The organism is Aneurinibacillus uraniidurans (genome assembly GCF_028471905.1).
Lineage (GTDB): Bacteria > Bacillota > Bacilli > Aneurinibacillales > Aneurinibacillaceae > Aneurinibacillus > Aneurinibacillus uraniidurans.
Map to the genome: position 1 here is coordinate 704,515 of NZ_CP116902.1, position 57,671 is coordinate 762,185.

Genomic DNA, 57,671 nt, shown 5'->3' on the forward strand with positions numbered 1-57,671 from the left:
CTATACTTTCTAAGGTATTAGTCTGACTGACACGGTAAGGAGATTGAAATACATGGCTCAAACAGTCGTACGTTCCGCGATGATTATTATTGCGGTGACGCTTCTCGGACGGGTTGTCGGCCTGTTTCGTGAGATATTACTTGCGGACCAGTTCGGAGCGGATTGGGTGACAGATGCGTATGGCTTAGCCTATACAATCCCAAGTACGATTTTTTTATTCGTTCCAGGGGCGCTGAATGCTATTTTTGTTCCTTCATTAAAAGCCATGATGGTGCGAGGGGAGGAAGCAGAAGCACGGGCGCTGTTTCGTAAGATGCTGACTGTTACGACAGTCATCTATTTTATTATTATGATTGCAGGCCTTATGTTTTCACGCCAGATTATTGAGGCGCTGACCTTCATGCAGCATGCATCGTCAGCGATCGAACCTGGGCAGCGTGCGAAGCAGATCGAGCTGGCTGTAAAGCTATTGCAGCTTATGTGGCCGTCTGCGGTCTTTATTGCGTTGCTTGGCGTATTTCAGGCGACGCTAAATGCACATCAGCAGTTTTTTATTCCGAATGTGAGTACGGTTGTGAACTCACTTGTCATATGTGCTGCGTATCCGCTGCTTGTGCCAGCGTACGGAATTAGCGGGGTAGCAATCGGGACATCGCTTGGTTTTTTGTTTGCGGCACTTTCGATGATTCCATCGCTTCGCAAACAGAACTATTCTTTAGTACCAGACTGGCGGTTTAATACGGATGAGATGAAGAAAATAGGAGAGCGTTTCATTCCGATTATGTTTGGTTCGCTCATTACGCAGGTATATAGCTTCATTCAACCGGTGCTGTCAGCCGGGCTTGGAGAAGGGACTGTGGCCGCACTCCGGTTCGCTAATAATATTTACCAGCTCCCAATGGGGATTTTTGTTGCGGCGTTTACGCTGCCGATTTATCCGTATCTTGTCGAGTATTACACGAAAGGCGAGATCGGGCGGATGAAGCAGTCCGTTTCGGAAGGGATGCAGTATTTGTTTATTTTGATGCTGCCAGTGATTACCGCAATGGTAGTCATTCCGGATCGGCTTGTTTCGCTTTTGTACTACCGGGGCGGAAGTGGAGAGTTTACGGGCGAGGCTATCCATCTGACAGCGGTCGCATTGCTATATATGAGCCTTGGACTATTCTTTCTGGCAGCCCGTGACTTGCTGACGCGTGCATGCTATGCCATGGAGAATACAAAAGTAACGGTAATTGCAGCAATGGTAGGTATTGTGGTTAATATTGTATCAAGCTTACTGTTTATTCCATATATTGGACATGGAGGGGTGGCGCTCGGAACATCTGTGGGCTCGCTTGCTAATATGCTTCTCCTCGCGCTATTTTTACGACGTACGATCGGCCCGTTTATGTTGCGATCCTTCTGGCTTACGGCTTTGAAGACATTGATTGCTTCTGCGATAATGGGGACGGTTTTGTATACCGCGACAGCATTCGTTACGATTCCGGGCGTTATGCTCGAGAAGTTGTATATTATAATCCTGATTGGGATTGGAGCGGGTCTTTTTTTCGTGGTGCTTATTGTATTGCGTGAACCGCTTGCCCTGCAGATTATCGAGCGTTTTGCCGGAAAACTACTGAAAAGAAGAAGGGGTACAAAATGATGAAAGTATTAGTGACAGGTGGGGCAGGCTTCATCGGCTCGCACATTGTGGAACAATGTCTGGAAGCTGGATATGAAGTATGTGTACTAGATGATCTTTCTACAGGAAAAGCTGAACAGGTAGATGCACGTGCTATCTTGTATCGGACAACTCTTACATCACCCGATGTGCTTTCCATCGTAGAGAAAGAAAAGCCGGACTATATTATTCATCACGCAGCCCAGAGTTCTGTTCCCGTTTCGCTGAAAGACCCGGTTGGTGATGCAATGTCGAATGTGGTAGGAACGGTGAATTTGCTGGAAGCAGCTCGCCTGCATGGGGTTAAAAAGGTTGTGTATGCATCATCCGCTGCAGCATATGGAGAACCGCAGTACATGCCGCTTGATGAGGATCATCCAAAACAGCCGCTGTCACCGTACGGCGTAACGAAGTTCGTACCGGAGTTTTATCTGCACACTTATCATCATTTGTACGGTCTGAATTATACGGCCTTCCGGTATGCCAATGTATATGGCGAGCGTCAGGACCCGAAAGGCGAAGGTGGCGTCGTATCAATCTTTGTAGACCATGCGATTGCCGGAGAAGGGCTTGTTATATTCGGGGATGGTGAGCAGACGCGGGATTTTGTGTATGTGGGTGATGTAGCGCGGGCGAATGTTATGGCGCTTACAGCAGCCGATAATGAGATTATGAATATTAGTACAGGCACAAAAACGAGCGTGAACGAACTCGTCACGCTCCTTGAAGAATTGATGGGAAGCCCGCTTAACGTACGCCACGATGCGCCGCGTGAGGGCGATATTTTACACAGTTATCTCGATCATGCGAAAGCTACTGAAGTGCTGGGGTGGACACCGGCGTATTCACTGCGTCAGGGATTGGAAAAGACACTACGCTTTTATCGAACTGAATCGTAAAATCAGTTAGAAGATCAAGCGCCCAGCTATACAATTCGTCATGGGTGTCTCCCATAAAGCTTGCAAATGTATGCTCATACGGTGAGTGCTGATCATAGGAGATAAAAGAAACGATCCAAAAGCGGCTTTGTGGTACGATTTCGAAACGGATACTAGCACCGGCACGTTTTTTCCAGGAGAACAAGTCGAACAAAATTTGCACATTAGCCTGTCCATACTTTTTCATAAAAAAATTCCCCCTTTACGTCAGTCGTGAAGGGGGAATTCTTGTTTTAATATGCTGTCTCCTGCCCACCTGCCAAAACTAGTGGCAAGTAGGCAAAAGTAGTGGTAATTCGACAGGAAGCTACAGTTTTTTATGAATGTGAAGCAACTGACGGGCAAGCTCGCTGCTTTTCTCGGCTTCATGGATAAGATCTTTCATGCCGGATTGAATACGGGCGCGCGTTCCGGGAAGATCGCGTAACAATGGCTCTACATTAGCCAGTAGATCGCGCCAGCGTAGATCTTTAATATGACCGGCAGATTCCATGTTGAGACGGCGCACGAAGCGATCCATTTTTGGATCATACGAGACTCCAGCAAACGGGATACTCATAACAGCCGCCAGAATAACAGAATGCAGGCGCATGCCAAGCACGAATTGAGATGCCCCAATAAAACTGAAAATTTGTTTGAAATTCATTTTTTCTTCAATCAGCACCGCTCCTGGCTCTTGCATAAGCTCCAAGATATCCCAGGAAGGACCAACGTCTGCTGGGTTTTGCATCGGAAGGAAAAATACATCCCAGCCTCGGCGGATCGCCTCATCGGCGAAGCGGGCGATTTCTGTTTTATAAGCCTGTTCATTTTTCCATGCCCGCACCGAGATGGCCATAACAGGGCGGGTGGAGTGCGGTTTATATTTTTGGATGATCGTTTTTCCGAATGTCGTATCGACGTTCTGTGGATTAATTGTTACAGCCGGATCAGCTGTGACATGAATCGGAGCCTTTACGACACCAAATGATTTAAGATCTTCTCCTGACTGCTCGTCCCGTACCGTGATAACGTCAACCCGGTTCACAATAGAGCGGATCAGGCGCTTGCTGAGCGTACGGGTAATAGGCCCGATGCCTTGCGCATAAAAAATGACCGGCTTGCCGAGTAGTTTGGCCATCATGACAATACCGAGATAGTAGATTACGCTCCGGGGGCTTGTCGCATCCTGAAGCAGACTGCCGCCTCCCATAACGAGCAGATCAGATTTTTTCAGTTGATGAATAATAGAATTCATCCGCCAGCGGTTAAAAGCAGGTATCCCAAATAGCGCTTGCGTTTCCGCAGGCGTATTAGAAAGTACGGCCAGTTCTGCGTCAGGCATATGTTTTTGTAGAGAGGTAATGATTCCATACAGCACGGTATCGTCCCCGGCGTTATCGAATCCGTAATACCCTGAGATCAGTATTCTTGCCATGAAAGCGACCTTCTTTCAAACCGAACTAAACATGTACACTTTAGTATAACAGGTTGCCTCGGATAAGGAAAGTTGTGGGTTAGAAGTAGAACGAAAACAAGTACTGAATATACATAGAAGGGAACAAATCGAGATCAACGAGGTGAGTAAGATGACGGAACCTTTGTTTCCCTGGCAGATGCATTACCCATCTGATGTACCGTTTTCACTGTCGTATCCGTCTGTTCCGCTATATGAGTTCCTGCTTGGATCTGCTAGGGAGTACCCGAATGCGGAAGCTTTGTTTTTTATGGGCAAACGAATTACGTATGAACAGCTGCGAAATGATTGTTTTCGTTTTGCGGCAGCGCTCGTGCGTCTCGGTGTGCAGCGGGGAGACCGGGTTGCGATTATGCTGCCGAATGTTCCACAAAGCGTAATTGCCTACTATGGCACCTTAATGGCAGGAGCTGTTGTTGTGCAGACGAACCCGCTTTATACAGAACGTGAACTTATGCACCAGCTTGTAGATGCAGAGGTGGAAACCATTATTTGTCTTGATCTATTGTATGCTCGTGTGGAAAATGTGCGCAATCATACACCACTTCGGCGCATACTCGTGACCGGAATTCCCGATTATCTTCCCCTTGGAAAACGATTATTGTACCCGCTCGTACAAAGGAAAGCTCGTCCGCCTCGTATCCCATACAACGCTGAGAACTGTGTATATGCCTTTGTTGATTTGCTTCGGAAGGAATATCCTGATTTTACGCCTGTTTCGGTGACATCAGATGATCTTGCAGTTTTACAGTATACAGGTGGGACGACGGGCGTGGCCAAAGGGGTTATGCTCACGCACGCTAATCTCGTAGCTAATGTGCTGCAATGTAGGGCTTGGTTTTCTCGTTCCAGATTGGCAGGGGAACGATTTCTTGGGGCTGTGCCGTTTTTTCATGTATATGGCATGACGGTAGTGATGAACTTTGCGACTCATCTTGCTGCCAGCATTATTCTTGTGCCGCGCTTTGAGGTTTCACAAATTCTAAAGCTTGTGGATAAGCAGAAGCCAACCGTATTTCCTGGCGCACCGACGATGTATGTGGGGCTTTTGAATCATCCTGATGCGAGAGCGTATGATTTGTCTTCTATTCAAGCGTGTATTAGTGGTTCAGCTCCGTTACCGATAGAGGTGCAGCAAGCATTCGAACGGCTGACGAATGGAAAGCTGGTAGAAGGATATGGACTTACCGAATGTTCGCCTGTAACGCACGCCAATCCGATATGGGGGCGTCAGGTAATAGGCAGTATTGGCGTGCCGTGGCCAGATACGGAATGCCGCATTGTTGACCTGGAGACGGGTGAAGAATGTATGCCTGGGGAGATCGGGGAGTTGTGTATCCGCGGCCCGCAGGTGATGAAAGGATACTGGAAGCGGGAAGAAGAGACAAAAGCAAGCTTTCAGGACGGATGGTTTCGGACTGGAGATATCGCACGCATGGATGAGGCCGGATACTTTTATATTGTCGATCGGAAGAAGGATATTATCATTGCCGGCGGTTTTAATATTTACCCGCGGGAAGTGGAAGAGGTGTTATATGAGCATCCGGCCGTGCGAGAAGCCGCGGTAGTTGGAATACCAGATGCTTATCGAGGAGAGACCGTGAAGGCATTTGTTGTAGTACGTGAAGATCAGCTGCTTACGGAAGCCGACCTGAATCAGTTTTGTCGCGAGAGGTTGGCGGCTTTTAAGGTGCCACATGTATATGAGTTTCGTACAGATTTGCCCAAGACAGCGGTTGGGAAAATTTTGCGTCGTACATTAGCAGAGGAGGCGAAAGAAGAGGAGTAGAGGCCGAACTTCCGCGCCGGAAATACCCGGCGCGGTCCTACTCGTACAAAAGTAAAAAAATACTCTTACTCAGGAGGAGAAAAAGATGAAATATCGAAATTAATTAAACATTGACAATCCTGCGTTTTTTAAATAAACTTTATTCGAGTGAATGCTCATTCATTTAGGTTGAACTGAGGGAAAATTATGGCGAAGAAAATGGGAGAGAAGTATCAGGCTATCATCGATGCTGCTGTCAGAGTGATCGCTCAACATGGCTATCACCAAGCACAAGTATCCAAAATCGCCAAAGAAGCATCTGTGGCAGACGGGACGATCTATCTGTATTTTGACAGCAAGGAAGATATACTGATATCACTGTTCCGCGAGAAAATGGGGCTGTTCATCGAGACGATTTGGAAGCGCATTGATCAGTTTGAACGGGCGGAGGACCAGCTTCGTGAGTTAATTTACCTGCATTTGTGGCAGCTGTCACAAAACCGAGACTTTGCGGTTGTAACACAAATTGAGCTTAGGCAATCCAATCCCAAAGTACGAGTGGGAATTAACGAAGTGATCAAAAAATACCTGAACATGATTGATCAGATTGTGCTGCTCGGCAAGCAACAGCAGGTGTTTCGCGCTGATGTTGAGGAAGCGATTGCACGTAAGATGATTTTTGGCACGCTTGATGAAGCGGTTACATCATGGGTGATGAATGAACGAGAATATGAGCTGGTTGCACTTGTTGATCCGCTGCATAATTTGTTCGTTCATGGCTTAAAAAACATAAAATAATCTTAAAATATGCATTTGTTTAAAAAATTCCTTAAATTTTAAGGAAAATCAATTATAATTAGGTTGTCATTAATTTGCAGTTGTGGAGGGAGAGAACTAGGATGGAGTTTACTAACGTGACGCTGCACATAGAAAATCGTGTTGCTTACATTACCGTAGATGTCGCTCCGGCGAATACGGTAAGCTCCGCCACGCTTTCCGGTCTGGAAGCGGCATTTAGCCAGGTCCAGAACGACGCAGAAGCGAAGGTTGTTGTCGTAACAGGCGCAGGTCGTTTCTTCGTTGCGGGAGCTGATATTAAAGAGTTCACAGGCGCGTTCGACGACACAGAGAAAGCCGAACAGATGGCTCGCTACGGTCAGAAAGTATTCGATGCAATCGAGAACTTTCCAAAACCTGTGATTGCCGCTATTAATGGTGCGGCTCTCGGTGGAGGACTAGAGCTAGCAATGGCATGCCACATGCGCTTTGCTGCTGAGAACGCACTGCTTGGTCTGCCGGAGTTAAAGCTCGGATTGATTCCGGGATTCGGTGGTACGCAGCGGCTGGCCCGCCTAACTGGCAAGGCCAAAGCACTGGAACTCATTATGTCCAGTGAATTTATTAATGGCAAGGAAGCCGAGCGCATCGGGCTTGTAAATCGTGCATTTGCACTGGAAGTGCTTATGGAAGAAGTGAGAAAGTTCGCTGAAGCACTTGCTTCAGACAAAAGTGCCGTTTCGATGCGTGCAGCACTTGAAGCAGTTACCTATGGTCTCACTGAAGGTCAAAAGAGTGGGATGAACCGGGAAGCCGAACTGTTCGGCCAGTTGTTCGCTACTGCTGACATGAAAGAAGGCGTCAACGCTTTCATTGAGAAGCGTCAGGCTGAGTTTCAGGACAAGTAATCATTATAGGTAGGAGGATTCTCATGAATATCATAGTATGCCTAAAGCAAACATTTGACACAGAAGAGAAAATCGTGCTTCAGGGTGGCGCAATCAGCGAAGACGGTGTAGAGTTCATCATCAATCCATACGACGAATATGCAGTTGAAGAAGCGATTAAGCTGCGCGATGAGCATGGCGGGGAAGTAACCGTTGTGACGGTAGGTCCTGATCGTGCGGAGAGTGCACTGCGCACAGCGCTTGCAATGGGAGCAGATAAGGCTGTCATCGTAGAAGATGAGGATGGCAACTACGACGAATATAGTGTAGCGAAGATTCTTGCGGCTGTAATTAAAGACCGCGATTACGATATTATTATTGGTGGAAACATGGCAGTTGATAATGGGGCAGGCCAAGTAGGTCCACGCCTTGCCGAAGAGCTGAACATTCCACAAGTTACAACCATTACGAAGCTTGAAGTAGCAGGCGGTAAAGCGACAATCGAGCGCGATGTGGAAGGTGATCAGGAAGTAGTGGAAGTATCACTTCCGGTGCTCGTAACGGCGCAGCAAGGCCTTAACGAACCACGCTATCCTTCTCTGCCAGGGATTATGAAGGCGAAGAAGAAACCAATGGAGCGTCTGAGTGTAGAGGACCTCGAGCTTGACGGCGATGTGGCAGCGAAAACAGCTGTGATCGAAACATACTTGCCGCCGAAAAAAGAAGCAGGTCGTGTACTGAGTGGCGACGTGACGGATCAAGTGAAAGAATTAGTCCAACTTCTTCGCAGCGAAGCGAAAGTAATCTAAGGATGGGGGAGGAAGACGTCCATGAGTAAAAAAATTCTTGCAATTGCAGAAGCACGTGATGGTAACCTGCGTAATGTATCATTTGAGGTGCTCGCAGCAGCGAAGCGCGTAGCAGGTGGCGGCGAGGTAGTAGCTGCTGTATTAGGAAGCGATGCGGCGAAATATGTAGAAGTACTCGGTCAGCACGGCGCTGCTAAAGTATACGTAGTAGCAAACAGCGAACTTGACACATATACAACAGATGCATACGCACAGGCGCTTCGTCAGGTAGTGGATGCGGTGCAACCGGACGCAATCTTCATGCCGCACACAGCGATCGGTAAAGATGCGGCTCCGCGCCTTGCAGCTCGTCTTGGTCTTGGCCTTGTATCGGATGCAATCAATGTAGAACTGGACGGGGATGCAATTGTGTTCACACGTCCGATCTATGCAGGGAAAGCATTCGAGAAGAAAAAAGCGGTATCCGGTACAGCGTTTGCGACGATCCGTCCGAACAACATTCCGGCGGAAGAAGCGGGCGCATCTACAGCCGAACAGGTTGATTTTACAGCTGAAATCAAAGATCTGCGCACTGTTGTAAAAGATATTGTCCGCAAAACAGCGGGCGGTGTAGACTTGTCAGAAGCAAAAGTAGTAGTATCTGGCGGTCGCGGTGTTAAATCTGCCGAAGGTTTCAAACCGCTGCAGGAACTTGCTGACGTTCTCGGTGGCGCAGTGGGCGCATCTCGTGGAGCGTGCGATGGTGAATATTGTGACTACTCGCTTCAGATTGGTCAGACAGGTAAAGTAGTAACGCCGGATCTGTACATCGCAGCTGGTATCTCCGGTGCGATTCAACATCTGGCGGGCATGTCTAGCTCAAAAGTAATCGTAGCGATTAACAAAGATCCAGAAGCTCCAATCTTCCAGGTAGCAGACTACGGCATCGTAGGCGATCTGTTTGAAGTTGTACCGCTTTTGACAGAAGAATTTAAGAAAGTGCTTGTACAGGCATAAGAAAAAATCTATATATGCTTTGAGAAAAGAGTGTTCCAAAAATAACTTTTGGGCACTCTTTTTTTGTATAAAAGAGATAAACAGTCAAGGTCACTTAAAAATAATTTATTCTTAAACTTTCCTTTTTACCTAAAAACGTGCAAAATATAAAAGTATTTCTTGAAAATAGCTGCTTTAGGAGGAAAAGAGAAAGTGACGACATCAGGAGAAATCAAAAGAATTCCTTTACTGATCATGATAGCAGTGGGGATAATGGTATGGCTTGTAGGGCCGCCAGCAGGGGTGAAACCGGAGGCATGGCATCTACTGGCGATTTTTGTAGCGACGATTGTAGGGTTTATTATAAAACCTATGCCAATGGGAAGTCTTTCGATCCTGGCGATTACCGCTACCGTCATTACTGGAATACTGCCCTTGAAAGTGGCACTGTCTGGATTCAGCAACAGCACCATCTGGATCATCGTATGCGCTATTATTATTTCACGAGGCGTTACGAAAACAGGATTAGGTGCTCGGGTTGCTTATATATTTGTAAAGAAGTTCGGAAAGAAGACGATTGGTCTTTCGTATGCGCTGGCATTCACAGATTTTGCGCTCTCTCCGGCTATGCCAAGTAATTCAGCTCGTGCTGGGGGCGTGATTTTTCCGATTATCCATTCCTTATCTGATTCTTTTGGTTCTAAACCAGAAGAAGGAACAGAAAGAAAGATTGGCTCATTTTTAACGCTTACGGCGTTTCAGGTCAATGTGATTACATCTGCTATGTTCATGACAGCAATGGCAGCCAATCCTCTTGCTGTATCACAAGCAAAAGAGGCAGGGGTGTCTATTACATGGGGAAGTTGGGCGTTGGCTGCAATTGTCCCAGGACTTGTGAGTCTGTTGGTTATTCCATGGTTTATCTATAAAGTATATCCGCCTGAGATTAAAGAAACGCCGGATGCTGCGCAATTTGCAACGGACCAATTGAAGAAGATGGGTCCCATGAGCAATGTGGAAAAGCGGATGGTGTTCGTGTTTGGTACAGTGCTGTTATTGTGGATTTTTGGTGAAGGAATTGGAATTGATGCTACTACAACTGCGATTATCGGTGTCTCGCTGCTGTTGCTTACACAGGTATTGACCTGGGGAGATGTCACGGGAGAAAAAATGGCATGGGATACACTGGTATGGTTTGCAGCTCTTGTCATGATGGCCACACAATTAAACCAACTCGGCCTGATCCCGTGGTTTAGTAAGACGATGGGGCATCAAGTAGCTGGCCTGTCAGCAACGACAGCTTTTCTTGTACTCATTCTTGCGTATTTCTACAGTCATTATCTGTTTGCAAGTGCAACGGCTCACGTTAGTGCGATGTATGCTGCCTTTCTTACGGTCGCGATTACAACCGGTACACCAGGCATGCTGGCGGCTTTAATCCTTGGCTTTTTTAGTAATTTATTTGGCTCCATGACACACTACGGATTCGGACCGGCTCCGATTTTATTCGGTCCAGGGTATGTATCTGAGGGGAAATGGTGGTCCATCGGCTTTATGATCTCCATTATCAATATTGTCATCTGGCTTGGAATTGGTCTTGTTTGGTGGAAAGTAATTGGTTTATGGTAAAAAGAGAGCATGTAAGCATTGGATAAATTTCCGGAGAGATGGTATTATACTTTTAGTGACATACTCTTAGTGGTATATCATCATTGTGTAACAAGATTTATCGTGAAGAAATACAAGGATACGAATATACAAGGAGGAAACTTTACATGGCAATCGTAAATGTAACCGACAATACGTTTCAAACAGAAGTAGAAAGTGGTGGCACAGTCCTCGTTGACTTCTGGGCACCATGGTGCGGACCTTGCAAAATGATCGCTCCGGTACTTGAAGAAATCGATGGCGAAATCGGCGGTAAAGTAAAAATTGTAAAAGTAAACGTAGATGACAATTCGGAATCTGCACAACGCTTTGGTGTTATGAGTATCCCAACACTCATGCTCGTAAAAGATGGCCAAGTTGTTGACAAAATCGTTGGCTTCCAGCCAAAAGAAAACCTGCTTAACGCAATCAACAAACACCTGTAAGAAGCGCATCAAGTAAAGAAGGTGTCTCAAAGTCATGTAAATGACAGCGAGGCACCTTTCTTTTTGCTTTTAAAAGAACTATGAGTAACTGATGAACGAGAAGCTTGTTTAATGATCTGATTGACAAAGCGTGTCGGGAGCAGCGGCGAGAGAAGCAGGGAACGCCTGTATGCGATCACCCAGAGAAGGAAGGCAGGCAAACGTGCCTTTGCCCGCAAGCAACAGAGCGAAGCATCCTGCTCACGCTTTGCGGGCGAGTTTGCCGGACTTCTGGAGCGGCCAGAATCAGCTTCCCTGCGAGCATACTAAAGTGACAGGCTTCTCTCGCCGCTGCTCCTCCACTACACTTTTTTCAATCACTGACCTATCAAACAAACTTGTAGAGCCAGCTAGTTGAGAACACACCTTCCCATGTTGTAACATACAATCAGGGAGGACGAAACCATGAACACAATCAAAGAAAAATTAGCGCTCCTTCCCGACAAACCCGGTTGCTATCTCATGAAAAACACCGAGGGCATCGTGATTTATGTCGGGAAAGCCAAAGTATTAAAAAACCGTGTCCGCTCATATTTCACAGGCAGTCATGATGGCAAGACACAGCGTCTTGTACAGGAGATTGCTGATTTTGAATATATCGTTACCTCATCCCCGATGGAGGCGCTGCTGCTTGAATGTAATTTGATCAAGCAATATGATCCGCGCTATAACATCTTGCTGAAAGATGACAAGACGTATCCATATATTAAGATTACGAATGAGGTGCATCCGCGCTTAGAGATTACCCGTAAGGTGCTCAAAGACGGAGCGAAGTACTTTGGCCCATATCCGAATGCCGGAGCCGCACAGGAGACGAAGAAGCTGTTAGATCGGCTATATCCGTTTCGTAAATGCAAGCATATCCCGAAGCAGGTGTGCCTGTACTATCATATGGGACAGTGTCTAGCACCATGTGAATATGAAATGGATACAGCACAGTACAGCGAGATGATTGAACAGATCACCCGATTTTTGAACGGGAATTATACGGAGATCAAAAGTCAGCTACAGCGGCAAATGGAGCAGGCAGCTGAGAATCTGGAATTTGAGCGTGCTCGCGACTTGCGCGACCAGATTCACTATATTGATGCGATTCTGGAGAAACAGAAGGTGACATTTGCCGATAACGTAGACCGTGATGCCTGGGGATATTATACGGATAAAGGCTGGATGAGCGTGCAAGTATTCCACATTCGTCAGGGCAAGATGATTGAGCGTAATGTCGCGTCTTTTCCGTACTACGGGGAGGAACATGAAGACTTTATCTCGTATGTTGTGCAGTTTTACTTCGAAGAACATATACGCCCGAAAGAAGTGCTTCTGCCATCTGCTGAAGGAAGCGAGGGGCTGGAAGAATGGCTGGGTTCGAAACTGCTTGTCCCACAGCGCGGTCCGAAAAAACAGTTGGTTGATATGGCAAACGAGAATGCGAACATTGCGTTAAACGAGAAATTTGCACTGATGGCGCGTGATGAAGCGCGTACCGTGCAGGCGGTAGAGAAGCTAGGGGAAGCGATTGGGATTGGATATCCGAAGCGAATCGAAGCGTTTGATAACTCTAATATTCAAGGAATTGATCCGGTTTCTGCGATGGTTGTGTTTACGGATGGAAAGCCGGATAAAAAAGAATATCGCAAGTATAAAGTCAAAACAGTCGTAGGCCCAGATGATTATGGGTCCATGAAAGAAGTGATTCGCCGCCGTTATACACGTGTGCTGAAAGAAGATTTGCAGATGCCCGACCTGATTGTAGTCGATGGCGGTAAAGGCCAAATCTCGGCCGCTGTTGACGTGCTGGAAAATGAACTTGGTCTCTATATTCCGGTATGCGGACTTGCTAAAGATGACCGACACCGCACGTCCCAGCTGCTTGTCGGAGACCCGCCGCTACCCGTTGCATTGAAGCGGGACAGTAACGAATTCCACCTGTTACAGCGCATTCAGGATGAAGTCCACCGCTTTGCGATTACATTTCATCGCAATACACGCGGCAAGACGATGTTCAAGTCACAGCTTGATGATATCCCGGGAATCGGAGATAAGCGTAAGAAACTGCTGCTGAAGCATTTTGGTTCTGTCAAAAAGATGAAAGAAGCGAGCCTTGATGAGTATAGAGGACTTGGCATTGGGGATAAGTTGGCCCGGACGATACTTGCCCATTTGCGCGGTGCTTCAGACACAGAAGAGGGAGCGATAGACAAATAAAGGGTTGCTTCTGAATTTGAATCGTGATAGTATACTGATAAATTAAATATTTCAAGTAACGCCTCACTTAAATGGTGAGGTAGAGGCGCGAAAACCATAAGTATCCTGCAGGAGGATTGAGAGTCCGAAGAATGCAGAAGAAAGGGGAATTCGCCGAAATGACAGCGTGCTTCTCAGCCGTTGTTGTTGGGTCTGTATCGAATAGATGCAGGACTGTCACCGAACTGTCATCCCGGACGTTCGGTGGAGTACTATCTCGCACAGGGAAAAGGGACGTGAGCGTATTGCTGGAAGTTACCGAACGGACTTACAGGACAGCAGCGAAGGCACGTATGCCTTTCGTTTGCTGTCCTTTTTATTTTATGCGGGATAGAGAGAATATTCAGGAAAAGAGGAGAGAGAAATATGGGTTTGATCGTACAGAAATTCGGTGGTACATCAGTAGGAACGGTGGAACGCATTCAGGCGGTAGCACGCCGCGTCATTCAGACGCGGAACGCTGGACATGATGTCGTTGTAGTTGTATCTGCCATGGGGAAATCAACGGATGTGCTTGTAGATATGGCGAAGCAGATTACAGCAGAACCACCTGCCAGGGAAATGGATATGCTTTTGACAACTGGAGAGCAAGTATCCATTGCCTTATTGTCGATGGCGCTTCAGGCGGAAGGTCAGCCTGCTGTTTCGATGACAGGCTGGCAGGCAGGGATTACAACAGAAAGCGTACATACAAAGGCACGCATTGCACACATCGACCCTTCAGCGATGCAGGCTGCACTGGCCGCTGGAAACGTTGTGATTGTTGCAGGCTTTCAGGGAGTTACCGAAGATGGACAGATCACAACGCTCGGCCGCGGTGGCTCGGATACGACAGCGGTAGCACTTGCTGGGGCATTACAAGCTGATTTGTGTGAGATTTATACTGATGTTGATGGTGTCTATACAGCTGATCCACGCATCGTACCATCCGCACGGAAGCTTACAACCATCTCACACGATGAGATGCTTGAATTAGCTACACTCGGTGCTGGCGTGCTGCACCCGCGAGCGGTTGAATGCGCTAAACAATATGGGGTACCGCTTGTAGTACGCTCTAGTTTTGGTCATGAAGAAGGAACACGAGTACAGGAGGAAGCAGATATGGAACAAGGACTGATTATTAGCGGAGTCGCTCATGATAAAAACGTAGCGAAAATTACAGTGGCAGACATGCCGGTCCAGGTGGATACGATGTCGAAGCTCTTTACTACACTGGCTGACGAGCATATTAACGTGGACGTGATCATTCAGAGTGCGTACGAGGCAGATACAACGAATGTTTCATTTTCAGTAAGTGGAGATGAAGTAAAGCGGACGCTGCAAATTTTGTTGCGTGAAAAAGAAAATCTGCACTTTGGCTATGCGGTCGCGGAAGAAGAACTGGCTAAAGTATCCATCGTAGGTGCAGGTATGATTACCAATCCGGGAGTAGCGGCTCAGATGTTCCGCTGTCTGGCAGAGGCAGGCATTGAAATCAAAATGGTATCGACATCCGAGATCAAAGTATCGTGTGTTGTACCGCTTGAGCAAATGGAAAATGCCGTTCGCAGCCTGCATACGTCATTTGGGCTTGACGTAGTAGAACGCGCAGTTGTACATTCCGCACAATAACGAAGATTCATAGCAAAAGGCCGGTCTCTTGGACCGGCCTTTTGCTATGGTGTATAAGGTGTGCTGAATCGTACTATGCGGCGTGTTCTGCTTTTGACTGGGCATGTGATGGCATAAGCCCCGCAGCTTTCAGGCGACGGATGACCAGAACGCCGACATAAGACGCAAGTGCAATTTTGAGTAGATCAGGTGCGATAAACGGAGTCATCCCAAGAGCAATCGCTTTGTTCCATGTCAGGTGGGCAACTAGTTTAAGCTGTGCGACACCAAACGCATAAATAATAACCAGGCCCACTACATTAGCAAGAAAAGCGCGGACAACTGTTAGGTTATCCCGCTTGAGCATCATGCCCATCACGAGTGCAGCGGCAATGTAACCAATCAAATAGCCGCCTGTTGGACCGATGAGCACGGCCGCCCCGCTTTTAAACTGAGCGAATACCGGAACCCCAATCGCGCCAAGCAGGATATACAACAATACTGCCAGTGTTCCGTATCTCTGTCCGAGAATAATTACGGCAAGAGCGATCGCAAAGTTTTGCATCGTGAACGGAACCATTGGGAGGAAAGAAATAGATAGCTGTGCACATACAGAAATAATCGCGCAAAATAAGGCCGAAAGAAGCATCATTTTCAAACGTTGACTTTGCATGGTATGTCCCCTCTTTTTGTTAACTTTATTTTATTTAGAGTTTACATAGTGTAGTGCTGAACTGTCAATATTGACATTGCTTTCTAAAGCACGTAGTATTGTAAATAATTATTAAAGACTGAAAAAACTGAATAGCTCTTATCTAGAGAGGTGGAGGGACTGGCCCGATGAAGCCCGGCAACCCCGCAGTAGTATGCGGATAAGGTGCCAATTCCAGCAGGACGTATTGTTCTGGAAGATAAGAGGAGGTCTGGATCGGCATACGCCCCTCTTCTTTTCGATAAAGAAGAGGGTTTTTCTTTTTTCATGGATGCAGCGGAAAAAGCTCGGAAGGAGTGACAGATATAATGGAAAAGACGATGGTGCTTTCAAGCATCACTTTAGAATGTGGGGAGACAATTAGGCAGGTAAAGGTAGCGTATGAAACAAGTGGGACGCTGAATGCGGAGAGAAACAATGCCATTCTCATTTGCCATGCACTGACAGGGGATGCGAAGGCGGTAGGGGACGAAGAAACACCAGGTTGGTGGGAAGGATTAATTGGGCCAGGTCGATATGTAGACACAAATCGATATTTTGTCATTACGTCTAATGTATTAGGCGGCTGTGCAGGAACGACAGGCCCAGCCTCGCTTCATCCAGAGTCTAATACGCCGTACGGAGCTGACTTTCCCGTTGTAACGATTCGGGATATGGTGCAGGTACAGTATGAATTGGTACGGCAGCTTGGGATTAATAAGTTATTTGCGGTAATCGGTGGATCGATGGGAGGAATGCAAGTATTTGAATGGGCTGCATCGTATCCAGAGATGATGGAAGTTGTCGTTCCGATTGCAACTTGTGCTCGTTTGTCAGCTGTGGCGATCGCATATAATGATGTCGGCAGACAGGCAATTTTATCTGACCCGAACTGGCAGTGTGGACATTATTACCCAGGAAAAGGGCCGGTAAATGGGCTGTCTATCGCCCGGATGCTTGGGATGATCACGTATCGAACCGCAGATTTATTTGAATACCGATTTGGTCGCCGTCTGAAAGATGATAAGGGAGATGTGACGAAATTTGACTCCACTTTCCAAATCGAGAGCTATTTGCGCTACCACGGACAGAAACTGGTCGATCGGTTTGACGCTAACAGCTACTTGTATTTGTTAAAAGCGATGGACTCTCATGATATCGGACGCAATCGTGGCGGGATTAAGAAGGCGATTGAAGGCATCCAGGCGCATGTCCTTTCGATTGCGATTTCTGATGATTTATTGTATCCGGCTGATCATCAGGAAGAAGTAGTGGCGATGATGGAGGTAGCTGGAAAAAATGTGGAATATCACTACATTGATTCCATTTATGGCCATGATGGCTTTCTTGTCGAATTTGTGAAGATCGGACCGTTGGTAGAATCCTATCTGAACGAGCAGTATGTAAGGGTGTGCAAGCAGGCCGCTGCTCCCTATTGATTATCGATTAATTTCGACAATTTCTATCAGAGGTTTCCTTGACGCTAACCCCTCCAGAGAGTAAAATGAATTTGTCACAAAGTCTTCATTTTCATAGGCTTCCTTCACAGGGAGCTTTTCTTCATGTCAGAGACTGCCGCAGAGGCGAAGGAGGAGTGGAGAGAGAGAGGATTTTATAGTTTTATAGTGGCAGGAGAGAGTAGCCAACAAGCATGAATTTGTGAAAAAAATGCCAAACTAGAAAAACCAGAGGGTACCATTATGAAAGGGGGAATATGAAAATGATGAATCATCGTCATTTTTTCAACCGTAAACTTCACTCCCTACTCGGCGTAGTTCCGATTGGGGGCTTCCTGTTCGTTCACTTACTTGTGAACTATTACGCAACACGCGGCGAGCCAGCCTTCCTGGAGCGCGTACAAGTCATGGAGGGACTTCCGTTCCTCGCATTGATTGAAATTCTGTTTATTTTCTTACCGATTTTGTACCATGGTATTTATGGTTTGTACATTGCTTTCCAAGCAAAAAACAACGTTGGCAACTACGGCTATTTCCGTAACACAATGTTCATGCTGCAGCGCGTTACGGGCGTAATTACTCTCATCTTTATTACCTGGCACGTATACGAAACAAAAATCCAAATGCTGATCGGCAAAACAGATGCCAACGGTCTCTTTACACTCATGAATGACATTCTCGCGAACAAGGTAATGCTTGCATTTTACATCATCGGCCTTCTTTCTGCCGTGTTCCATTTCGCGAACGGTCTCTGGAGCTTTGCAGTTAGCTGGGGCATTACAGTCGGTCCGCGTGCACAGCGCATCTCTACATATGTGACAATGGCGATTTTCGTACTGATGTCTGCCATGGGTCTGATGGCGCTGTTTGCATTTGCGAATCCGGTTGATGTGGCTCAGGCCATTCAGAAATAGGGGGTTAGAGCATGAGTAAAGGTAAAATCATCGTAGTCGGTGGCGGTCTCGCAGGCCTCATGGCGACTATTAAAGCTGCGGAAGCCGGTTATCCGGTTGAGTTGTTCTCACTTGTTCCGGTAAAACGCTCCCACTCTGTTTGTGCACAGGGCGGTATTAATGGGGCAGTTAATACAAAAGGGGAAGGCGATTCCCCGTGGATTCACTTCGATGATACCATTTATGGTGGCGACTTCCTTGCGAACCAACCGCCAGTTAAAGCAATGTGTGATGCAGCACCTGGTATCATTTATATGTTCGACCGTATGGGCGTTATGTTCAACCGTACGCCAGAAGGTCTGATCGACTTCCGTCGTTTCGGGGGTACGCAACACCACCGTACAGCATTTGCTGGTGCAACAACAGGTCAGCAGCTTCTGTATGCGTTGGACGAGCAAGTTCGCCGCTGGGAAGTAAATGGTCTTGTTACGAAATACGAAGGATGGGAATTCCTGTCCGCTGTTGTAGATGAGCAAGGTACATGCCGTGGTATTACCGCGCAAAACCTGCGCTCAATGGAAGTTAAATCATTCAAAGCTGATGCCGTTATTATGGCAACAGGTGGTCCTGGTATCATCTTTGGTAAATCAACAAACTCTGTTATCAACACAGCGACAGCAGCGTCTGCGATTTACCAGCAGGGTGTTAAATATGCAAACGGTGAGTTCATCCAGATCCACCCGACTGCGATCCCAGGTGATGACAAACTGCGCCTGATGTCCGAGTCTGCTCGTGGTGAGGGCGGTCGTGTATGGACATACAAAGACGGTAAACCGTGGTACTTCCTTGAAGAGAAGTATCCAGCATACGGTAACCTTGTACCGCGTGATATTGCAACGCGTGAAATCTTTGACGTGTGCGTTGTACAGAAACTCGGCATCAACGGTGAGAACATGGTATATCTTGACCTGTCTCACAAAGATCCGCACGAACTTGACATTAAGCTCGGTGGTATCATCGAGATCTATGAAAAATTCGCAGGGGACGACCCGCGTAAAGTTCCAATGAAAATCTTCCCGGCTGTTCACTATTCTATGGGCGGTCTGTGGGTTGATTACAACCAGATGACAAATATCCCAGGTCTGTTTGCAGCTGGTGAGTGTGATTACTCGCAGCACGGTGCAAACCGTCTTGGTGCGAACTCGCTCCTGTCCGCTGTATTCGGCGGCATGGTGGCAGGTCCGAAAGCGATTGAATACATTAAAGGCCTTGATAAGTCTGCAGAAGACGTATCTTCGTCTGTATTCGATGCAGAAGCGAAAAAACAACAAGACAAATACGATAGCATTACTAGCATGACAAGCGGTACAGAGAACGCGTATGTAATCCACCGTGAACTTGGCGAATGGATGACTGATAACGTAACGGTTGTACGTTACAATGATAAGCTGAAGCAGACAGATGAGAAGATTCAAGAACTCATGCAGCGCTATCAGCAAATCAACATCAACGATACAGCAAAATCAAGCAATGCGAGCGCTTCGTTTACACGTCAACTGTGGAACATGCTGCAACTTGCACGCGTTGTTACACTCGGTGCGCTTAACCGTAACGAAAGCCGTGGTGCGCATTACAAACCGGAATTCCCGGATCGTAATGATGAGGACTTCATGAAAACAACCATTGCTGAATTCGATCCAGCTACAAACGGACCGAAGATTTCGTACGAAGATATTGATATTTCGCTGATCCAGCCTCGTAAACGTGACTACTCTTCGAAGCATAAAGTGGCTGATAAGAAAGAAGAGGTGAAATAATCATGGCTGAAAAAACAATTCATTTGGTTGTTACTCGTCAGGATACTCCTGAATCAGCACCATATAAGCAAGAATTCAAAATCCCATACCGTCCGAACATGAACATCATTAGCTGCCTGATGGAAATTCGCCGTAATCCGGTAACAGCAGATGGCAAGCAAGTGGCTCCAATCGTATGGGAAATGAACTGTCTCGAAGAAGTGTGCGGTGCGTGCTCGATGGTTATCAATGGCAAGCCGCGCCAATCTTGTACAGCTCTTGTAGATAAGCTTGAACAGCCGATCCGCCTTGAGCCGATGAGCACATTCCCGGTTGTACGCGACCTGGCTATCGACCGCAGCCGTATGTTCGATGGATTGAAACGTGTAAAAGCATGGATTCCGATCGATGGTACGCATGATCTTGGTCCAGGACCACGCATGCCGGAAGTAGATCGTCAGTGGGCTTATGAACTGTCTCGTTGTATGACATGTGGTGTATGTCTGGAAGCATGCCCGAACGTAAATGATAAATCACCGTTTATTGGTGCATTTGCGATCTCTCAAGTGCGTCTGTTCAATGAACACCCAACAGGTAAAATGAACGCAGAAGAGCGCCTTGAAGGAATCATGGGTGAGGGTGGCGTTACAGATTGCGGTAACTCCCAGAACTGTGTGCAATCTTGCCCGAAAGGCATTCCACTTACAACGTCAATCGCCGCGATGAATCGTGCGACTACGTTGTATTCTATTAAAAACTTCTTCCGTAACTAGTACGGAAGAGAGTGAGAAACCCCCTGCATTCTTTTAATAGAGGATGCAGGGGGTTTTGTCTTTTGACAACCTATTTCTTATCAAGGTTGACATACTGAAAGAATAGTCCGTATAATTATTGTTAACTAAGATTATATAAAAGTTTACAATAATGGAGAGTGACGTATGAGCATACCTGTGATGGAAACAAAACCGACAACGAATTGGATGGCATTAGCAGAAGATGTACTGGCCGGGCGTCAATTGAGCAAGGAAGAAGCACAATCTATTTTGCAGGCACCGGATACAGAAATTTTGAGCCTTCTACAGGCTGCATACCGTATTCGCAGTCATTATTATGGCAATAAAGTTAAACTGAATATGATCATCAATGCTAAAAGCGGTCTTTGTCCAGAAGATTGCGGGTACTGCTCACAGTCGATTGTATCGAATGCACCGATTGAGAAATATCCGCAGCTTTCCAAAGATGTTCTGGTAGATGGGGCGCTGAAAGCGAAAGAAGCAAAAGCCGGTACATACTGCATCGTTATGAGCGGTCGCCGTCCGACTGATAAGGAAGTTGATAATGTTATTGAAGCGGTGAAAGAGATTAAGGAACAGCACAATATGAAAATCTGTGCCTGCCTAGGACTCGTCACACCAGAACAAGCTAAAAAGCTAAAATCAGTTGGGGTGGACCGATTCAATCATAATATCAACACTGCAGCAAGCAATCATGAAAACATTACCTCTACGCATACGTATGAAGACCGCCTGAACACGTTAAATGCGATTAAAGATGCCGGCATGTCACCTTGCTCTGGTGTAATCATCGGCATGGGCGAAACGGATGAAGAAATTGTGGACATGGCGTACACATTGCATGAGCTGAATGCTGACTCCATTCCGGTCAACTTCCTGAATGCCATTCCGGGTACACCACTGGAAAGCATGAAAAAAGTAGGTGCGGTAAAAGCACTTAAAGTCGTAGCACTGTTCCGTTTCATTAACCCGACAAAAGAAATTCGGATTGCCGGAGGCCGAGAAGTGAACTTGCGTCATCTTCAGCCGATGGGGCTGTACGCCGCAAATTCAATCTTCGTTGGCGATTATTTAACGACAGATGGCCAAAAGATGCGCTTTGACCATGAAATGATTGAAGATCTTGGTTTTGAAATTGAAGAATGTGCCTATGATAGCGAGCCGCCGACAGTAATGGCATAAGCATACATGTATTGAAAAGCTCCCGTAATACACGGGAGTTTTTGTTTTTTTATAGTTCTGATAAAATAAGGGAAAAACACTAGGAGTGGAACGATGGGAAAAGCGACATACATTCAGCCAGATCTTGAAACATGGATGAAATCTTTTCATTTTGAAACCGATATCAAAATTCGTTACTGTGAAACGGACATGTCCGGCCACGTCAATAATGTGAGTTACCTTGTGTATTTCGAACAGGGGCGGGTTGACTATTTTGATCGACTGCATATAGGGGATGAAGTACTGCACGATAAAGCAGACTTTATGGTTGTAACGGCAGATATTACATGCCATTATCACGCTGAACTTTTCTTCCGGGAAACACCTACGTTACTTGTACGTGTTGCACGGCTTGGCAATAGTTCGATGGATATTGAATATTGTCTGATTGTAAAAGACAAAAATAAAGTAGCCGCTACTGGAAGTGGGACAATTGTATTGGTGGACAAACAAACGAAACGAAGCGCACCGATTCCGCCGCAGGTACGCGAGCGTATTATACAGTTTGAAAAAATGGAGATGACGATATAGCTTATGTTTTTTCACGGCATTCCGTATAAGTACATACAGGTTCATTATCCAGTCATTTCACCCCGTCATAACACAGAGGAGATGACAGAAGCTCAGAAGGCTGATAGTCGTCATTTAATCGAGCGCTTCGGTCTCGAACCTGTACATCTTCTTGCATATAAGCGTGCTGTATACGGACTTCGTGACTGTCTGGCAGCCTGTTTTTCCTTTGGGGATGTCGTATTTGTCTTTCGTTCACTGCCGCATCCGATCTTGCAGCTTAGTGCGCATGAAGTAGGAGTGAAGGAACTTGATTTGCGGGAGGCACGCTGGATTTTTCTTAATGGAGCGGAACATTACGAGAAAATCCAAAAGCAGTTTCCCAAAATCAAGGTTTTCATCTGCACGGCGGAAAAGCACACCGGAATATAATGTGTCGCAGGCCCAAATTCAGCCATCCCTTGAACCACCTGGCTTCCCAGGTCATAAATATATGGTGACTGTATCCCTAGCCTTGCACTTGAGAGCCCAGGCCAAGGAGGGGTAGCACTTTTGAATAATGAACAGAAAGCCAAGCCGCTATTGACCAATCGGGAACGGGAGGTATTTGAACTACTGGTGCTTGACAAAACAACAAAAGAGATCGCACAGCAGTTGTTTATCAGTGAAAAGACGGTTCGTAATCATATCAGCAATGTCATGCAAAAGTTAAATGTAAAAGGCCGTTCCCAGGCAGTTGTCGAACTCGTCCGTTTAGGTGAATTGAAAATTTAATGATTCTCAATACGGGCAGCCCACCTCCATGAGAGGCGGGTTTTTTATATCAAATACAGGATTGACGTAGGCGGAGGGAAAGCGTATCGTAAAATGGGCATGTGCCCGGATGATGAACCTAGGTGTTTGTCCATCCATATACTGGGTGCATAACAAAGGACTCTACACATAAGGAAGCGACTGAACTGATGAAAAGAGGCATAGGCATTATTGATTCCGGAGTGGGGGGGCTAACCGTAGCGAAAGAAGTGCTGCGTCAGCTTCCGCGCGAGGATATTTTATATTTTGGCGATACGGCCCGCTGTCCGTACGGCCCACGTCCGGCAGAAGAAGTACGAGAGTTTTCCCTCCAGATGATCCGGTTTTTGCTGCAACATAACATAAAGGCGCTGATGATCGGATGCAATACAGCTGCCGCAGTAGTACTACAAGAAGTAAGCGAGATGCTTGATATTCCAGTCATTGGAGTAATTGAGCCAGGCGCTCGTTCTGCCATTAAGGAAACCGAAACAGGCCGGATTGCGGTAATCGGCACCGAAGGAACGATCCGAAGCGGTGCATATGCTGCTGCATTACGAAAGCTGAATCCACAAATTCAGGTTACAAGTCTTGCTTGTCCGACACTTGTTCCCCTCGTGGAGAGTGGCAGATTACATGATCGGGAAGGCATTGCGATTGTACAGGAGGCACTTGCCCCACTTTCCGGAGAGGATTTTGATACGCTTATTCTTGGCTGTACACATTATCCGCTCATCGCGCCATTTATTCAGGAAGTGGTAGGAGATAGCGTTACGCTAATCAGTTCGGCAGAAGAAGCGGCGCGGGAGTTGAGTACGGTACTGTGGCACAGACGCATGTTAGCGAACGGGGGAGATGTTGTGAACGCTATGCACCAGTTTTTCACAAGCGGAGACTCCGAATTATTTATGTCCATTGCCGAAGAGTGGCTAAATATTAAAGTGCAAGCGAAGCAAGTCGATCCCGCAGCGGACGCACAATAAAATTTGGACAAAGCAGGCATACATCCCGGGAAGGCTCGTATACATAGTAATACAAAATGAGCCTGAGGAGGGAAACTATGGCCCGCAAATTACCATATGTCGGTGCTTTTCTTAGTGCAGTATTCTTACTTAGCGGCTGCGGCCTATTCGGACCAAAAGATGTTTCAAGTCCGCAACAGATTGATCCACCGCAGCTTACGCCACCATCTGCCGCAACGAGTGAGAAAGTGACGGCGCCGCAGACTGGCTCTGAGCAGAAAGCAAATAAAGCTGTGCATGTACAAAAGTTGTACGTGCTTGATGCGGACGGCTATGTTGTGCCGTGGCCACTGCAGCTGTCGCAGTCGGAAGGCAAAGGAACTGCCAAGCAAGTTCTTGGGTATATGGTTCAAGGTGGAGAAGGTGAGAAACTGCTGCCGCAAGGATTTAAGCCGGTGCTGCCGAGCGGAACGAAGGTGCTTGGCATTACGATTAAAGACGGGATAGCCACAGTAGACTTCTCACAGGAATTCAAAAAATATAAGGCTGAAGATGAACAAAAGATTCTTGATGCGGTAACATGGGCGATGACCGAGTTCGATAGTGTAAAAGAGGTTAATATCCGGATTAACGGGCATCCGCTTGAAGTGATGCCGGTCAAAGGTACGCCGGTGTCTCATCTTAGTAGGGAGACGGGAATCAACGTAGAAGTAGCAGAAGGAGTGAAGCCGGGAAATGCCATGGCGGTTACGGTATACTTCCAGGGCCAGGTAACAGATAAGTTTACCTATTTTGTTCCGGTGACACGTTATGTGCCGAAAGCAGATAATCGCGGATTGGCCGCGATGAAAGAGCTAATCCAGGGACCAAAGCAAAATTCTATGCTATTCTCGCCACTGCTTCAGGCGAATGTATTAAGTGTAAAACAGCAGAAAGATACGGTTCTGGTCGATTTCGACAAGAAATTGCTCTCATACAATCAGGGACAGGCAAGTCCAGATGCAATGGAAGCAATTGTGCTGTCACTGATCGAGAATTCAGGTGCCAAAAAAGTACAGGTAATGGTGGAAGGCAAGAAAAATGTTAAGGCAGGAACGATTGATTATTCTAAGCCAGTGAGCCGTACGATGGTTGAACAGGCACAAAAATATTAGAAATGATAAGGAGAGGGGGAGATACCACCTCTCTTTTATTTCGCTATTGGTGTCTGGTACATGTTCTATCAGGTGTTGTGCTATAATAATCCAGATGTTATGAATTGGGAGGTAATGGAATGCGAATAGATGGACGTACATACGATCAACTTCGACCGGTTACAATGACAACCGATTACATAAAGCATGCGGAAGGTTCTGTATTAATCGAGGTGGGTGACACGAAAGTCATCTGTACAGCTACAGTGGAAGAAAAGGTACCACCGTTCATGCGCAATCAAGGACGCGGCTGGGTGACAGCAGAATATTCGATGCTGCCACGTGCAACAGAAAGCCGCAATGTGCGAGAATCAAGCCGAGGTAAAGTGAGCGGACGCACGCAAGAAATCCAGCGTCTAATCGGTCGTGCCCTGCGCTCCGTTGTGAATCTCGAGGCGCTCGGGGAGCGAACAATCTGGCTTGATTGTGATGTTATTCAGGCAGATGGTGGCACACGTACGGCATCCATTACTGGGGCATATGTAGCGATGGTATTGGCGATGGGCGGACTTATCGAGAAGAAGCTGCTGACTAAACTACCGGTAACGGATTACTTGGCGGCGACGAGTGTCGGTATTCTGGAAGAAATGGCCCATCTTGATTTATGCTACGCGGAAGATTCAAAAGCAAAAGTAGACATGAACATTGTGATGACGGGAGCAGGTAAGTTTGTAGAAGTACAGGGAACGGGCGAAGAAGCACCATTTAGTATGGACGAGTTACAGCAGCTGCTTGCTCTCGGGAAAAAAGGCGTACAAGAGTTGATTGCGGCTCAAAAAGAAGCGATTGGACAGTGGAGCACACAGATTGGAGCCCCAACGGAAGGAGGGGATCGTCATGAGTAAGAAAGAAGCTTTTCCATGGGAAAGCGTTGTGCTCGCTACGAAAAATAAAGGGAAAATTAAAGAGTTTACCCGAATGTTTAGCGGTTGGAATGTGCGTGTACTTACGATGAATGATGATCTGGATTTCCCAGACGTAGTAGAAGACGGGGATACATTTGAAGCGAATGCCCGCAAAAAAGCAGAAGAAATTATGAGAGCAACTGGACTTCCAGCGCTTGCGGATGATTCTGGCCTGGAAGTGGATGCACTTGGTGGAAAACCTGGCGTGTACTCCGCTCGCTTCGCAGGAGAACATGCTTCGGATGAAGAGAACAATGCAAAGCTTGTGCAGTTGATGAAGGATGTGCCAGAAGCAGAACGTACGGCACGATTCGTGTCTGTACTAGCACTTGCACTACCAGAGGGTGATACGATTCTAACTCGCGGCACGTGTGAAGGTCAGATTGTACTGGAAGCGTCCGGTACAAATGGATTCGGATATGACCCACACTTCTATTTATCGGAGAAAGGGCGGACGATGGCCGAACTCGAACCAGATGAGAAAAATGCCGTGAGTCACCGAGGCGTTGCTGTGCAGAAGCTTACAGCAGAGCTTATGGAGCGGTTCGCATGAAGCTCGTTGTCGTAAGTGATACACATGGCAGTACCGAGCATCTAGCGGCCATTCGGGAACGTCATAAAGAAGCCTACTTTTTTCACTGCGGCGATGCGTGCTATCCAATTGCCGAAGAGCCGGAGTTTGTATATGTAAAGGGAAACTGTGATCATGACCGAACGATGCCGGAAGAGCGTATTATGGAACAAGATGGGCTTGTTATTTTGCAGACCCACGGAGATGCGTATGGAGTGAAGCAGACCGGGATGCGGCTGCGCTACAAAGCTCTTGAGGCGGGGGCGAATCTCGTATTGTTTGGACATACGCATGTACCAACTTGTGTGCAGGATGAGGGCGTACTGTTTTTGAATCCGGGAAGTATGAGACTGCCACGTTCATATCCAATCGCGACGTATGCGGTACTGAAGGGGAAGAAGGACAGGGCGTGTATAACAGTGGAAGTCACCTTTCATGCGCTTGATGGCACACAGCAGGACGGCTTAGGTGGTACATATCAATTGCAGGTTGTTAGAGGAGAAGACGATCTGTCATGAAGGAAACCGATAAAAAGCAGCCAGATAAAGTCGTTTTGTTTCCTGGTTCGGTGGACAGACCTTTCCAGATGGTTGAAACATCTGTGCTGCGCAGGCTTGATGAACAGGAAGGGTATGCGGAACGGCTGCGCATGAAGCTGCATACAGGGACAGCTGCTGAACAGCTAGCTGCGGTTGAGCAACTTACATATGTGTACGAAGATGAAACTATTACGGCTCTTCGTTCGTATATAGAAGGAGAGCAGGGAGATCCAGTTGCTAAGACATTGGCTCTGCGTGCTCTTAAAGAGCAGGGGGAGACAGGAATTATTCCTGTACGGAAGTTTGGTCGCCTGTTCTCTGTAGACATCTGTGATGTTCCGCTTGATGATCAGGAACTTCCAGCTGGACAAGTCGCTGTCATGAATGAACTGGAAAAGGTGGCTGAGGTTCATGATGCGTCCGTGCTGCCGCTTGCGCTTCAGTTATGGACGACGTACTTTTTCATGGCATATCCGCTAGGAACAGATGTGAAAACGTGCGGTGTGAAAGTGTGGGCTGCTGCGCTTCATTATGCGGTGACAAAGCTGCTTGGGACGGAGCAAATGCTGGTAGAAATCGCTGGGTTATACGATGTTAAAAGTGAGGCAGTAAACGCCTGTTATCAGGCGCTGCAAGAGGTACCTGGTCTTATATACGGCCAGTGATTCGACGCTAGATGGAAAGTGTCACCGGTCAGTTGAAAAGCCGTTTGATTATGATATAATAAAATGGTTATAATGGCAGGTGTACATAGTGTACGGTTTTTTATGAACAGTAGCACGTGTATTTGTTGATAGGATCTTTAGGAGGGGAAAGCATAAATGAAGGCAACTTGGGAAAAGTTAGAAAATAACCAGGGCGTTCTCACTGTTGAAGTAGAAGAGTCCCGCGTTGACAAAGCAATTGATCAAGCATTTAACAAAGTCGTGAAGAAAATCAATGTACCGGGCTTCCGTAAAGGTAAAGTACCGCGTAAGATTTTCGAAGCGCGTTTCGGAATCGAATCACTCTATCAGGATGCGCTTGATATCATCCTGCCAGAAGTATACTCCGAAGCTGTACAAGAGACAGGCATCGATCCGGTTGACCGTCCAGAAGTAGACGTAGAGCAAATGGGCAAAGGTCAAGTGCTCATTTTCAAAGCTACTGTTACTGTTAAGCCGGAAGTAAAACTTGGTGATTATAAAGGTCTTGCAGTAGAAGCAAAAGACTTCGCTGTAACTGACGAAGCAATTGCAGAAGAACTGACAGCTATGCAAAATCGCGGTGCTGAACTAGTGGTTCTCGAAGACGATGCAGCTGTAGCAAGCGGCGACTTCGCAATCATTGACTTCACAGGTTTCGTAGACGGAGAAGAATTCGAAGGCGGATCAGCTGAGAACTATCAGCTTGAGATCGGTTCCGGCACATTCATCCCAGGCTTCGAAGATCAAGTGATCGGCTTGAAGAAGGGTGAAGAGAAAGACGTTAACGTTACATTCCCAGAAGACTACCATGCAAAAGACCTCGCGGGTGAGCCGGTTGTTTTCAAAGTGAAAGTAAACGAAATCAAACGCAAAAACCTTCCAGAACTTGATGATGAATTCGCGAAAGACGTAAGTGAATTCGACACGCTTGATGAATTGAAAGCAGACATCAAGAATAAACTCGAAGAAAAAGCGAAAGTAGACGCTGAAAACTTCAAAAAAGAATCCCTGATTGAGCAAGCAACAGCTAATGCTACAATCGATATTCCTGAAGTTATGGTTGAACAAGAAATCAACCACATGGTAAATGACTTTGCACAGCGTCTCCAATATCAAGGCATGAACCTTGAGCTGTACTACCAGTTCACAGGTCTTGATGAAGAAAAACTACGCGACCAATTCCGTGAAGATGCACAGAAGCGTGTTCGCACATCTCTTGTGCTCGAAGCAATTAGCGAAGCGGAAAACGTAGAAGTAACAGAAGAAGATATTAATGCTGAATTGGATGTAATGGCTGAGCAATACAAGCGTTCTGCTGACGAACTTCGTAAGATTTTCGCAGGCCGCGATGGACTTGCAAGTCTGAATCAAGACATTCGTATGCGTAAGACGATCGATCTTCTTGTGGCAAACAGCAAATAATCGTATACGTATCTTTCAGCTATAGAACAAGGCACGAATTATCGTGCCTTGTTTTTCAAACCAATCATACATAATTTTGAAGGGGGGCCTGTATAAGTAATGAGCGTTATACCTTATGTTGTTGAAAGCACCAACCAGGGCGAGCGCGCCTATGATATTTATTCCCGTCTCCTAAAAGACCGGATTATTCTACTCGGGTCTGCCATCGATGATGATGTGTCAAATGCAATTGTTGCTCAGCTTCTGTTTCTGGCAGCTGAGGATTCGGAAAAAGATATCAGCTTATACATAAACTCTCCCGGCGGATCAATTACGTCCGGCATGGCGATCTATGATACGATGCAATTGATCAAGCCGGATGTTTCAACAATTTGCATCGGCATGGCTGCTAGCATGGGATCATTCTTGCTCATGGCCGGAGCAAAGGGCAAGCGTTATGCGCTTCCGCATAGTGAAATCATGATTCACCAGCCGCTTGGCGGCATTCGCGGCCAGGCAACAGATATTAAGATTCATGCGGATTGGATTTTGCGTACGAAGGGAAACCTGAACCAAATTTACGCAGAGCGCACCGGTCAGCCGCTTGAAAAAATCGAGCGCGATACAGATCGTGATTATTTTATGAGTGCCCTTGAAGCGAAAGAATACGGGTTAATTGATGAAGTTATCACCCGTAATGAACAAAAGTAAGGGGTGAATCCATGTTTAAATTCAACGATGAAAAAGGTCAGCTGAAATGTTCGTTTTGCGGTAAATCTCAGGATCAGGTACGTAAACTTGTAGCGGGTCCTGGTGTATATATTTGCGATGAATGTATTGAACTGTGCACAGAAATCGTAGAAGAAGAACTGGGCACGGAAGAGGAAATTGACCTCAAAGAAATTCCGAAGCCGAAGGAAATTCGGGCATTTCTCGATGATTATGTAATCGGGCAGGATGCGGCGAAAAAGGCGCTATCTGTAGCGGTATACAATCACTACAAGCGCATCAATACCGGCTCGAAAATTGATGATGTTGAGCTTGCGAAAAGTAACATCCTCATGCTTGGACCGACAGGAAGCGGGAAAACCTTGCTGGCGCAAACAATGGCACGTATTTTGAATGTGCCGTTTGCGATTGCGGATGCAACATCGCTTACAGAAGCAGGTTATGTTGGGGAAGATGTGGAAAACATTCTTCTCAAGCTAATCCAGGCAGCTGATTATGATGTAGAAAAGGCCGAGCGCGGCATTATCTACATTGATGAGATTGATAAAGTAGCCCGTAAATCCGAAAATCCATCGATTACACGCGACGTATCCGGTGAAGGGGTACAGCAGGCGCTTTTGAAAATTCTTGAAGGCACGGTTGCTAGTGTGCCACCGCAGGGTGGACGTAAGCATCCGCATCAGGAATTCATTCAAATCGACACATCGAACATTTTGTTCATCGTCGGTGGTGCCTTTGATGGCATTGAGTCGCTGATCAAGCGTCGTGTTGGGAAGAAAGTTATCGGATTTGGTGCGGATATTGAATCCGGTACAAATGATATGAAATCTGGTGAGTTCCTGCAGAAGGTGCTTCCAGAAGATTTGCTTAAGTTTGGTCTGATTCCAGAGTTCGTTGGTCGTCTTCCGGTTATTACAACACTGGAGCCGCTTGATGAACCAGCGCTGATTCGCATTTTGACAGAGCCGAAAAATGCGCTCGTTAAACAATATCAGAAGCTGCTTGAAATGGACGAAGCTGAACTTGAATTTACAGACGGTGCACTGCACGAGATTGCCAAAGAAGCAATCAAGCGTAATACAGGTGCACGTGGTCTCCGTTCCATTATCGAAGGCATCATGCTCGACATCATGTTTGACCTGCCGTCCCGTGATGACATCGTAAAATGTGTCATTACCGAAGAGACTGTCAAACAAAAGAGCCACCCTGAACTGTACAACAATCAGGGTAAAATCGAACCATCAAAGAAAAAATCAGAGAGCGCATAGTCTGATTATGTAAGAAGAGTCATAGAAGTAGAAAAAGCGTCTTAATCATTCATGATTAGGACGCTTTTTCCGTTTATTCCCGATGCCGTTCGGCAATAATACACCTAAGATAATCTGAGAAACCGTATTTCTTTACATGTGGGAGGAAACTATGAATTGGACAGTAATGCTCATGCTTATTCAGGTGTTTTTTGCCGTGATTATCGGGACATACTTCTGGAACTTGCTGAAAAACCAGCGCAATAACAAAACAACGATTGATCGGGAATCGCGCAAAGAGATGGAACAGTTACGCAAGCTGCGGTCAATTTCATTGTCTGAGCCGCTTGCAGAGAAAACGCGCCCGGCAAGCCTTGCGGATATGGTTGGTCAGGAAGATGGAATTCGTGCACTGCGTGCGGCCCTGTGTGGACCGAATCCACAGCACGTACTCATCTACGGTCCGCCAGGTGTTGGCAAAACAGCCGCCGCCCGTGTCATTCTGGAAGAAGCAAAGAGACAACCCGGATCTCCGTTCACGTTTGAATCGGTCTTTACTGAACTCGATGCGACGACAGCCCGATTTGATGAGCGCGGCATTGCGGACCCGTTAATTGGCTCTGTGCATGATCCGATCTATCAAGGGGCAGGTGCGATGGGACAAGCAGGGATTCCGCAGCCGAAGCCAGGAGCTGTAACGAAAGCACACGGGGGCATGCTATTTATTGATGAGATCGGAGAGTTGCACCCTATTCAGTTGAACAAATTGCTAAAGGTGCTCGAAGACCGGAAAGTAGTGCTTGAGAGTGCGTATTACAGCGATGAGAATCAGCAAATTCCAAAGCATATTCATGATATATTCCAGAATGGTTTGCCAGCTGATTTTCGTCTCGTAGGTGCGACCACTAGAACACCAGATGAACTGCCTCCTGCTCTTCGTTCGCGCTGTCTTGAAGTTTTTTTCCGTTCATTAACTCCAGCTGAAATTGTTGAAATCGCAAGAAAAGCTGTAAAGAAAATGAAGCTGGACGCAGAAGATACGGCGATTGCCTATTTATCTCGCTATGCCACAAATGGACGGGAAGCTGTTAACATGGTTCAGATTGCAGCAGGATTGGCCATCACGGAGCAGCGTTCGTGCATCATGCGTTCTGATATCGAGTGGGTAGTAAACAGCAGTCAGAAATCGCCGCGTCCTGACAAAAAAGTGCTCGGTGGTGCGTATGTTGGGTTCGTGAACGGACTGGCTGTATACGGTCCAAACATGGGGGCGCTGTTGGAAATTGAAGTAACAGCGTCTAAAGTAGCGATACCAGGTACGGGAACAGTAACAGTAACGGGAGTCGTTGATGAAGAAGAAATGGGAGGCAGGGGACGGACGCTGCGCCGTCGCTCGATGGCCCGTGGTTCTGTCGATAATGTACTGACGGTATTGCGTCGTCATGGAGTTGCTACACAAGATTACATTTTGCATGTTAACTTTCCAGGTGGTGCACCAGTAGATGGACCTTCAGCGGGCATTGCGATGGCGACAGCGATCTATTCGGCGATTACGGAACAGCCGGTGGATAACTATGTGGCAATGACGGGGGAGATCGGCATTCATGGAACAGTTAAGCCTGTTGGAGGGGTGGCGGCTAAAGTTGAAGCGGCTCGCCATGCCGGTGTGAAAAAAGTGCTTATACCGCAAGAGAACTGGCAGGATATTTTTGCGATGATGAAAGACATTCGGGTGATTGCTGTTGAACAGATGGAGGACGTATTCAAATACGCACTTGTGCCACAAGAACAGATAGAATCCGCAGAAGTCCCGCTGCTTCAGCCGAACGAAGTGTTCAATCCGCCTGCCTTTTAGTGCACATTGTACGGTATTGCATGATTAGACATTACAGGGCACATACGATACAATAAAACGAAGGTAAAATGCTGTAGGAGTCTCTATTTAATGGAGTAAGATACATAAAATCGGAGGTAGGATAGATGGGAACAAACGAAAAAGAGAGACAAATCCCTCTTCTTCCATTGCGCGGTCTGCTTGTGTTTCCAGGAATGGTACTGCATCTCGATGTCGGACGCGCCAAATCCGTTAAAGCGCTTGAAAAAGCAATGGTTGATGATAACCTGATTCTTTTATCCACACAGGAAGAAGTACACATCGAGGAACCGGAGAAGGATCAAATTTTTGTGATCGGCACGGTTGCACGCGTTAAGCAAATGTTAAAGCTGCCGAATGGAACGATTCGTGTACTTGTGGAAGGGGTCGGGCGTGCTAGAATAGAAGAATTTTTGCAGGAAGAGGAATATTTCGAAGTTCAGATTACGTATGTTGATGAGGATGAAGAGCGAACACCAGAAATAGAAGCGCTCATGCGTACGGTGCTGGCTAACTTTGAACAGTATATTACCCTTTCTAAAAAAATCATCCCTGAGACGTTTGCGTCAGTGGCTGATATTAACGAGCCGGGACGTCTGGCCGATATTATTACATCGCATTTGCCGCTCAAAATTCGTGATAAACAAGACATTCTTGAGACAATCGCTGTACGAGAGCGTTTAGAAAAGCTGCTGAGTATTTTGAACAATGAGCGGGAAGTATTGGAGCTTGAGCGTAAGATCGGGCAGCGAGTCAAGAAACAAATGGAAAAAACGCAGAAGGAATACTATCTTCGCGAACAAATGAAAGCGATTCAGAAGGAATTAGGCGAAAAAGAAGGGCGTGCAGGTGAGGTAGAGGAACTCCGTCGCAAGCTAGAAGAGTCTGGCGCTCCAGAAAATATCGTCGCCAAAGTGGAGCGCGAGCTTGAGCGTCTGGAGAAAATGCCACCAACCAGTGCAGAAGGAAGTGTGATCCGCACGTACATCGACTGGTTACTTGCGCTTCCATGGACGAAGCGTACGGAAGACAATCTTGATCTGCATAACGCAGAGAACGTGCTCGATGAAGATCACTTCGGCCTCGAAAAGGCAAAAGAGCGAGTGCTTGAATATCTTGCCGTACAAAAGCTTGTAAACAAATTAAAAGGCCCGATCCTGTGCCTTGTTGGACCACCAGGTGTCGGAAAAACATCGCTTGCTCGCTCGGTAGCGCGGGCGCTGAATCGTGAATTTGTTCGGATTTCGCTCGGTGGTGTGCGAGATGAAGCCGAAATTCGTGGTCATCGCCGTACGTACGTGGGAGCGATGCCAGGCCGCATTATCCAGGGGATGAAGACAGCAGGCACCATCAATCCGGTTTTCTTACTCGATGAGATTGACAAAATGGCAATGGACTTCCGGGGCGATCCGGGTGCAGCTCTGCTAGAAGTGCTCGACCCGAATCAAAATGATACTTTTAGCGATCATTACATTGAAGAACCATATGATCTCTCATCCGTGATGTTTATTACAACTGCGAATGCAGTGCATACGATTCCACGTCCGCTTCTTGACCGGATGGAAATGCTGTATATTCCAGGCTATACTGAGCTTGAGAAGCTAAAAATTTGTCAGGATTATTTGCTTCCGAAGCAGATGGAATCGCATGGGCTTGGTCGTGACAAGCTGCAGGTCAATGAGGAAGCGCTTAGTAAAGTCATTCGATTGTACACACGTGAAGCCGGAGTACGTAATCTGAATCGGATGATGGAGACAATTTGTCGTAAAGCTGCGCGGATGATCGTAGCAGGCACGAAGAAAAAAGTAATTGTGACGGGCAATACGCTTGAAACCCTGCTCGGTAAGCCGAAATTCCGTTATGGTATGGCGGAGCAGGAAGATCAGATTGGAGCGGTAACAGGATTAGCCTGGACGGAAGCAGGCGGAGATACGCTAACGATTGAAGTATCGGTCGTTCCGGGTAAAGGTAAGCTGACACTTACCGGTAAGCTTGGCGACGTAATGAAAGAATCTGCTCAGGCGGCGTTCAGCTACATTCGCTCCCGTTCTAAGGAATTAGGGATTGATCCAGAATTCCATGAGAAAAATGATATTCACATTCACGTTCCAGAAGGTGCGATTCCAAAAGATGGTCCATCTGCTGGAATTACGATGGCAACGGCGCTTGTATCCGTATTAAGCAATACTCCAGTATCTCGTACTGTCGGGATGACCGGAGAAATTACGCTGCGCGGACGTGTACTGCCAATTGGTGGTCTGAAAGAGAAGGCGCTGGCCGCTCACCGTGCTGGACTGCAAACGGTTATTATGCCAAAAGATAATGTGCGGGATATCGATGATATTCCAGAAAGTGTGCGCCAGGATCTCAAGTTCATCCCAGTTGAACATCTCGACGAGGTGCTTGATGTGGCGTTATTAAAAAAGGTGGCTCATTCATGAAAGTAACACAGGCTGAATTTGTAATCAGCGCTGTATCTCCAAAGCAGTACCCGCATGGCACCCTGCCAGAATTCGCCTTGGCAGGGCGTTCTAATGTCGGGAAATCATCATTTATTAACAAGATGATCAATCGCAAAAATCTGGCCCGGACATCATCGAAGCCAGGGAAGACACAGACGCTGAACTATTATTTGATTAACAAGGACTTATACTTTGTAGATTTACCAGGATACGGTTATGCTAAAGTATCCAAGACTGAGAAAGAAAAATGGGGCAAGATGATGGAGGAGTACCTCCAGACGCGGGAACCGCTGCGTGCTGTTCTGCAAATTGTTGATATTCGTCACTCCCCAACGAAAGACGATCAGGGGATGTACGAATACTTGAAGCACTTTGGGATCCCTGTTGTGGTCATTGCGACCAAAGCGGATAAAATTCCGAAGGGCAAATGGCAGAAGCATCTAAAAGAAGTGCGTACCGTGCTTAATATGGACCCGGCTGATGAACTGATTTTGTTCTCCGCTGAAAACGGGCATGGAAAAGACGAAGCATGGAAAGCGATTCTCGCGCGGGCGAAGGCGAAGCCAAAAGATCAGCCGCAAGAGGAACAGCAGGTCGAAGGCGAAATGTAAGATGACTCATGGCAAAGAGGCTATCTCAAATGCTGTAACACAGCGACTGAGATAGCCTCTTTTTTTCTTGGTAGTTTTCTCCCAAAGTGTGGTGGAGGAGCCGGGATCGGGCGGGGTCTTGTCACTTCAGTATGCTTACAAAGAAGTTATGACTGTCCGCTCCAGGTGCCAGGCGAACTCGCCCACAAAAGAGGACCCATGATGTATCTGCCTCGAAGTATTGTGGGCAAAGGCCCGTTCACCTGGTCCCTTCCGCTGGGTAGTAGCATACAGGCGTTCCGTTACCCCGCCCGATCCCGCTCCTAGCATACTTTGGATAAAAATCATCAAGCACAAAAGGCTGAGTTTTCCTATGTAAGTAAAAAACAAGAAAGCTATCTTTTGAGAAGACAATGGCGATCGAGCAAATCCGCTCTGGCGTGGCATGTTTTTTGTAGATGGAAACGTTGTGCGAGGAGTGGGAGAAGGGATGAGCAAGAGAGTGCCTGTACGCGCCTACTTAGAGGAGGGAGAACGACGAACGGGCCTTTGCCCGCAATCCATCAATGAATCAACATCGTGGGCTTTTCTTTGCGGGCGAGTTTGTCGGGCTCCCGGAGCGGACACTCCTCACTTCCCTGCAAGCGTACCGAAGCGAATGGCTCATCCCTTCTCCTACTCCCTCACCACCAAACATTGTCGATTTTACAAAAGAAACTGTCAGGACGAGATTGTTTTTTGCTTTTTCCAGCGTGCTACCACCACATTGAATGGAAATTCTGCGAGAATCATGCCGAGAAAGATGAGCATGCAGCCAGTAAGAGCGCGTACTGTCAACAGCTCGTCGTTAAAGAAGTAAGCGGTCGCGGCTGCAAACACAGGCTCCATGGCGAAAATAAGCGCCACACGAGTCGCTGTCGTGAATTTCTGACATTCTGTTTGTGCGAGAAAGGCGAGCGCCGTTGCTGGAATAGCTGTAACAAGCAGAGCGATATATACAGTGGGCGTAGAAAATGTTTTTAAAGAAAGAGCAGCCTGCCAATTCTCAAGTATGAGCGCGCTGATGCCGCTTAGCACCGAAACGACAAAGATCTGTACACAGGCAAGCGCGAGTGATGGAAAATGTGGCGCATAGCGTCCAGTAAAAATAATCTGCAGGGCAAATGATACTGCACAAAAGAATATAAGGATATCCCCGCGATTGACCGCTACAGCATCTCCCATGGTTAGGAAATACAGTCCGACCGTTGCGACCAGTACCCCAAGCACTGCTGGAATACGTGGCTTCTGTTTGAGAATCAGCAATGCGAACATCGGCACGAGCACAACCGAAAGACCGGTGATAAAACCGGCTTTTGCTGATGTAGTATATAGCAGCCCCACGGTTTGAAAGGCATAGCCGAGAAACAGCCATATGCCAAGTAAGATGCCTGCGCCGAGCAGTCGTGCATTTATTTGTGCGAGCTGGCTACGATAGAATACCAGTAGGAAGCCAAACAGAAATACAGCAGCCATAAAAAAACGAACCGCATTAAATGTAAGCGGTGGAAGCACGGCAATGGCATTTTGCACCACGACAAACGTTGCCCCCCAAATGAATGTCACAGTGAGCAGGATGCTGTCAGCAAGTATAGATTTTTTCATACATATCTTCCCACCCTTAAAATAATTTCTATTATAGCGAACTATATATAGTGAAATAAAAAGAAAAAATATTCAGTAAATATACAGAGGGAGGCAGGTAAAAAAAGGTTTTATGACGAAATGAGTAACATATAGTGGATAAAAAAGGGAGGAACACGACGGATGAGCAGATTGCTGCGGACGAAAAGTGCCCGTACCGGACTCAAAAAAGTAGAACGGGTGGCGGGCAGAATCAGAGAGATCATCCGGCAGGCAGGCACACTTGAATTATGCACAGACCGGGTTCGCGCCGTCATGGATGAAGAATTGGGTCATGATGAGTATTTTGTGTTGGTTGATGTAGATAGTGAAGGACGAATCCATACGAATCGGCTTCGAGAAGGCACACATTTTTTAGATGAAGTAGGGATAAAGGCAGCGAGGACAGAGATTCCACTTTTACAGTTGTATCCACGTAACACAGGAGAGATTCTTATCGATGCGTCCTGTCCAGTTGTCACACTCGATAATGGCAAGCGATACAATTTGCGTATGGGGCGTCTCATGCACAAACCATTTCTTGCGCCAGCTATATTTGGTTTAGGTATTCTGCCTGCTGTATTTGAAAGTGCATATGGTCTATCACAAGGACAGCTCATTTATATAGTATGGCCATGGCTCCTTGGAGCGATCGTATGTGGCATGGGGCTGGCTGCGTTTATTTATGTACAGATTAATATGAGGCTGAAAGAATGGTATACGATTACGCGCAGCATATCGGCCGGAGATTTAACTGTATCAGCTGCCCATAAGGGACGGAATCAGTTTGCACAGATGGGATATGAATTGAACAAAATTATTATCGGTACACGTGCTATGATTGATGAACTTGCTGCATCAGCGGACGTGACCCACACGGTTAGCAACCATCAGGAAGAAGAATCTACGGCGCTGGCACGTACATTTGAAGAGATGTCGTCTATGATGCAGACGTTTCGAGAAGGAACCGAGACACAACTTGGCTCGCTTGAGGAAGTACGAGCGATGATTACCGAGATGATGGAAGAAGTCAATAAAATGCAGCGCAATACGAAAAATGCACGTGAGCTTTCTCTTCAAGTATCAGATAGTGCGAAAGCAGGGAAGCGAGCTGTTGAAGATTCTGAATATCAGATGCAGCAGATTGAGACAGCGGTAGGGACATCTGTTCAGACGATTTCCGAGCTATCGCATAGCACGCATGAAATTATGAATAAAGTGTCAGCGATTACGCAGATTGCAAGACAGACGAACACACTTGCCCTTAATGCTTCGATTGAAGCCGCACGTGCAGGAGAGGCGGGAAGGGGATTTGCAGTTGTGGCAGGAGAGGTACGCAAGCTCGCAGAAAGTACATCGGCTTTTGCAGAAGATATTCACAGCCTACTAGAGATAACAAGGCAGCAGGCAGTGGAAGCAGGCGAGCGTGCTTCAGCGAGTGTAACAAGTATTCAGCGCGGTCGTGATGTGGTATATGTAGCTGGAGATTCGATCCGCAGCATGGAGGAGGCAGCGCAGCATGCACAGGAGCAGGTAGACTTGAATTATGATTTATCCAATCACTTGATTGAAAAAAGTGTAGAAATTGAGAAAATTATTGAGACGTTAACCCATATTGCAGAACAGTTTACCGAATCAATGACTAAAGGTGCAGCAGCGGTTGAAGAAAAAGTTGGAAGCGTCCATCAGCTAGCAAAAGATGCCGCTCTCTTATCGAGGCAGTCCGCATCTCTTCATACAATTGTTAAACGATTTCATACGTAAACGAGAAAATGTAAGCGATTACAAACAAGGGATTCATAAACCTTAACCTGAAATTTAACATTTCTTAACATGGATTTAGTAAAATGGTTATAATGATAAAAAACAGGTAAGGTTGGATGCATATGGGAAGTTATCATGCAGTCATTGATATGGGATCCAATTCCGTTCGAATTGTTATGTATTACGAAGAGGAGGGCGGTGCTTTCTATGAAATAGATAACATGAAGCAGACCATTCGCCTCAGCTCGTATGTAGATAGCGAACAATGTATTACAGAGAAAGGCGTGCGAGAAGTGCTGGCTGTTCTACGGCAGTTTCGCCAGCTTTGTTCAGCACGTGCTGTGTCACATGTAATTGGGGTAGCGACTGCTACGGTACGTTATGCGAAAAATCGGGCAGAATTTTTGACACGTATTTATCAGGAGACAGGATTTCGCTTTCGAGTTTTATCGGGAGAAGAAGAGGCCTACTATGGATATTTAGCAGTTGTCAATACGACTCCCGTTACGAATGCATTCACAATCGATATTGGCGGGGCGAGTACAGAGATTGTCAACGTCAAAGATAGAAAGTTAATAAATAGCCATAGTTTCCCATTTGGGGCAGTGACACTTACTCGAAAGTTTTTCCGTAGTTCGACTCCAGGAAAAGCGGAAATGAAAGCGATGATCGAATATGTACAGGCGGAGCTTGCTCGACATGACTGGCTAATAAATTCGTCTTATCCCCTTGTGGGAATGGGCGGAACGGCACGTAATCTTGGCAAGATTCATCAAATGATGATTCGCTACCCATTTACCAGTCTTCATTATTACCCGATGCGTAAATATGAAGTAGATAGCGTATTCCATCTTCTGCTTGATCATGCTCCAGAGCGTATGCAGTCTGTTCAAGGACTTTCTAAGGAACGGGCTGATATTATCCTAGCCGGTGTGCTGCTGATTAAAACAGTGATGGAGCATATCGGTACGAATGAGTTTGTTACAAGTAACAAAGGATTGCGTGACGGTGTGCATCTGGAGTCGTACCTAAAACGGATACAGCAGCCGCTGCTTGAGGATGTAGTTCAGCATGGCGTTAACGTATTTATGAATAATTACAAGGTGAATCATACGCATGCAAGACATGTAAGAGAGCTTGCATTGAGCTTGTTTGATGGGGTAAAGAAGCTAGAGCTGCATTCATATGGGGCACCCGAATCCAAGCTGCTCAATATTGCGGCACAGCTGTACGATATCGGGCGGAGCATCAACCTGCGCGAATCGCATCGGCATACCTTTTATTTGATGGTACATGTACTTCTTCCAGGGCTAACCCATCGAGAGCGTATTCTAGCAGCGCTCATCGCGTCATATAAAGGAACAAAACGGCTGCAGGAGCTAGCAGCTCCGTATGAATCGCTTCTGTCCGAAGCTGACATGCAGATGGCCGATACCAACGGTGTGCTGCTTACTATGGCACGAGCGCTTGATCGGACAGAAAGTGGACAGGTAAAGGCCGTTCAAGTTCAGCGCATTCGGAATGAAATTGTGCTGATCTGTGAAGGGGAACGACGCCCTGAACTTGAGCTGCAGGCGATTGAAGAATACCGAAAGAAATTCAGAAAACAGTTTGGACTTCCACTGACAATTCAGTGGGTAGAACATAGCTAAAGAGAATGAGAAGGGAAGAGGGTGAACGGTATGACGGATACAATCATTACACAGGAAACCGATATGCCGAAAGAAGAGGTTGATCTGGATTGTACAGATTATTACATCAACCGGGAATTAAGCTGGCTTGCATTTAACCATCGTGTACTAGAAGAAGCGGAGGATGAAGCAACTCCTGCCCTGGAACGTCTGAAGTTCCTGGCGATTACCAGTTCGAATCTGGATGAATTTTTTATGGTTCGTGTTGGATCGATGAAAGATCAGGAGAAGCATGGTATTACGACTCCAGAGAATAAAGCAGGGATGACGCCACGTCAGCAGCTTGAAGCGATGTCACGCGAGGCGCATAAAATGGTAGCCAAGCAGTATCGTATCTGGAATGAAGCACTGCTCCCTAATCTAGAGATAAAAGGAATCTCCTTCGTAAAGCCGGATGACTTGAACGAGGAACAGGATGCGTTTTTGCGCACGTATTTTTATGATCGAATTTATCCGGTTCTCACTCCAATGGCAGTTGATGCGAGTCGTCCGTTTCCGATGTTGTTAAATAAGAGTGTAAATCTTGCTGTTACACTTGAGAGTGAAAGCGACGGGAAGAGTAAGATTTTGTTTGCGGTCGTGCAAGTTCCATCTGTGCTCCCGCGTTATATCGAGCTTCCGATCACGACAACAGCAGAAAAGCAATTTGTTTTGTTAGAAGATGTAATTTGCCATTATATTGACTTCTTGTTTAAAGGCAATCGAATTTGTGCGGTCAAGCCGTTTCGGATTACGCGCAACGCAGATATGACGCTTGATGAAGAAGGCGCAGAAGATCTTCTTAAGGAAATTCAGAAAGAGCTGAAGAAGCGGCGTTGGGGAGCGGCGGTTCGTCTAGAAGTAACAGAAGAGATGGATGAATACATGAAGGGCATTCTTCAGGAATCACTAGAGATTGAGCCGAGTGATATTTATGAAGTCAAAGGGCCGCTGGACTTAACGTTTTTGATGAAGTTTTCGCAGCTTCCTGGATACAGCGATCTTCGCTATCCGCATCTTGCTTCGCAGCCACCTGCTGATTTTATCGGAGAGAACAATATTTTTGAGGCAATTGCTCATAAAGATATTTTGGTACATCATCCATATGAATCGTTCGATCCGGTGATTCACTTCGTCAAGCAGGCTGCCGAAGATCCGAATGTGCTGGCGATTAAGCAGACGCTATATCGGGTAAGTGGTGATTCTCCGATTGTTGCGGCACTTGCGAAAGCAGCAGAGAATGGCAAGCAGGTTACCGTGCTTGTTGAGCTGAAAGCACGCTTTGATGAAGAAAATAATATCGTCTGGGCTAAAAAATTAGAAAAAGCGGGCTGCCATGTTATTTATGGACTGGTAGGGTTGAAAACACATTGTAAAATTACGCTCGTTGTTCGGCAGGAAGGGCAGAGCTTGAAGCGGTATGTCCATCTTGGAACTGGAAACTATAATGATTCAACAGCGCGGCTGTATACCGACCTTGGTATGTTTACATGCAAGGAGCCATTTGGGATTGATGCTTCGTATATTTTTAATCATCTATCGGGGTATTCAAAGCCCCCAAAGTTTAAAAAAATCGAAGCGGCTCCGCATGGATTGCGCAATAAAATCTTACAGCTGATCGATAATGAAATCGCGATGAGTACACCAGACCAACCGGGACGAATCATTCTGAAAATGAATTCGTTGACAGATAAAAAACTGATTAAGGCTTTGTTTAAGGCATCGGCTGCCGGTGTCAAAATCGATATGATTATCCGGGGGATTTGCTGTCTGCGTCCGGGCATTCCGGGTGTGAGTGAGAACATTCGAGTTATTAGCATTGTGGACCGCTTCCTTGAGCATTCGCGTATTTTCTACTTCCAGAACGGTGGCGACGATAACGTGTATCTAGCAAGTGCGGACTGGATGACACGAAACATGGAACGCCGGGTAGAAATCATGTTCCCAATCGAGGTTGTTTCCTTGAAAGAACGGGTCAAAAAGATTCTTGATGTATTGCTGCAAGACAATGTAAAAGCACGTGTCCTCGATTCAAGCGGTGTTTACACACGGGTAGAGGCACAGCCAGGGGAAAAGCGGATTCATAGTCAGCTGGCTTTTCATGCAGCAGCAGTGAAGAATGCGAAGAAAATTCGTCAGACACCATATATGAAGCAGTTAAAACCGAAAACACATATTGATGTATAAAAGTAGTTCACTGAAGGAAACTAGAAGCGTACAGGAAACGGACACATTTTCCAGCGCTTCCGGTTTCCTTTTTGTTTTCTGCTTTGCTTTTTGTTATAATGCTTAATAGTAAAGATCGGACATGCAAAGAGAACTGGTGGAAAGCCAGCACTGCATTGATGAGTAAAGAACGTAGGGTGGGGTGTCAGACATGCACATTCTTGCTATCGGATTGAACTATCGCACGGCACCGGTCGAGATTCGGGAGCAGTTTGCTTTCGCAGATGAAGACAAGGTTGAAGCGCTGCGTAAATTGCAGCAGACCAAGAGCATATTAGAGTGTGTAATTGTAGGCACTTGCAATCGTACAGAGTTGTATGCAGTTGTGGATCAGCTTCACACTGGTCGCCATTTTATGAAGACATTTTTGTCTGAATGGTTTGGTGTGTCACGCGAGCAGTTCGAGAGTCACTTATATGTAAAAGAAAATGACGTTGCCGTACAGCATTTATTCCGCGTAGCCTGTGGACTTGATTCCATGGTACTTGGTGAGACACAAATTCTTGGTCAGGTAAAAGATGCATTCCAGCTTGCACAGGCGAACAATGCAACGGGAACGGTATTTAATATGTTATTTAAGCAGGCTGTAACGCTAGCGAAGCGGGCGCATTCGGAAACAGAAATCAATAAGAATGCGGTATCGACAAGTTATGCAGCGATTGAGCTTGGTAAAAAAGTGTTTGGCTATTTTACGGACAAGACTGTGCTCGTACTTGGTGCGGGTAAGATGAGTGAATTAACCGCGAAGCATCTTCATGCGAACGGAGCTGCTCATGTACTTGTGGCGAACCGCACATATGAACGAGCGGTTTCGCTAGCTGAGAAATTCCGTGGGCAAGCGCTTGAGATGAATCGCCTTGCTGAAGCGCTTGTGCTGGCTGATATTGTGATCAGTTCAACAGGTGCTGACGGTTATGTAGTAACAAAACAGGATATCGCCGCTGTTATGCGCAAGCGGATGGGCCGTCCGCTGTTTTTAATTGATATTGCGGTGCCGCGTGACCTTGACCCGGCGATCAATGATCTAGATGGCGTATATTTATATGATATTGATGATCTAGAAGGCATTGTGGAAGCGAATATGCGGGAACGTGCTCGTGAAGCTGAGAAGATTGGCGTTATGATCGGGGAAGAGCTTGTTGCATTTAAGTCATGGCTTGGTACGCTTGGTGTTGTTCCACTCATCAGTGCACTGCGTGAGAAGCTGCTGACCCATCAGCAGGAAGCGATGCGCAACATTGAGAATAAATGTTCCGATCTAACGGAAAAAGAAATTCGTATGATTAACAAGCAGACCCGGAGTCTTATTAATCAAATTATGCACGATCCGATCGTGCGTATAAAAGAAATGGCTGGTCAGCCAAGAAGCGATGCAGCGCTTGAGATGTTTATTCGACTATTCGCACTTGAGAACGAGTTGGAAGAAACGGTTCATCCAACAGAAGAAGCAAAAGAATCATACATCCCGCTGCGGCACCGCCGTGTGCTGACAGGTCAGGAAGCCTTTTAGAAAGAACGATAATCCTGTTGCTCCTGCGGAGAGGAGTTATGTCCATTGCTTCATGAAAGCTTAATTTATGACGCTATCATTTACATTTATGCTTGCAGCATTTTGCTGTATTTTGCAGATTTTATAAATCGCAGTCGGAAGGTGAATCGTACAGCCTTCTGGCTGCTTGCTGTTGTTTGGGCGCTGCAAAGCGTCTTTTTTGGTATCAGTATGATGGAGAAAGAGTACTTTCCTGTATTAACATTGTTTGAGACGCTCTTTTTCTATTCATGGATTCTTGTTACGATGTCGCTTGTGATTAACTATTTTTTTAGAATTGATTTGCTTGTTTTTTTTACGAATGTAATTGGGTTTTCCGTGCTGACGATTAACTTTTTTGCGAATCAGCATGCATCGCCAATGGTAGCGGAACGACTGACCTCGGAGTTGTTGTTTATTCACGTTAGCATCGCATTTGTAAGCTATGGGGCGTTTTCGCTCTCGTTTATTTTCTCGCTTATGTATCTGGTAGAAGATCGGATGTTGAAGCAGAAGATGTGGAACAAGTGGTTACATCGTCTCCCCGGGCTGGGCTTGCTTGATTTATATTCGTATCGGCTGAACATGGCAGGTGTTCCGCTGTTATTGCTAGCCATCATTTTGGGCGCGATCTGGGCGCACCTCAAAGTAGCGGGAGATTTTTGGATTGACCCGAAGGTATTGATGTCTATCGGTGTGTTAATTGCCTATTCGCTGTATTTATACCAGAGAGTCACATATGGTTGGGGAGGACGCAAACTTTCCCTCTGGAATGTGGGAGCGTTTATGCTTGTTCTTATAAACTATCTAATTTCTGGTTCTGTATCTTCATTTCATCAGTGGCTTTAGAAAGGACTGTGACCAACATGAGAAAAATTATTGTAGGTTCTCGCCAGAGTGCACTTGCGCTTACGCAGACAAACTGGGTAATTGAGCAGTTGAAAAGTTTCGGACTTCCCTTTGAATTTGAGATTAAAAAGATTGTAACCAAGGGAGACCGAATTCTTGATGTAACGCTGTCGAAAGTAGGCGGCAAAGGATTGTTTGTTAAAGAAATTGAACAAGCTCTTTTAGACGGGGAAATCGATCTAGCCGTGCACAGCATGAAAGATATGCCAGCAGAGCTGCCGGAAGGGCTTATGGTCGGCTGTGTACCGAAGCGTGTGGATGCACGGGATGTATTGATTAGTGAAGACGGGAAGACGCTTGCCGAACTACCGGGTGGCTCGATTGTAGGGACAAGCAGTTTGCGGCGTGCTGCTCAGTTAAAAGCACAGCGCCCAGACCTTGTTATTAAACCGATTCGCGGCAACATCGACACACGTATACGCAAACTAAAAGAGGAAGATTTCTCTGCGATCATCCTGGCCGCAGCAGGGCTTGAACGTATGCAGTGGAACGGGGAAATCACGGAATTTCTGCCGATTGAAAAAAGTCTTCCGGCTGTTGGGCAGGGCGCGCTAGGGATTGAATGTCGGGAGAATGATGCGGACGTTCGCAACTTGCTAGCACGCTTGCATGATGAAGCAACAGGCAAAGCGACTGAGGCAGAGCGAGCTTTTCTAAGAACGATTGAGGGAAGCTGTCAGGTACCGGTTGCGGCATATGCAACGATGGAAGGGAATCGGATCACATTGACTGGGCTGGTAGCAGATTCGGAAGGGACAATCGTTCTGAAAGAAACGATGAGCGGTGAGAGTCCAGAAGAGATCGGACATATGCTTGCTGCTCGTCTAAAAGAGCAGGGAGCTGCGGATATTTTAGCGCGTATCCAGCAGGCGAATGAATCATGAAACCGGGCGATCCGCTAGCAGGACGGCGCATTGTTGTCACGCGTGCGGCTCATCAGGCGCATGATTTTAGTATGCGTATTGAGAAGCTTGGCGGTACCGCGATTGCTTGTCCGGTGATTCGTACCGTACCGCCGGCTGATTCTCGTCTGATTGATGAAGCCTTACAGAAGCTTGACTCCTTTGACTGGTTGTTTTTTACCAGTGTAAATGGGGTCGCTTTTTTCTTTGCTAGACAGGAGCAGTTAGGGCTAACCCAGATTCCCCTTCCGCCACGTATTGTAGCCGTTGGTTCGAAAACCGCAGCAGCACTTGAGGCGCGAGGGATTCCGATCTATCATATGCCAGATAAATTTACGGCAGAGCATCTTGTCGCCTCGCTAGCCGGTGTGATTCGTCCCGGCGATAAGGTGCTGCTTGCCCGGGCTCGTATTGGACGCGCTGTCTTGCCGGAAGGGCTTGTAAGACTCGGAGCGGAAGTGACAGATGCCGCTGTGTATGATACGGTAAAAGCGAAGGAAAATATAACCGAGCTTGTTCGACTGCTGCATGCCGGACAAATCGATATGATTACATTCACCAGTCCGTCTACGGTGCGAAATTTGCTATCCGAACTAGATGAGTCGACACGTGAGGCACTTGCTGGTGTGAAGCTTGCTGTCATTGGACCAGTGACAGCCGAAGCAGTACAAGCAGCCGGACTTCCCGTTCATGTGATGCCGTCTGAATACAGCATCGATGGGCTGCTGGATGCAATGATTCACTATACCGGATGGAACTGATAAAAGGAGGAACAGCAGATGACCGCTTATTTTCAACGTCACCGTCGCCTGCGCACAACAGCGGCGATGCGCAATCTTGTACGTGAAACGTATCTTCATACGAACGATTTGATTTATCCGATTTTTACAGTAGAAGGCGAGAATATAAAGCATGAAATCCCGTCAATGCCAGGGGTATTCCATTATTCACTTGATCGCCTGGAAGAAGAAATTCAAGAAGTTGTTGAGTTAGGCATCCAGTCTGTTATTCTGTTCGGCGTTCCGAATGAGAAAGATGCGTGCGGTTCACAGGCGTATGCGGAGAATGGAATTGTGCAGCAGGCGACACGCAAGGTGAAGCAGTGGGCACCGCACCTTGTTACAATGGCTGATACGTGCCTATGTCAGTATACGGATCACGGTCATTGTGGAATGATTCACAATGAATATGTTGATAATGATTCTTCACTTGAAATTTTAGTGAAAACAGCTGTTTCACAAGCGCAGGCAGGTGCAGATGTAATCGCACCATCGAATATGATGGATGGATTCGTCGCTGCAATTCGCCAGGGTCTTGATGAGGCAGGGTTCGTTAATGTACCGATCATGTCGTATGCCGTAAAATACGCATCTCAGTTTTATGGTCCGTTCCGTGATGCGGCGCACTCTACTCCACAGTTTGGTGACCGTAAAACGTATCAGATGGATCCGGCTAATCGCTTAGAGGCGATGCGCGAAGCAGCATCTGACGTGGCAGAAGGCGCTGACATGCTGATGGTAAAACCGGCGCTTGCTTATATGGACATCATTCGTGAAGTGAAGGATAACTTTGATCTTCCAGTAGCAGCGTACAACGTAAGTGGAGAATACGCGATGATCAAAGCGGCAGCACAGCGAGGCTGGGTAGATGAGAAGGGCATTACGCTTGAGATGCTAACTGGCCTAAAACGTGCGGGTGCAGATATGATTCTTACGTATTCCGCAAAAGACGCGGCACGCTGGTTAAAAGAACAGAACTAGGAACGAACAGGAGGATGCGGCATGCATAAAGGATATGAAAAATCAGTAGCAAGCTTTGCGGAAGCGAAAAAATATATGCCAGGCGGTGTAAATAGCCCGGTACGTGCTTTTAAATCAGTTGGCATGAATCCGGTCTATATGGAGCGCGGTATGGGCTCTAAAATTTACGATGTGGACGGGAATGAATACATAGATTATGTTGGTTCCTGGGGACCACTTATTCTAGGTCATTGTCATCCAACTGTTCAGCAGGCATTGCAGGAAACACTTGCACACGGCGTAAGCTATGGGGCACCAACTGTGCTGGAGACAGAGATGGCTAAGCTTGTATGCGATATCGTACCATCTGTGGAAGTAGTTCGTATGGTGAACTCGGGAACAGAAGCGACGATGAGTGCGTTGCGTTTGGCACGCGGCTATACAGGACGCGATAAAATTATGAAATTTGAAGGCTGCTACCACGGTCATGGCGATAGCCTTTTGATTAAAGCAGGTTCTGGTGTTGCTACGCTTGGTTTGCCGGACAGCCCAGGTGTTCCATCATCCGTTGCAACGCATACGATTACGGTGCCGTATAATGATCTAGAAAGTGCTAAGCTAGCATTTGAAAAATTTGGTCATGAGCTGGCAGCGGTTATTGTTGAGCCGGTTGCGGGTAACATGGGGATCGTTCCTCCAGTTCCGGGCTTCCATGAAGGCTTGCGCGAGCTGACTACAGAATACGGTGCGCTGCTCATTTTTGATGAAGTAATGACAGGCTTCCGTGTTCATCGTGGCTGTGCGCAGTCACGTTTTGGTATTACACCGGATTTGACAACGATGGGGAAAGTAATCGGCGGCGGACTTCCGGTTGGAGCTTATGGTGGTAAGGAAGAAATTATGCGCCAGATTGCACCGGATGGTCCAGTCTATCAGGCAGGTACACTATCTGGTAATCCATTAGCGATGGCTGCCGGATTTGCTACGCTGACGGAACTTGGTAAGCCAGGTGTATACGAGAGACTTGAAGACATCGGGGCTCGCCTTGAAGAAGGATTTGCAGCTAATGCGAAAGAAGTAGGGATTCCGGTGCAGTTGAACCGCGTGGGCTCTATGCTCGGCGTGTTCTTTGCAGAGCAGCCGGTTGTAAATTATGAAACAGCCAAAGCATCTGATATGGACCGATTCGCAAAATACTTCCGTCTGATGATGGATCAAGGCATTTCTTTACCACCGTCTCAGTTCGAAGGAATGTTCCTTTCAACCGCTCATACGGACGAAGATATTGAGCGGACAATTGAAGCGAATTACAAGGCGCTCAAACAGTTGTAAATAGAATATGAATAAAAGGAGAGGGATGTATGCCCCCTCCTTTTTTACTACCCAAAAATTAGTATTGAATTATTTGTGAATTATTTCACTTCCCTATTTATTAATACTAGAAAGTATGGGAAGATAAAGAAAGAAATGCACACCTAGAAGTCTCTCATCTTGCTAGACTTCAATGCCTTCATACTTATCCAACACATTATAAAAGGGAGAGTTGCGAATGAAGAAACATGTTGTCTTTTTCGAAGTCGTAGGAGGAACGGATAAAGGACCGGATGGACACCGTGCCGATACAATGCCAATGGTGAAATCGCTTGAAGCGCGGGGCTGGACTGCTGAAGTAATTTTTTATTCCGATGAGCAAAAAGATGAGATTTTTGAACAGGTAGTCAAGTCAGCGGATGCGTATGTCAGCCGCATCAATCCAGGAAACTTAAAAAGCGAAGCAATGTATTTCCAGATGCTGCGTGACCTGTGCGAGAATGGTGTGAAAGGGATGCCGCATCCAGATGCAATGGTTGGATACGGTGCCAAAGATGCGCTTGTCAAACTGCGCGAAACACCGCTTGTACCGGAAGACACATATGCCTACTACGACATCGAATCCTTCAAGGAGAACTTCCCGAAGGCGCTTGTGAATGGTGAACGCGTTCTTAAGCAAAACCGGGGATCGACCGGGGAAGGAATTTGGCGCGTGCAGTTAGTTAGTGAGATTGGTGACGCTTCTGAAGTACCACTCACAGCAACCGTTCGCTGCACAGAAGCAAAAGACAACCATGTGGAAGAGCACGACCTTGCATCATTCATGACGTTCTGTGAGCAATATATTGTAGGAGATAATGGCATGCTGGTAGATATGCCATTCCTGCCGCGCATTAAGGAAGGCGAGATTCGCCTGTTGATGCTGAACAAGACACCGGTTAATGTTGTGCATAAGAAACCGGCTGATAGTGCAGATGCCTTCTCGGCGACACTGTTCTCTGGAGCACAGTATCGCTACGATGAGCCAGAAGATTGGGCAGATCTGGTTCATTCGTTCATGTCAACGCTGCCGATGATTACGGAGCGTTTGGGTGGATATGATCTGCCACTAATTTGGACAGCCGATTTTATTCTAGATACAGATGAGAATGGTAGCGATACGTATATTCTTGGTGAAATGAACTGTTCCTGCGTAGGTTTCACATCGCAGCTTTCTCTGAGTGAGAATGTAGCAGATGAGATCATTAGCATTTTGACGCAGACAGAAGCGGTGGAACAATAATCATATAAACAAAGGACATGGTGCAGGGTATTATCGCATCGTGTCCTTTTTTTCTTGTAATATCCACCTTTCCTTCTCTATATATTTTACAGAAAGCATTACGAGAAGGGAGGAAATACGTATCATGCAGAACAATCGCGAATCCGTTCTGGCATTTCCGGTACAGCATTCGATCTTTATTCCCCAGGATCAGAATGAGATCGAGCAGATCGATGAAATAGAATTAACGCCGCATATTCAGATTGAAGAAGTAGTGGATGAAGTCATTATTTCCGGGTATTTGAAGCTTGAAGGTACGTACGCAGGACGTCCACCTAAGTTCCCTGATATTCCCCAAAATGAGAGCGGCGTTCCACTGACGGGATACGTCGATTCTGTTGTGTTTAATCCATTTGCGATGGACCCGAATGATTTCCCATCAGAAAGCGAAACGACTCCGTTTGAACAGAAAATTCCGGTTCATATTCGGATTGCTCGCGATAAGATTAGCGCAATGGACGACTTATATGCCACGATTTCTGCATTTGATTATGAAATTCAATCTGCTAGAAAACTGATGATTACCGCTGAGCTTGCCCTAAACGGAATCAGACAGGTCATTACTCGACAGCCTAAAACCGAGACTGAAGCGATCCCGACATCGTTTGAGTATACGCTTCCGGTGCAGGATACAGAAGAGGAGAAGTCATGGGCGCAACAACAGGGCGAGATTGAAGAAGTTGCTTTAGAAGATGAGGCTGTTCCTGTACCAGAGATTGAGTTAGTAGCGGCAGAGGAATCAACTGAAGAGACGATAGAAGAACTACAAGTGGCGTCTGATCCAGACCCGGTCCTGCAGATGGAACCTGTTTCGGCGGAGATGATTCAGCCTCCCGTACAGGAAGAAGAGGAAGCAATAGAAGAGAAGCAGGAAATAGTGCCGGAGCCGATTTCGTTCACACCGCAACCAGCCCCTGAACCAATTCAGGAAACTGCCCTTGAGATAAAAGTAAATCCAGAACCTGATCGAGCAGAAGCTATTGCGGATGTATCGCCTGAATTAGTAAAAGAAGTAAAGCAGGAGCAGGATGAAGTCAAACCTGTGTCAGATAATAAAATAGCTGTGCAAAGAGAGGAAGAACAGGCACGTAAAGAAAAGGAAATAGGGGAGAAAAAGCCGGAGCCAGCGTCAAAAGTAGAGCCAGAGCCAAAAACGGAGCTAGAACCAAAAGCAGAGCGTGACCCAGAACTGAATGAAAATTCGGAGCGAGAAGTAGAGCGAGAGCCTGAGCCCGAACTTGAAGTTAATGAGGAGCCGGAGGAGGCAAAGGTATCGATTACGCTTAAAGGAACGAAGCGTGATCCGGTAACAGTGACAACGGGACTTTTATCATCCGTTGCAGAAGCTGCAGAAGCAGAAAAGCGTGCAGAGGAAGTGCAGGCGATTGAAAATGCAGCGAGTGAGCAGGAGATAGAGGTTCAGACAGCAGAAGAGAAAAAAGCCCGTGCTGTACGGGAAGATGCCCTGTACTTGACGAATTTCATGAACAAAACGGAAGAGACATTTACTCGCCTGAAGATGTGCATTGCACAGAAAGATGAGACGCTTGAAGAAATTGCCGAGCGTTACAGCATTACGGCCGCAGAAGTAGCGGAAGCGAATGGTCTGCATACGAATACTACTGTAGCCAGAGGGCAAGTGTTGTATATTCCTGTGCGAAGATAGCGTGGAAGGGGAGGGGAAGGTGAATCTGCATGCAGAAATTTTCCGCAGTCATCTCGAAGAATACCCCTTTACTATTGACGAAGTAAAACAGGCAGACGGCGGATGGTTAATTCAGACAGATAGGGGCTGTAAGGCGGTGCTTTACTGTCCAGATGAAAACTTGCTGCGCTGGTCACACAGCTGGCGCGAGCATCTTGTCCGGACAGGATTTCGTTCCGTTCAGCGGTACTTGGCCACCCGTTCTGGTGCGCACTGGATTACGGATAGCATTGGGTGCTGTGCACTATTTGACTGGTGGGAAGAAAAGGGAAGCTGGCTCGATGACCATCAGCTACGACAGGAAGGATATCGGATTATCGGGCAGGTTCTCGGGCAGATTCATGCGTTTTTTGATGAGAGGACGGTTTACTATCGTGGGCGCTACCGTAAAAAAGGAATGATCACAGCTACTCGCCTCCATAGTGCATCACGGAACATTCAGGCGGTGATCAATAAACTTGTCTCGGAGCCGTCTACAAAAGATATACGGTGGCTTATATATAACATTACACGCAGCAGCGAACGAGTACGGTGGGCAGAAGTGCTGTACAAAGAAAGCGGAGTAGAAGAAGAGGTTCTCCCGCTTTCGTTCGCTTTTGTGGATCTGTCCTCACTCGTGTACTGGGAAGGGGAATGGTACGTAACAGGACTGCACAATCCAGTGCTTGTACCGCGTCATGAGGACACCGTATCGTTGTTGGAGCAAATCATCATGTACGATGGGATGGAGAGCGTTGCGGTATTTCTCGATGCGTACTTTGCACAGCGTATGATGACGGAAGCGGAGTGGAATTACGTCGAGGCGCTGCTTGCGTATCCATATGCCGTGCTTGCGGCAATGGAAGAACCGTTTCAGCCAGACCTATACGAACGGGTACGAGATGCTCTTACGAAACAGGTACAGCGGGAGCAGTTGCTTGGTGAGATACATCGAAGGCATCAGGAGATGGGCTGATGGAGTGGATCCGTCATATTTTATATGAATATGATCTTACGTTGTCTGCCATAGAAGCGGAAGGGCATCATGTTTGGAAAGTGCAAACGAACCGGGGAATGTTTCGATTGAGTCGGCAAATGGAAGCGGAGGAACAGCTTGTCTTTACGAGTGGCTGGCTGCAGCGGTTGCGGCAGTCAGGTATTCGAAGTGTCATTCCATATAGCGTAACCAAGTATGGAGAATCAGTCGTTTCAAGCGCAGATAGCCGGTATATTTTACAGCCCTGGATACAGCCGGTCTGCTCTGTGCGGGATGTTTCTGGCTGGGAACGGCAGTTGATGCGTCAGCTTGGACGGATTCATCAGGCCAGCGCAGCTGCCGCTCGGGAGGCAGGTACGATTGGACTGACACCGTCTGTTGTCCAGAAGCGATGGCTAGACGGAATGAATGCTGTACGGGAGCTGGCTCATCAATATACCCGTCATCAGAAGGGGGGAGCGTTCGGCTTACTTGTATGCGAAAGTGAATCGTACGTGATTTCGCTGGTGGAACGAGCAGTTGAACGGCTGGGGCATACGATATCGAATCTGATAGCGGACGAAAAGCTTCCCCACGTGCTTTGCCATGGACGTTTGCGTTCTCACTATGTTCTGGTGGCGGGACAGGACCGGCGGCATTTATATCTCACAGGATTTGAGCGGGCGGGGTATGATGGGGCGGTGCGTGATCTGACCGTTTGTGTGCGGCATTGTGGAGACGATGTGGATTGGAACGTACGACTTGGTCGTCGCTGGTTGGCTGCGTATGAAGCAGAACGACAGCTATCAGAGGCAGAACGACAGCTTCTTTCCTGTTATTTATTGTATCCAGAACCGATGATGAGGGCGGCGAAAAGCTGTCTGGATACAGCGAAAGTGGGTCGCTCAGAAATGGGGAGATGGATGCACATATGGCGCAGGCATCTTCCTCGCCTGTTTGCTATGCAGCAGTTTGCCTTCGAAATTATAGAGAAGTAGGCCGCTCCTCGTCGGGATGCGGCCTATAGCCAGTCAAGCAGCACCGCGGCATATAGTAAAGAAAGAAGCGCAAGCAGAACGACGTCGACAGAAGTGGGAAGAATCACAGTGCGCACGAATTGAAATACGATGAACGGTACGAGCAGCTGCAGGGCGCCAAAGCGGATTTTGAGGTACCAGGGGTGACAGCGCCAGCGGCCTTTCCACATGAGGACACCTTCTTTCAGAGGAGCTAGTTAGTTTTAATATACGCAGCAACCCAGGAAGAGTGCATAAAACCGCAAGGCGTGTATTGACTATTTCTAGACGAACTGGGTACAATGGATAATGCATGTAAAGTGAATACGCAGCAGGTGTTGAAAGGGAAGAGTATATCATGATGCCATACCAGAGAGCGGACCAAAGGTGGAAGGCCGCATGGATGTAATGATAGAAGGTAGCCCTGGAGCCGTGTGCCCGAACGATTCGAGTAGGGCATACCGGGTTTTACCCGTTATCGTGATGGAAGAGAGTTCGCACGCTCGCCTATGTACAGGTGTTGTGTGAACTAACAAAGGTGGTACCGCGAGATACGCTCCTCGTCCTTTGCAGGATGAGGGGCTTTTTTATTTTTAGAAAGAAGAAGCAGGAGGTTATGTATAGATGTCAAATGAGCAAAACGAATTGCAAATGCCAACTAAATATGAGCCGAAACAGACGGAAGCAAAATGGTATCCGTACTGGCGCGACAATGGCTATTTCAAAGCGGAACGCAATCCAGAGAAAAAGCCATTCACCATCGTAATCCCGCCGCCAAATGTTACGGGGAATCTACATATCGGCCATGCGCTGAATAACACATTACAAGACATTATGATTCGCTTCAAGCGCATGCAAGGCTATGATGCGCTCTGGCTGCCTGGGATGGACCATGCCGGAATCGCAACACAGGCACGTGTAGAAGGAAAACTGCGCGAAGAAGGCATCAGCCGTCATGATCTTGGTCGTGAGAAATTCGTGGAGAAAGTATGGGATTGGAAAGAACATTACGCGAGTATCATCCGCGAGCAGTGGACCAAAATGGGGCTGTCGCTTGATTACAGCCGCGAGCGTTTTACGCTTGATGAAGGACTGTCTCGTGCAGTGCGTGAAGTGTTCATTCGCCTGTATGAAAAAGGTTTAATCTACCGCGGTAAATACATTATCAACTGGGATCCGGCTACTCGCACAGCGCTCTCAGACATTGAAGTAGAATACAAAGATGTACAGGGTGCGCTCTATCACCTGCGCTATCCGCTTGTAGATGGAAGTGGGTATATCGAAGTCGCAACAACTCGTCCAGAAACAATGCTTGGCGATACGGCTGTTGCGGTGCATCCAGAAGATGAACGCTATCAAAATCTGATCGGCAAAAAAGTTGTCGTACCGTTCGTTGGACGCGAAATTCCAATTGTAGCAGACGACTATGTCGACCGCGAATTCGGAAGCGGTGCCGTAAAAATCACGCCAGCCCACGACCCGAACGACTTCGAGCTTGGTCTGCGTCACGACCTGCCGCAAATTCTTGTCATGGATGAATCCGGCAAAATGAACGAAAATGCGGGCACATATCAAGGACAGGACCGCTTCGAGTGTCGCAAAAACATCGTGCGTGACATGCAGGAGCAGGGTATTTTGTTCAAAATCGAAGAGCACATGCATTCGGTTGGTCACAGTGAGCGCAGCGGCGCGGTTGTCGAGCCGTATCTGTCTACTCAGTGGTTCGTAAAAATGGGGCCGTTGGCAGAACGGGCGATTGAAGCACAGAAGTCCCAAACAGGTGTGCAGTTCGTACCAGATCGTTTCGAAAAAATTTACCTGCACTGGATTGAGAACGTACGTGACTGGTGTATTTCACGTCAGCTCTGGTGGGGCCATCGTATCCCGGCATGGTACTGCGAATGCGGCGAGATGACCGTATCAAGCGAAGACATTACTGAATGTCCAAAATGCGGCAGTAAGCATTTGACGCAAGATACAGACGTACTGGATACATGGTTTAGCTCCGCGCTTTGGCCGTTCTCGACACTTGGCTGGCCGGATGCAACGGAAGACATGAAACATTTCTATCCGACCGATGTGCTTGTAACCGGGTATGATATTATTTATTTCTGGGTTGCCCGCATGATCTTTACTGCGCTTGAATTTACGGACCAGAAACCGTTCGAACATGTACTGATTACAGGTCTCGTACGCGATGCAGAAGGACGTAAAATGTCTAAGTCGCTTGGAAACGGGGTTGACCCGATGGAAGTAATTGAGCAGTATGGTGCGGATGCAATGCGCTACATGCTCGCCACAGGCTGCACACCGGGGAATGACCAGCGCTTCCGCTGGGAACGTGTAGAAGCTTCCCGTAACTTTGCAAACAAAATTTGGAATGCCTCCCGTTTTGCTCTGATGAACATGGAA

At 47.0% G+C, this 57,671-nt stretch carries 50 protein-coding genes, 2 riboswitches and 1 other annotated feature (1 of these 53 running past the window's edge); of the genes, 45 read left to right on the forward strand and 5 right to left on the reverse strand.

Annotated elements, in window-relative coordinates; genetic code table 11:
• Window positions 1–52: 52 nt before the first annotated feature.
• Together murJ and PO771_RS03590 are read left to right on the forward strand one after the other, a co-directional pair.
• Window positions 53–1,645: a murein biosynthesis integral membrane protein MurJ gene (gene murJ / locus PO771_RS03585; RefSeq protein WP_272561911.1), complete on the forward strand. Its 1,593-nt coding sequence runs from the start codon at window positions 53–55 to the stop codon at window positions 1,643–1,645.
• Window positions 1,642–2,562, forward strand: coding sequence for an SDR family oxidoreductase (locus tag PO771_RS03590; protein WP_272561912.1), 921 nt, complete (start codon window positions 1,642–1,644; stop codon window positions 2,560–2,562). Before murJ ends, PO771_RS03590 begins: the two co-directional genes overlap by 4 nt.
• On the opposite strand, the gene PO771_RS03595 is transcribed toward PO771_RS03590, so the two are convergent.
• Window positions 2,477–2,788, reverse strand: a complete 312-nt coding sequence (locus tag PO771_RS03595) for a hypothetical protein (RefSeq protein WP_272561913.1) — start codon at window positions 2,786–2,788, stop codon at window positions 2,477–2,479. The genes PO771_RS03590 and PO771_RS03595 overlap by 86 nt on opposite strands.
• A gap of 120 nt (window positions 2,789–2,908) precedes the next feature.
• Window positions 2,909–4,018, reverse strand: coding sequence for a polysaccharide pyruvyl transferase CsaB (gene csaB, locus PO771_RS03600; RefSeq protein WP_272561914.1), 1,110 nt, complete (start codon window positions 4,016–4,018; stop codon window positions 2,909–2,911).
• A gap of 151 nt (window positions 4,019–4,169) precedes the next feature.
• Here csaB and PO771_RS03605 point away from each other — a divergent pair, with 151 nt between their 5' ends.
• The 9 genes from PO771_RS03605 (at window position 4,170) to PO771_RS03645 (ending at window position 15,260) form a co-directional block, all read left to right on the forward strand.
• Window positions 4,170–5,846: a long-chain-fatty-acid--CoA ligase gene (locus PO771_RS03605; RefSeq protein WP_272561915.1), complete on the forward strand. Its 1,677-nt coding sequence runs from the start codon at window positions 4,170–4,172 to the stop codon at window positions 5,844–5,846.
• 186 nt (window positions 5,847–6,032) lie between these two features.
• Window positions 6,033–6,623, forward strand: coding sequence for a fatty acid metabolism transcriptional regulator FadR (locus tag PO771_RS03610; protein WP_272561916.1), 591 nt, complete (start codon window positions 6,033–6,035; stop codon window positions 6,621–6,623).
• Between the two features lie 101 nt (window positions 6,624–6,724).
• Entirely contained in the window at window positions 6,725–7,510 is a 786-nt protein-coding gene (locus PO771_RS03615) for an enoyl-CoA hydratase (protein ID WP_272561917.1), read from the forward strand.
• Between the two features lie 23 nt (window positions 7,511–7,533).
• Window positions 7,534–8,298, forward strand: coding sequence for an electron transfer flavoprotein subunit beta/FixA family protein (locus PO771_RS03620; RefSeq protein ID WP_272561918.1), 765 nt, complete (start codon window positions 7,534–7,536; stop codon window positions 8,296–8,298).
• A 21-nt stretch (window positions 8,299–8,319) separates the two neighbouring features.
• Window positions 8,320–9,294: an electron transfer flavoprotein subunit alpha/FixB family protein gene (locus tag PO771_RS03625; protein ID WP_272561919.1), complete on the forward strand. Its 975-nt coding sequence runs from the start codon at window positions 8,320–8,322 to the stop codon at window positions 9,292–9,294.
• Window positions 9,295–9,486: 192 nt separating this feature from the next.
• Window positions 9,487–10,902 (forward strand): anion permease, encoded by a 1,416-nt coding sequence (locus PO771_RS03630; protein WP_272561920.1) that lies wholly within the window; start codon window positions 9,487–9,489, stop codon window positions 10,900–10,902.
• Between the two features lie 146 nt (window positions 10,903–11,048).
• Window positions 11,049–11,366, forward strand: coding sequence for a thioredoxin (gene trxA, locus PO771_RS03635; protein ID WP_272561921.1), 318 nt, complete (start codon window positions 11,049–11,051; stop codon window positions 11,364–11,366).
• Between the two features lie 444 nt (window positions 11,367–11,810).
• Window positions 11,811–13,610 carry an excinuclease ABC subunit UvrC gene (gene uvrC / locus PO771_RS03640; protein WP_272561922.1) on the forward strand — a complete coding sequence of 600 codons (1,800 nt, stop codon included), beginning with the start codon at window positions 11,811–11,813 and terminating at the stop codon, window positions 13,608–13,610.
• Window positions 13,611–13,682: 72 nt separating this feature from the next.
• Window positions 13,683–13,872, forward strand: a riboswitch (Lysine riboswitch).
• Between the two features lie 143 nt (window positions 13,873–14,015).
• The gene (locus PO771_RS03645; RefSeq protein ID WP_272561923.1) at window positions 14,016–15,260 is read left to right on the forward strand and encodes an aspartate kinase; all 1,245 of its coding nucleotides are present in this window, start codon (window positions 14,016–14,018) and stop codon (window positions 15,258–15,260) included.
• Between the two features lie 73 nt (window positions 15,261–15,333).
• Here PO771_RS03645 and PO771_RS03650 read toward each other — a convergent pair whose 3' ends face one another.
• Entirely contained in the window at window positions 15,334–15,912 is a 579-nt protein-coding gene (locus PO771_RS03650; RefSeq protein WP_272561924.1) for a biotin transporter BioY, read from the reverse strand.
• A 135-nt stretch (window positions 15,913–16,047) separates the two neighbouring features.
• A riboswitch (SAM riboswitch) is annotated at window positions 16,048–16,157 on the forward strand.
• A gap of 102 nt (window positions 16,158–16,259) precedes the next feature.
• Here PO771_RS03650 and metX point away from each other — a divergent pair.
• The 20 genes from metX to yihA all read left to right on the forward strand — a co-directional run bounded on the left by metX (window position 16,260) and on the right by yihA (window position 36,572).
• Window positions 16,260–17,369 (forward strand): homoserine O-acetyltransferase MetX, encoded by a 1,110-nt coding sequence (gene metX / locus PO771_RS03655; protein ID WP_272561925.1) that lies wholly within the window; start codon window positions 16,260–16,262, stop codon window positions 17,367–17,369.
• Between the two features lie 281 nt (window positions 17,370–17,650).
• Window positions 17,651–18,301: a succinate dehydrogenase cytochrome b558 subunit gene (locus PO771_RS03660; RefSeq protein ID WP_272561926.1), complete on the forward strand. Its 651-nt coding sequence runs from the start codon at window positions 17,651–17,653 to the stop codon at window positions 18,299–18,301.
• Window positions 18,302–18,312: 11 nt separating this feature from the next.
• Window positions 18,313–20,097 carry a succinate dehydrogenase flavoprotein subunit gene (gene sdhA / locus PO771_RS03665; RefSeq protein ID WP_272561927.1) on the forward strand — a complete coding sequence of 595 codons (1,785 nt, stop codon included), beginning with the start codon at window positions 18,313–18,315 and terminating at the stop codon, window positions 20,095–20,097.
• 2 nt (window positions 20,098–20,099) lie between these two features.
• The gene (gene sdhB, locus PO771_RS03670) at window positions 20,100–20,849 is read left to right on the forward strand and encodes a succinate dehydrogenase iron-sulfur subunit (RefSeq protein WP_272561928.1); all 750 of its coding nucleotides are present in this window, start codon (window positions 20,100–20,102) and stop codon (window positions 20,847–20,849) included.
• 165 nt (window positions 20,850–21,014) lie between these two features.
• On the forward strand, window positions 21,015–22,052 hold the full coding sequence (gene bioB, locus PO771_RS03675) for a biotin synthase BioB (RefSeq protein ID WP_272561929.1): 1,038 nt from the start codon (window positions 21,015–21,017) through the stop codon (window positions 22,050–22,052).
• 93 nt (window positions 22,053–22,145) lie between these two features.
• Window positions 22,146–22,622 carry an acyl-CoA thioesterase gene (locus PO771_RS03680; protein ID WP_272561930.1) on the forward strand — a complete coding sequence of 159 codons (477 nt, stop codon included), beginning with the start codon at window positions 22,146–22,148 and terminating at the stop codon, window positions 22,620–22,622.
• Between the two features lie 3 nt (window positions 22,623–22,625).
• Window positions 22,626–23,033: a hypothetical protein gene (locus PO771_RS03685; protein WP_272561931.1), complete on the forward strand. Its 408-nt coding sequence runs from the start codon at window positions 22,626–22,628 to the stop codon at window positions 23,031–23,033.
• A gap of 120 nt (window positions 23,034–23,153) precedes the next feature.
• Window positions 23,154–23,375 (forward strand): helix-turn-helix domain-containing protein, encoded by a 222-nt coding sequence (locus PO771_RS03690; RefSeq protein WP_272561932.1) that lies wholly within the window; start codon window positions 23,154–23,156, stop codon window positions 23,373–23,375.
• 188 nt (window positions 23,376–23,563) lie between these two features.
• On the forward strand, window positions 23,564–24,376 hold the full coding sequence (gene racE / locus PO771_RS03695) for a glutamate racemase (protein ID WP_272561933.1): 813 nt from the start codon (window positions 23,564–23,566) through the stop codon (window positions 24,374–24,376).
• Window positions 24,377–24,453: 77 nt separating this feature from the next.
• Entirely contained in the window at window positions 24,454–25,509 is a 1,056-nt protein-coding gene (locus PO771_RS03700) for a GerMN domain-containing protein (RefSeq protein WP_272561934.1), read from the forward strand.
• Window positions 25,510–25,628: 119 nt separating this feature from the next.
• Window positions 25,629–26,393: a ribonuclease PH gene (rph, locus tag PO771_RS03705; RefSeq protein ID WP_272561935.1), complete on the forward strand. Its 765-nt coding sequence runs from the start codon at window positions 25,629–25,631 to the stop codon at window positions 26,391–26,393.
• Window positions 26,386–27,006, forward strand: a complete 621-nt coding sequence (locus PO771_RS03710) for an XTP/dITP diphosphatase (protein WP_272561936.1) — start codon at window positions 26,386–26,388, stop codon at window positions 27,004–27,006. The genes rph and PO771_RS03710 overlap by 8 nt, the downstream gene beginning before the upstream one ends.
• Window positions 27,003–27,542 (forward strand): metallophosphoesterase family protein, encoded by a 540-nt coding sequence (locus PO771_RS03715; protein WP_272561937.1) that lies wholly within the window; start codon window positions 27,003–27,005, stop codon window positions 27,540–27,542. Before PO771_RS03710 ends, PO771_RS03715 begins: the two co-directional genes overlap by 4 nt.
• Window positions 27,539–28,228, forward strand: a complete 690-nt coding sequence (locus PO771_RS03720) for a hypothetical protein (RefSeq protein WP_272561938.1) — start codon at window positions 27,539–27,541, stop codon at window positions 28,226–28,228. Before PO771_RS03715 ends, PO771_RS03720 begins: the two co-directional genes overlap by 4 nt.
• Window positions 28,229–28,384: 156 nt before the next feature.
• On the forward strand, window positions 28,385–29,671 hold the full coding sequence (gene tig, locus PO771_RS03725; protein WP_272561939.1) for a trigger factor: 1,287 nt from the start codon (window positions 28,385–28,387) through the stop codon (window positions 29,669–29,671).
• A gap of 99 nt (window positions 29,672–29,770) precedes the next feature.
• Complete coding sequence (clpP, locus tag PO771_RS03730; RefSeq protein ID WP_272561940.1) at window positions 29,771–30,361, forward strand: ATP-dependent Clp endopeptidase proteolytic subunit ClpP; 591 nt, start codon at window positions 29,771–29,773, stop codon at window positions 30,359–30,361.
• Between the two features lie 11 nt (window positions 30,362–30,372).
• Window positions 30,373–31,647, forward strand: a complete 1,275-nt coding sequence (gene clpX / locus PO771_RS03735) for an ATP-dependent protease ATP-binding subunit ClpX (protein ID WP_272561941.1) — start codon at window positions 30,373–30,375, stop codon at window positions 31,645–31,647.
• 151 nt (window positions 31,648–31,798) lie between these two features.
• Window positions 31,799–33,481: an ATP-dependent protease LonB gene (gene lonB, locus PO771_RS03740; protein WP_272561942.1), complete on the forward strand. Its 1,683-nt coding sequence runs from the start codon at window positions 31,799–31,801 to the stop codon at window positions 33,479–33,481.
• A gap of 125 nt (window positions 33,482–33,606) precedes the next feature.
• Entirely contained in the window at window positions 33,607–35,940 is a 2,334-nt protein-coding gene (lon, locus tag PO771_RS03745; RefSeq protein ID WP_272561943.1) for an endopeptidase La, read from the forward strand.
• Entirely contained in the window at window positions 35,937–36,572 is a 636-nt protein-coding gene (gene yihA / locus PO771_RS03750) for a ribosome biogenesis GTP-binding protein YihA/YsxC (protein WP_272561944.1), read from the forward strand. Before lon ends, yihA begins: the two co-directional genes overlap by 4 nt.
• 699 nt (window positions 36,573–37,271) lie before the next feature.
• Here the strand turns inward: yihA and PO771_RS03755 are convergent.
• On the reverse strand, window positions 37,272–38,195 hold the full coding sequence (locus PO771_RS03755; protein WP_272561945.1) for a DMT family transporter: 924 nt from the start codon (window positions 38,193–38,195) through the stop codon (window positions 37,272–37,274).
• A 162-nt stretch (window positions 38,196–38,357) separates the two neighbouring features.
• On the opposite strand from PO771_RS03755, the gene PO771_RS03760 reads away from it, so the two are divergent.
• The 13 genes from PO771_RS03760 (at window position 38,358) to PO771_RS03820 (ending at window position 55,241) form a co-directional block, all read left to right on the forward strand.
• On the forward strand, window positions 38,358–39,977 hold the full coding sequence (locus PO771_RS03760; RefSeq protein WP_272561946.1) for a methyl-accepting chemotaxis protein: 1,620 nt from the start codon (window positions 38,358–38,360) through the stop codon (window positions 39,975–39,977).
• 122 nt (window positions 39,978–40,099) lie between these two features.
• The gene (locus PO771_RS03765) at window positions 40,100–41,629 is read left to right on the forward strand and encodes a Ppx/GppA phosphatase family protein (protein WP_272561947.1); all 1,530 of its coding nucleotides are present in this window, start codon (window positions 40,100–40,102) and stop codon (window positions 41,627–41,629) included.
• 30 nt (window positions 41,630–41,659) lie between these two features.
• Window positions 41,660–43,834 carry an RNA degradosome polyphosphate kinase gene (locus tag PO771_RS03770; protein ID WP_272561948.1) on the forward strand — a complete coding sequence of 725 codons (2,175 nt, stop codon included), beginning with the start codon at window positions 41,660–41,662 and terminating at the stop codon, window positions 43,832–43,834.
• Between the two features lie 190 nt (window positions 43,835–44,024).
• Entirely contained in the window at window positions 44,025–45,383 is a 1,359-nt protein-coding gene (gene hemA, locus PO771_RS03775) for a glutamyl-tRNA reductase (protein WP_272561949.1), read from the forward strand.
• A gap of 45 nt (window positions 45,384–45,428) precedes the next feature.
• Entirely contained in the window at window positions 45,429–46,250 is an 822-nt protein-coding gene (locus PO771_RS03780; RefSeq protein ID WP_272561950.1) for a cytochrome C assembly family protein, read from the forward strand.
• 17 nt (window positions 46,251–46,267) lie between these two features.
• Window positions 46,268–47,194: a hydroxymethylbilane synthase gene (hemC, locus tag PO771_RS03785; RefSeq protein ID WP_272561951.1), complete on the forward strand. Its 927-nt coding sequence runs from the start codon at window positions 46,268–46,270 to the stop codon at window positions 47,192–47,194.
• Window positions 47,191–47,973: a uroporphyrinogen-III synthase gene (locus PO771_RS03790; protein ID WP_272561952.1), complete on the forward strand. Its 783-nt coding sequence runs from the start codon at window positions 47,191–47,193 to the stop codon at window positions 47,971–47,973. The genes hemC and PO771_RS03790 overlap by 4 nt, the downstream gene beginning before the upstream one ends.
• 18 nt (window positions 47,974–47,991) lie before the next feature.
• Window positions 47,992–48,972 carry a porphobilinogen synthase gene (gene hemB / locus PO771_RS03795; RefSeq protein ID WP_272561953.1) on the forward strand — a complete coding sequence of 327 codons (981 nt, stop codon included), beginning with the start codon at window positions 47,992–47,994 and terminating at the stop codon, window positions 48,970–48,972.
• Between the two features lie 21 nt (window positions 48,973–48,993).
• On the forward strand, window positions 48,994–50,283 hold the full coding sequence (gene hemL / locus PO771_RS03800) for a glutamate-1-semialdehyde 2,1-aminomutase (protein WP_272561954.1): 1,290 nt from the start codon (window positions 48,994–48,996) through the stop codon (window positions 50,281–50,283).
• 217 nt (window positions 50,284–50,500) lie between these two features.
• The gene (locus PO771_RS03805; RefSeq protein WP_272561955.1) at window positions 50,501–51,544 is read left to right on the forward strand and encodes a Cj0069 family protein; all 1,044 of its coding nucleotides are present in this window, start codon (window positions 50,501–50,503) and stop codon (window positions 51,542–51,544) included.
• 124 nt (window positions 51,545–51,668) lie between these two features.
• The gene (locus PO771_RS03810) at window positions 51,669–53,249 is read left to right on the forward strand and encodes a LysM peptidoglycan-binding domain-containing protein (RefSeq protein ID WP_272561956.1); all 1,581 of its coding nucleotides are present in this window, start codon (window positions 51,669–51,671) and stop codon (window positions 53,247–53,249) included.
• A gap of 19 nt (window positions 53,250–53,268) precedes the next feature.
• Complete coding sequence (locus tag PO771_RS03815) at window positions 53,269–54,243, forward strand: aminoglycoside phosphotransferase/kinase family protein (RefSeq protein ID WP_272561957.1); 975 nt, start codon at window positions 53,269–53,271, stop codon at window positions 54,241–54,243.
• Window positions 54,243–55,241, forward strand: a complete 999-nt coding sequence (locus PO771_RS03820) for a phosphotransferase (protein ID WP_272561958.1) — start codon at window positions 54,243–54,245, stop codon at window positions 55,239–55,241. Before PO771_RS03815 ends, PO771_RS03820 begins: the two co-directional genes overlap by 1 nt.
• 23 nt (window positions 55,242–55,264) lie before the next feature.
• On the opposite strand, the gene PO771_RS03825 is transcribed toward PO771_RS03820, so the two are convergent.
• A complete protein-coding gene (locus PO771_RS03825; RefSeq protein WP_272561959.1) occupies window positions 55,265–55,450 on the reverse strand; it encodes a hypothetical protein in 186 nt (61 codons plus the stop codon).
• 138 nt (window positions 55,451–55,588) lie between these two features.
• Window positions 55,589–55,830 (forward strand) — a binding site (T-box leader).
• Window positions 55,831–55,883: 53 nt separating this feature from the next.
• Here PO771_RS03825 and PO771_RS03830 point away from each other — a divergent pair.
• Window positions 55,884–57,671, forward strand: the 5' portion of a protein-coding gene (locus PO771_RS03830) for a valine--tRNA ligase (RefSeq protein ID WP_272561960.1). 870 nt of this gene lie beyond the right edge of the window; 1,788 of the gene's 2,658 nt are visible here — the first part of the coding sequence; its start codon is at window positions 55,884–55,886; the stop codon falls past the right edge of the window.

Bases quoted from the DNA above. Each gene is read 5' to 3' on its own strand.
- murJ (WP_272561911.1), top strand. From the start codon at position 53: ATGGCTCAAACAGTCGTACGTTCCGCGATGATTATTATTGCGGTGACG.
- PO771_RS03590 (WP_272561912.1), top strand. From the start codon at position 1,642: ATGATGAAAGTATTAGTGACAGGTGGGGCAGGCTTCATCGGCTCGCAC.
- PO771_RS03595 (WP_272561913.1), bottom strand. From the start codon at position 2,788: ATGAAAAAGTATGGACAGGCTAATGTGCAAATTTTGTTCGACTTGTTC.
- csaB (WP_272561914.1), bottom strand. From the start codon at position 4,018: ATGGCAAGAATACTGATCTCAGGGTATTACGGATTCGATAACGCCGGG.
- PO771_RS03605 (WP_272561915.1), top strand. From the start codon at position 4,170: ATGACGGAACCTTTGTTTCCCTGGCAGATGCATTACCCATCTGATGTA.
- PO771_RS03610 (WP_272561916.1), top strand. From the start codon at position 6,033: ATGGCGAAGAAAATGGGAGAGAAGTATCAGGCTATCATCGATGCTGCT.
- PO771_RS03615 (WP_272561917.1), top strand. From the start codon at position 6,725: ATGGAGTTTACTAACGTGACGCTGCACATAGAAAATCGTGTTGCTTAC.
- PO771_RS03620 (WP_272561918.1), top strand. From the start codon at position 7,534: ATGAATATCATAGTATGCCTAAAGCAAACATTTGACACAGAAGAGAAA.
- PO771_RS03625 (WP_272561919.1), top strand. From the start codon at position 8,320: ATGAGTAAAAAAATTCTTGCAATTGCAGAAGCACGTGATGGTAACCTG.
- trxA (WP_272561921.1), top strand. From the start codon at position 11,049: ATGGCAATCGTAAATGTAACCGACAATACGTTTCAAACAGAAGTAGAA.
- uvrC (WP_272561922.1), top strand. From the start codon at position 11,811: ATGAACACAATCAAAGAAAAATTAGCGCTCCTTCCCGACAAACCCGGT.
- PO771_RS03645 (WP_272561923.1), top strand. From the start codon at position 14,016: ATGGGTTTGATCGTACAGAAATTCGGTGGTACATCAGTAGGAACGGTG.
- PO771_RS03650 (WP_272561924.1), bottom strand. From the start codon at position 15,912: ATGCAAAGTCAACGTTTGAAAATGATGCTTCTTTCGGCCTTATTTTGC.
- metX (WP_272561925.1), top strand. From the start codon at position 16,260: ATGGAAAAGACGATGGTGCTTTCAAGCATCACTTTAGAATGTGGGGAG.
- PO771_RS03660 (WP_272561926.1), top strand. From the start codon at position 17,651: ATGATGAATCATCGTCATTTTTTCAACCGTAAACTTCACTCCCTACTC.
- sdhA (WP_272561927.1), top strand. From the start codon at position 18,313: ATGAGTAAAGGTAAAATCATCGTAGTCGGTGGCGGTCTCGCAGGCCTC.
- sdhB (WP_272561928.1), top strand. From the start codon at position 20,100: ATGGCTGAAAAAACAATTCATTTGGTTGTTACTCGTCAGGATACTCCT.
- bioB (WP_272561929.1), top strand. From the start codon at position 21,015: ATGAGCATACCTGTGATGGAAACAAAACCGACAACGAATTGGATGGCA.
- PO771_RS03680 (WP_272561930.1), top strand. From the start codon at position 22,146: ATGGGAAAAGCGACATACATTCAGCCAGATCTTGAAACATGGATGAAA.
- PO771_RS03685 (WP_272561931.1), top strand. From the start codon at position 22,626: ATGTTTTTTCACGGCATTCCGTATAAGTACATACAGGTTCATTATCCA.
- racE (WP_272561933.1), top strand. From the start codon at position 23,564: ATGAAAAGAGGCATAGGCATTATTGATTCCGGAGTGGGGGGGCTAACC.
- PO771_RS03700 (WP_272561934.1), top strand. From the start codon at position 24,454: ATGGCCCGCAAATTACCATATGTCGGTGCTTTTCTTAGTGCAGTATTC.
- rph (WP_272561935.1), top strand. From the start codon at position 25,629: ATGCGAATAGATGGACGTACATACGATCAACTTCGACCGGTTACAATG.
- PO771_RS03710 (WP_272561936.1), top strand. From the start codon at position 26,386: ATGAGTAAGAAAGAAGCTTTTCCATGGGAAAGCGTTGTGCTCGCTACG.
- PO771_RS03715 (WP_272561937.1), top strand. From the start codon at position 27,003: ATGAAGCTCGTTGTCGTAAGTGATACACATGGCAGTACCGAGCATCTA.
- PO771_RS03720 (WP_272561938.1), top strand. From the start codon at position 27,539: ATGAAGGAAACCGATAAAAAGCAGCCAGATAAAGTCGTTTTGTTTCCT.
- tig (WP_272561939.1), top strand. From the start codon at position 28,385: ATGAAGGCAACTTGGGAAAAGTTAGAAAATAACCAGGGCGTTCTCACT.
- clpP (WP_272561940.1), top strand. From the start codon at position 29,771: ATGAGCGTTATACCTTATGTTGTTGAAAGCACCAACCAGGGCGAGCGC.
- clpX (WP_272561941.1), top strand. From the start codon at position 30,373: ATGTTTAAATTCAACGATGAAAAAGGTCAGCTGAAATGTTCGTTTTGC.
- lonB (WP_272561942.1), top strand. From the start codon at position 31,799: ATGAATTGGACAGTAATGCTCATGCTTATTCAGGTGTTTTTTGCCGTG.
- lon (WP_272561943.1), top strand. From the start codon at position 33,607: ATGGGAACAAACGAAAAAGAGAGACAAATCCCTCTTCTTCCATTGCGC.
- yihA (WP_272561944.1), top strand. From the start codon at position 35,937: ATGAAAGTAACACAGGCTGAATTTGTAATCAGCGCTGTATCTCCAAAG.
- PO771_RS03755 (WP_272561945.1), bottom strand. From the start codon at position 38,195: ATGAAAAAATCTATACTTGCTGACAGCATCCTGCTCACTGTGACATTC.
- PO771_RS03760 (WP_272561946.1), top strand. From the start codon at position 38,358: ATGAGCAGATTGCTGCGGACGAAAAGTGCCCGTACCGGACTCAAAAAA.
- PO771_RS03765 (WP_272561947.1), top strand. From the start codon at position 40,100: ATGGGAAGTTATCATGCAGTCATTGATATGGGATCCAATTCCGTTCGA.
- PO771_RS03770 (WP_272561948.1), top strand. From the start codon at position 41,660: ATGACGGATACAATCATTACACAGGAAACCGATATGCCGAAAGAAGAG.
- hemA (WP_272561949.1), top strand. From the start codon at position 44,025: ATGCACATTCTTGCTATCGGATTGAACTATCGCACGGCACCGGTCGAG.
- hemC (WP_272561951.1), top strand. From the start codon at position 46,268: ATGAGAAAAATTATTGTAGGTTCTCGCCAGAGTGCACTTGCGCTTACG.
- PO771_RS03790 (WP_272561952.1), top strand. From the start codon at position 47,191: ATGAAACCGGGCGATCCGCTAGCAGGACGGCGCATTGTTGTCACGCGT.
- hemB (WP_272561953.1), top strand. From the start codon at position 47,992: ATGACCGCTTATTTTCAACGTCACCGTCGCCTGCGCACAACAGCGGCG.
- hemL (WP_272561954.1), top strand. From the start codon at position 48,994: ATGCATAAAGGATATGAAAAATCAGTAGCAAGCTTTGCGGAAGCGAAA.
- PO771_RS03805 (WP_272561955.1), top strand. From the start codon at position 50,501: ATGAAGAAACATGTTGTCTTTTTCGAAGTCGTAGGAGGAACGGATAAA.
- PO771_RS03810 (WP_272561956.1), top strand. From the start codon at position 51,669: ATGCAGAACAATCGCGAATCCGTTCTGGCATTTCCGGTACAGCATTCG.
- PO771_RS03820 (WP_272561958.1), top strand. From the start codon at position 54,243: ATGGAGTGGATCCGTCATATTTTATATGAATATGATCTTACGTTGTCT.
- PO771_RS03825 (WP_272561959.1), bottom strand. From the start codon at position 55,450: ATGTGGAAAGGCCGCTGGCGCTGTCACCCCTGGTACCTCAAAATCCGC.